General features: G+C 58.1%; 50 protein-coding genes and 1 other annotated feature (2 of these 51 running past the window's edge). Of the genes, 41 read left to right on the top strand and 9 right to left on the bottom strand.

The genetic code is table 11. From position 1 onward, the window contains the following. Both AC50YL_RS12320 and AC50YL_RS12315 read right to left on the bottom strand, forming a co-directional pair. Positions 1–1,110, bottom strand: the 5' portion of a protein-coding gene (locus tag AC50YL_RS12320; RefSeq protein WP_494832572.1) for an acetoin utilization protein AcuC. The gene continues 69 nt to the left of window position 1, outside the view; 1,110 of the gene's 1,179 nt are visible here — the first part of the coding sequence; it begins with the start codon at positions 1,108–1,110; its stop codon lies off the left edge, out of view. A 37-nt stretch (positions 1,111–1,147) separates the two neighbouring features. Continuing rightward, on the bottom strand, positions 1,148–1,780 hold the full coding sequence (locus tag AC50YL_RS12315) for a GNAT family N-acetyltransferase (protein WP_494832241.1): 633 nt from the start codon (positions 1,778–1,780) through the stop codon (positions 1,148–1,150). 258 nt (positions 1,781–2,038) lie between these two features. On the opposite strand from AC50YL_RS12315, the gene acsA reads away from it, so the two are divergent. Next, entirely contained in the window at positions 2,039–3,763 is a 1,725-nt protein-coding gene (acsA, locus tag AC50YL_RS12310; RefSeq protein ID WP_494832239.1) for an acetate--CoA ligase, read from the top strand. A 69-nt stretch (positions 3,764–3,832) separates the two neighbouring features. Here the strand turns inward: acsA and AC50YL_RS12305 are convergent, their stop codons facing one another. Then, positions 3,833–6,946, bottom strand: coding sequence for a transglycosylase domain-containing protein (locus AC50YL_RS12305; protein WP_494832238.1), 3,114 nt, complete (start codon positions 6,944–6,946; stop codon positions 3,833–3,835). A gap of 186 nt (positions 6,947–7,132) precedes the next feature. Further along, positions 7,133–7,419: a binding site (T-box leader), on the top strand. A gap of 49 nt (positions 7,420–7,468) precedes the next feature. Here AC50YL_RS12305 and tyrS point away from each other — a divergent pair. The 5 genes from tyrS (at position 7,469) to AC50YL_RS12280 (ending at position 12,977) form a co-directional block, all read left to right on the top strand. After that, on the top strand, positions 7,469–8,722 hold the full coding sequence (gene tyrS, locus AC50YL_RS12300; protein WP_494832571.1) for a tyrosine--tRNA ligase: 1,254 nt from the start codon (positions 7,469–7,471) through the stop codon (positions 8,720–8,722). A 189-nt stretch (positions 8,723–8,911) separates the two neighbouring features. Continuing rightward, the gene (locus AC50YL_RS12295) at positions 8,912–9,439 is read left to right on the top strand and encodes an NfeD family protein (RefSeq protein WP_494832237.1); all 528 of its coding nucleotides are present in this window, start codon (positions 8,912–8,914) and stop codon (positions 9,437–9,439) included. A gap of 27 nt (positions 9,440–9,466) precedes the next feature. Then, a complete protein-coding gene (floT, locus tag AC50YL_RS12290) occupies positions 9,467–11,002 on the top strand; it encodes a flotillin lipid rafts scaffold protein FloT (protein ID WP_494832236.1) in 1,536 nt (511 codons plus the stop codon). Positions 11,003–11,232: 230 nt separating this feature from the next. Next, entirely contained in the window at positions 11,233–12,006 is a 774-nt protein-coding gene (locus AC50YL_RS12285; protein ID WP_494832234.1) for a helix-turn-helix domain-containing protein, read from the top strand. A gap of 134 nt (positions 12,007–12,140) precedes the next feature. Further along, a complete protein-coding gene (locus AC50YL_RS12280; protein WP_494832232.1) occupies positions 12,141–12,977 on the top strand; it encodes a phytanoyl-CoA dioxygenase family protein in 837 nt (278 codons plus the stop codon). Here AC50YL_RS12280 and AC50YL_RS12275 read toward each other — a convergent pair. Next, entirely contained in the window at positions 12,953–13,828 is an 876-nt protein-coding gene (locus AC50YL_RS12275) for a helix-turn-helix transcriptional regulator (RefSeq protein WP_494832230.1), read from the bottom strand. The two genes, AC50YL_RS12280 and AC50YL_RS12275, sit on opposite strands and share 25 nt — an antisense overlap. A gap of 121 nt (positions 13,829–13,949) precedes the next feature. Here AC50YL_RS12275 and AC50YL_RS12270 point away from each other — a divergent pair, with 121 nt between their 5' ends. Next, entirely contained in the window at positions 13,950–15,053 is a 1,104-nt protein-coding gene (locus tag AC50YL_RS12270; RefSeq protein ID WP_494832228.1) for a glycoside hydrolase family 172 protein, read from the top strand. Positions 15,054–15,111: 58 nt separating this feature from the next. Here AC50YL_RS12270 and rpsD read toward each other — a convergent pair whose 3' ends face one another. Continuing rightward, positions 15,112–15,711 (bottom strand): 30S ribosomal protein S4, encoded by a 600-nt coding sequence (rpsD, locus tag AC50YL_RS12265; protein WP_494832570.1) that lies wholly within the window; start codon positions 15,709–15,711, stop codon positions 15,112–15,114. Positions 15,712–16,094: 383 nt separating this feature from the next. On the opposite strand from rpsD, the gene AC50YL_RS12260 reads away from it, so the two are divergent. The 5 genes from AC50YL_RS12260 (at position 16,095) to AC50YL_RS12240 (ending at position 20,749) form a co-directional block, all read left to right on the top strand. Continuing rightward, the gene (locus AC50YL_RS12260; protein ID WP_494832226.1) at positions 16,095–17,963 is read left to right on the top strand and encodes a sensor domain-containing diguanylate cyclase; all 1,869 of its coding nucleotides are present in this window, start codon (positions 16,095–16,097) and stop codon (positions 17,961–17,963) included. A 128-nt stretch (positions 17,964–18,091) separates the two neighbouring features. Beyond that, on the top strand, positions 18,092–18,811 hold the full coding sequence (locus tag AC50YL_RS12255) for a hypothetical protein (protein ID WP_494832224.1): 720 nt from the start codon (positions 18,092–18,094) through the stop codon (positions 18,809–18,811). Between the two features lie 80 nt (positions 18,812–18,891). After that, positions 18,892–20,007, top strand: a complete 1,116-nt coding sequence (locus AC50YL_RS12250) for an aminopeptidase (RefSeq protein WP_494832222.1) — start codon at positions 18,892–18,894, stop codon at positions 20,005–20,007. A gap of 78 nt (positions 20,008–20,085) precedes the next feature. Then, positions 20,086–20,325 carry an HPr family phosphocarrier protein gene (locus AC50YL_RS12245; RefSeq protein WP_161745205.1) on the top strand — a complete coding sequence of 80 codons (240 nt, stop codon included), beginning with the start codon at positions 20,086–20,088 and terminating at the stop codon, positions 20,323–20,325. A gap of 142 nt (positions 20,326–20,467) precedes the next feature. Further along, positions 20,468–20,749, top strand: coding sequence for an Fpa/YlaN family protein (locus AC50YL_RS12240; protein ID WP_162644375.1), 282 nt, complete (start codon positions 20,468–20,470; stop codon positions 20,747–20,749). Positions 20,750–20,847: 98 nt separating this feature from the next. Here AC50YL_RS12240 and cax read toward each other — a convergent pair whose 3' ends face one another. Beyond that, the gene (gene cax / locus AC50YL_RS12235; RefSeq protein ID WP_494832220.1) at positions 20,848–21,936 is read right to left on the bottom strand and encodes a calcium/proton exchanger; all 1,089 of its coding nucleotides are present in this window, start codon (positions 21,934–21,936) and stop codon (positions 20,848–20,850) included. 137 nt (positions 21,937–22,073) lie between these two features. On the opposite strand from cax, the gene AC50YL_RS12230 reads away from it, so the two are divergent. Further along, entirely contained in the window at positions 22,074–22,457 is a 384-nt protein-coding gene (locus tag AC50YL_RS12230) for an Asp23/Gls24 family envelope stress response protein (protein WP_494832218.1), read from the top strand. A 42-nt stretch (positions 22,458–22,499) separates the two neighbouring features. Here the strand turns inward: AC50YL_RS12230 and ftsW are convergent, their stop codons facing one another. Further along, positions 22,500–23,687 (bottom strand): putative lipid II flippase FtsW, encoded by a 1,188-nt coding sequence (gene ftsW / locus AC50YL_RS12225; RefSeq protein WP_494832216.1) that lies wholly within the window; start codon positions 23,685–23,687, stop codon positions 22,500–22,502. 18 nt (positions 23,688–23,705) lie between these two features. Further along, positions 23,706–24,050, bottom strand: a complete 345-nt coding sequence (locus tag AC50YL_RS12220) for a YugN family protein (protein WP_494832214.1) — start codon at positions 24,048–24,050, stop codon at positions 23,706–23,708. Between the two features lie 270 nt (positions 24,051–24,320). Between AC50YL_RS12220 and AC50YL_RS12215 the strand changes: the two genes are divergently transcribed. From AC50YL_RS12215 to AC50YL_RS12175, 9 genes are all read left to right on the top strand, one after another. Then, positions 24,321–25,463 carry a M20 family metallopeptidase gene (locus AC50YL_RS12215; RefSeq protein ID WP_494832568.1) on the top strand — a complete coding sequence of 381 codons (1,143 nt, stop codon included), beginning with the start codon at positions 24,321–24,323 and terminating at the stop codon, positions 25,461–25,463. A 113-nt stretch (positions 25,464–25,576) separates the two neighbouring features. Beyond that, complete coding sequence (locus tag AC50YL_RS12210) at positions 25,577–26,020, top strand: CBS domain-containing protein (protein ID WP_494832212.1); 444 nt, start codon at positions 25,577–25,579, stop codon at positions 26,018–26,020. A 146-nt stretch (positions 26,021–26,166) separates the two neighbouring features. Beyond that, positions 26,167–27,894: a DNA repair helicase XPB gene (locus AC50YL_RS12205; RefSeq protein ID WP_494832210.1), complete on the top strand. Its 1,728-nt coding sequence runs from the start codon at positions 26,167–26,169 to the stop codon at positions 27,892–27,894. After that, positions 27,891–29,747: a helicase-associated domain-containing protein gene (locus AC50YL_RS12200; protein ID WP_494832208.1), complete on the top strand. Its 1,857-nt coding sequence runs from the start codon at positions 27,891–27,893 to the stop codon at positions 29,745–29,747. Before AC50YL_RS12205 ends, AC50YL_RS12200 begins: the two co-directional genes overlap by 4 nt. Positions 29,748–29,838: 91 nt before the next feature. Beyond that, positions 29,839–30,366, top strand: a complete 528-nt coding sequence (locus tag AC50YL_RS12195) for a YlbF/YmcA family competence regulator (RefSeq protein WP_494832206.1) — start codon at positions 29,839–29,841, stop codon at positions 30,364–30,366. A gap of 24 nt (positions 30,367–30,390) precedes the next feature. Then, positions 30,391–30,654: a YlbG family protein gene (locus AC50YL_RS12190; protein WP_161745215.1), complete on the top strand. Its 264-nt coding sequence runs from the start codon at positions 30,391–30,393 to the stop codon at positions 30,652–30,654. A gap of 181 nt (positions 30,655–30,835) precedes the next feature. Further along, positions 30,836–31,273, top strand: coding sequence for a hypothetical protein (locus AC50YL_RS12185; RefSeq protein ID WP_161745216.1), 438 nt, complete (start codon positions 30,836–30,838; stop codon positions 31,271–31,273). 117 nt (positions 31,274–31,390) lie between these two features. Further along, a complete protein-coding gene (locus tag AC50YL_RS12180; protein WP_494832203.1) occupies positions 31,391–32,302 on the top strand; it encodes a selenium metabolism-associated LysR family transcriptional regulator in 912 nt (303 codons plus the stop codon). Continuing rightward, the gene (locus AC50YL_RS12175) at positions 32,293–33,150 is read left to right on the top strand and encodes a PHP domain-containing protein (protein ID WP_494832202.1); all 858 of its coding nucleotides are present in this window, start codon (positions 32,293–32,295) and stop codon (positions 33,148–33,150) included. Before AC50YL_RS12180 ends, AC50YL_RS12175 begins: the two co-directional genes overlap by 10 nt. A 63-nt stretch (positions 33,151–33,213) precedes the next feature. Here AC50YL_RS12175 and AC50YL_RS12170 read toward each other — a convergent pair whose 3' ends face one another. Beyond that, the gene (locus AC50YL_RS12170; protein WP_494832200.1) at positions 33,214–35,067 is read right to left on the bottom strand and encodes an Rqc2 family fibronectin-binding protein; all 1,854 of its coding nucleotides are present in this window, start codon (positions 35,065–35,067) and stop codon (positions 33,214–33,216) included. A 159-nt stretch (positions 35,068–35,226) separates the two neighbouring features. On the opposite strand from AC50YL_RS12170, the gene AC50YL_RS12165 reads away from it, so the two are divergent. The 19 genes from AC50YL_RS12165 to AC50YL_RS12075 all read left to right on the top strand — a co-directional run. Beyond that, positions 35,227–38,025: a calcium-translocating P-type ATPase, SERCA-type gene (locus AC50YL_RS12165; RefSeq protein ID WP_494832199.1), complete on the top strand. Its 2,799-nt coding sequence runs from the start codon at positions 35,227–35,229 to the stop codon at positions 38,023–38,025. Positions 38,026–38,156: 131 nt separating this feature from the next. Then, entirely contained in the window at positions 38,157–39,176 is a 1,020-nt protein-coding gene (locus AC50YL_RS12160; RefSeq protein WP_494832198.1) for a MerR family transcriptional regulator, read from the top strand. 62 nt (positions 39,177–39,238) lie between these two features. Further along, complete coding sequence (locus AC50YL_RS12155) at positions 39,239–39,937, top strand: class I SAM-dependent methyltransferase (protein ID WP_494832196.1); 699 nt, start codon at positions 39,239–39,241, stop codon at positions 39,935–39,937. Between the two features lie 746 nt (positions 39,938–40,683). Continuing rightward, the gene (gene dapF / locus AC50YL_RS12150) at positions 40,684–41,514 is read left to right on the top strand and encodes a diaminopimelate epimerase (protein ID WP_494832194.1); all 831 of its coding nucleotides are present in this window, start codon (positions 40,684–40,686) and stop codon (positions 41,512–41,514) included. A gap of 24 nt (positions 41,515–41,538) precedes the next feature. Further along, positions 41,539–43,404: a bifunctional homocysteine S-methyltransferase/methylenetetrahydrofolate reductase gene (locus AC50YL_RS12145; RefSeq protein WP_494832192.1), complete on the top strand. Its 1,866-nt coding sequence runs from the start codon at positions 41,539–41,541 to the stop codon at positions 43,402–43,404. Between the two features lie 286 nt (positions 43,405–43,690). Then, entirely contained in the window at positions 43,691–43,951 is a 261-nt protein-coding gene (remA, locus tag AC50YL_RS12140; protein ID WP_020615370.1) for an extracellular matrix/biofilm regulator RemA, read from the top strand. A gap of 14 nt (positions 43,952–43,965) precedes the next feature. Further along, the gene (gene gmk, locus AC50YL_RS12135; RefSeq protein ID WP_161745226.1) at positions 43,966–44,583 is read left to right on the top strand and encodes a guanylate kinase; all 618 of its coding nucleotides are present in this window, start codon (positions 43,966–43,968) and stop codon (positions 44,581–44,583) included. A gap of 16 nt (positions 44,584–44,599) precedes the next feature. Continuing rightward, on the top strand, positions 44,600–44,812 hold the full coding sequence (gene rpoZ, locus AC50YL_RS12130; RefSeq protein ID WP_494832190.1) for a DNA-directed RNA polymerase subunit omega: 213 nt from the start codon (positions 44,600–44,602) through the stop codon (positions 44,810–44,812). Positions 44,813–44,950: 138 nt separating this feature from the next. Next, positions 44,951–46,171, top strand: a complete 1,221-nt coding sequence (coaBC, locus tag AC50YL_RS12125) for a bifunctional phosphopantothenoylcysteine decarboxylase/phosphopantothenate--cysteine ligase CoaBC (RefSeq protein ID WP_494832188.1) — start codon at positions 44,951–44,953, stop codon at positions 46,169–46,171. Then, positions 46,168–48,696, top strand: a complete 2,529-nt coding sequence (priA, locus tag AC50YL_RS12120) for a primosomal protein N' (RefSeq protein WP_494832186.1) — start codon at positions 46,168–46,170, stop codon at positions 48,694–48,696. Before coaBC ends, priA begins: the two co-directional genes overlap by 4 nt. 41 nt (positions 48,697–48,737) lie before the next feature. Then, positions 48,738–49,223, top strand: a complete 486-nt coding sequence (def, locus tag AC50YL_RS12115; protein ID WP_494832184.1) for a peptide deformylase — start codon at positions 48,738–48,740, stop codon at positions 49,221–49,223. A gap of 4 nt (positions 49,224–49,227) precedes the next feature. Next, on the top strand, positions 49,228–50,175 hold the full coding sequence (gene fmt, locus AC50YL_RS12110) for a methionyl-tRNA formyltransferase (protein ID WP_494832183.1): 948 nt from the start codon (positions 49,228–49,230) through the stop codon (positions 50,173–50,175). Next, positions 50,172–51,725 (top strand): 16S rRNA (cytosine(967)-C(5))-methyltransferase RsmB, encoded by a 1,554-nt coding sequence (gene rsmB, locus AC50YL_RS12105; RefSeq protein WP_494832181.1) that lies wholly within the window; start codon positions 50,172–50,174, stop codon positions 51,723–51,725. Before fmt ends, rsmB begins: the two co-directional genes overlap by 4 nt. Positions 51,726–51,873: 148 nt before the next feature. Further along, positions 51,874–52,920: a dual-specificity RNA methyltransferase RlmN gene (gene rlmN / locus AC50YL_RS12100; protein ID WP_494832179.1), complete on the top strand. Its 1,047-nt coding sequence runs from the start codon at positions 51,874–51,876 to the stop codon at positions 52,918–52,920. Positions 52,921–52,932: 12 nt separating this feature from the next. Further along, entirely contained in the window at positions 52,933–53,682 is a 750-nt protein-coding gene (locus AC50YL_RS12095) for a Stp1/IreP family PP2C-type Ser/Thr phosphatase (protein WP_494832177.1), read from the top strand. A 5-nt stretch (positions 53,683–53,687) separates the two neighbouring features. Further along, the gene (pknB, locus tag AC50YL_RS12090) at positions 53,688–55,883 is read left to right on the top strand and encodes a Stk1 family PASTA domain-containing Ser/Thr kinase (protein ID WP_494832176.1); all 2,196 of its coding nucleotides are present in this window, start codon (positions 53,688–53,690) and stop codon (positions 55,881–55,883) included. After that, complete coding sequence (gene rsgA / locus AC50YL_RS12085; RefSeq protein ID WP_494832566.1) at positions 55,864–56,799, top strand: ribosome small subunit-dependent GTPase A; 936 nt, start codon at positions 55,864–55,866, stop codon at positions 56,797–56,799. Before pknB ends, rsgA begins: the two co-directional genes overlap by 20 nt. Before the next feature lies 1 nt (position 56,800). Next, a complete protein-coding gene (gene rpe, locus AC50YL_RS12080) occupies positions 56,801–57,445 on the top strand; it encodes a ribulose-phosphate 3-epimerase (protein ID WP_494832174.1) in 645 nt (214 codons plus the stop codon). A 12-nt stretch (positions 57,446–57,457) separates the two neighbouring features. Next, positions 57,458–57,671 carry the 5' portion of a hypothetical protein gene (locus AC50YL_RS12075; RefSeq protein WP_494832173.1) on the top strand. Its footprint extends 53 nt past the window's final position, so the window shows 214 of its 267 coding nt (coding positions 1–214); the start codon lies at positions 57,458–57,460; its stop codon lies off the right edge, out of view.

Below are 57,671 nucleotides of genomic sequence, written 5' to 3'. Positions count from 1 at the left end.
CGGTTCCCAGGATGCGAGATCGTCCAGCCAGCTGCCCGGAAGCGGATCTTCGCCGTGCGGTGCCCACTGTTCCAGCCAGCGCGCCGGCAACGGCTCGTTCGCGCCGTCGTCGCTTAATCGGTCCATCAGCGCATGATCGGTCATGGCGAGCCAGACGAACGCCCAGGCACGGGGGACGACGCGCCAGATGTCGTAGCCGCCGCCGCCGAGCGCGATCCAGCGGCCATCCGCATAACGATGGGCAAGGTCGTGTATGATCATCGGCATGGCTTGGTAGATCCGCATGCTGCAGTGGATATGCGATAACGGATCGTAAGCGTGCGCATCGCAGCCATGTTGGCTCACGATAACGTCTGGCCGGAAAACCTCGGCTGCCCGTTCCACCGTCGAGCGGAAGCTATAGAGCCAGGAATCGTCTTCGGTGTACGGTTCCATCGGGACATTGACGCTCATGCCGAAGCCGGCGTCCGTGCCGCGTTCCGTGACGAAGCCCGTACCGGGGAACAAATATTTGCCGGTCTCATGGATGGAATACGTGCACACCTCGGGATCGGCGTAGAACGTCCACTGGACGCCATCACCATGATGAACGTCCGTGTCGATATAGAGCACGCGGGCGCCGTATTGCTTGCGGATATGCGCGATGGCGACGGCGGCGTCATTGTAGACGCAGAACCCCGAGCCGCGGTCGGGGAAGGCGTGGTGCAATCCGCCGGCCATATGGTAGGCATGCTTGGCTTGACCGCGCATGACAACGTCCGCCGCGAGGATGGAACCGCCGGCGATGGCGGCGGCAGCTTCATGCATGCCCGGGAAGTACGGCGTATCCTCGGTACTCAAGCCGTATTGATCCGCGCGGCCGGCCGCTTCATCCGCAGGTTGGGACAGACTGAGATGCTGCACGGCTTCGATATAATCCGGGCGATGCACGAGGTGGAGCTCATCCTCGCTCGCCGGTGCAGCTTCCAAAATGTCGGTCTCGTCCAAGGCGCCGGCGGTTTCCAGCAGATGCCTGGCAAGCGTCAGACGAATCGGGTTGAAGGGATGCTCCTGGTTGAATTTATACCGTTTCGCATCGGGAGAATCGATAAACACGGCATTGGCCGTCATGCTGTTCATCTGCCTTTCTGCGCGTACGCTCGTTATGCTAAACCATGAATCGCTGCCGAAAGCGGACGCGATCGAATTGCTCCGCGGAGCTGAGGGGCACTTCCCGGCCGATGCGAACCATGAGACAGTTGGCGGGATGGGCGCAGATCTCGGGATCGTCCGTAGCAAACCAGACCATGCCGGCTTCTTTCATTAAATTCTCCATCATGGTCCGGTAATCCCAGACGCTCAATCCCGTTCCTTCGAGATCCCAGTGCCAGTAATATTCGGTCGTGTATACGATCACGTTGTCCAATTGGCCGTCTCGGAAAGCGAGCAGGATCAGTCGTTTGGCCAATCCCAACCCGCGATAATCGTCGGCCACCTCGACGGCGCCGAGCTCGATCAAATCTTCCATGTTCCCTTCCGACCAGCGCTCCAGCTCATCGGGGTAATGGAAGGTCACGTAACCGACGATCGTATCGCCGTCCCTGGCCGCGATGATCCGGCCTTCGGGAAGCCCGGCGATCTCCACGAGCGCTTGGAACTGCTCGGGCGGCCGCCTGAACGCATCCAGCTGGGCATGCAGCTTCAGACCGGCGAGCCGATCGGCGGGAAGGGGGCCTTCGATGACGATATCCCGTTCGCGAGAGGGGATGAATTCGGTATGCAGCTGTTTGCGGTGTTCCAAAGAAGTCGGCTCCTTTAGCAAAATACAAGGTGCTATAGGGGGTACAGCTATGCTTATATTTCACCGGAATGAAACGCGTTTGCCCGGCCGGCAAGGAAAGCGGCAACCGTTTCGTCTTATGCTACCCTACTTATATCAGAAAAAAGTTGGAATGAAAAGCATGGCCTCCCCAACAGGAGTCATGATATAATATGAAAGCGTATTCGAGTGCGTCTCGAAGAGAGAAAAGGTTTACTATGGGTAGGAGGATGATGAACGATGAGCAACACGCATCAAGAACGGATCCCGGCAGCGGCGTCCGGCTCCAACATGACAAGCTATGACGACACCTATGAACAGTTTAGTTTCGACCAGCTGGAGGAGCGGTTCTCCTGGCATGAGACGGGAAAAGCAAACATGGCCTTCGAAGCAATCGACCGTCACGTCGAAGCAGGACGAGGCAACAAGATTGCTCTCCACTATAGCGATAACGCGAGAGACGAATCGTATACGTTCGAGGAGCTGGCGAAGCAGTCGAACCGGTTCGCTAACGTGCTCCGGGGGCTTGGCATCGGGAAAGGCGAGCGCGTCTTCATCTTCATGCCCCGTACGCCGGAATTATATTTCAGCCTGCTCGGCGCCTTGAAGATCGGTGCCGTCGTGGGACCGCTTTTCGAAGCGTTCATGGAAACGGCCGTCCGTGACCGGCTGCAGGACAGCGCCGCTACGGCGATCGTCACGACGCCTGCGCTGCTGTCGCGCATCCCGCGCGGCGAGCTGCCCGACTTGAAGCATGTCATCGTTTTCGGCGACGACGTGCAAGCGGGCGACGGCATCGTCGATTACAAAGCCGAGATGGCAGCCGCATCCGATTCGGCCGATATCGAATGGCTTGGACGCGAAGACGGACTTATTCTTCACTATACTTCAGGCTCCACCGGCAAGCCGAAAGGCATTTTCCATGTGCAAAACGCGATGATCCAGCACTACTTCACGGGACGGATCGTCCTGGATTTACAGCCGGACGACATCTATTGGTGCACGGCCGATCCAGGCTGGGTCACCGGTACCTCGTACGGTATTTTCGCGCCATGGCTGAACGGCGCGACGAACGTCATCCGAGGCGGACGTTTCAGCCCGCAGGACTGGTACAAGACGATCGAGCGCTACGGCGTAACGGTATGGTACAGCGCGCCGACGGCATTCCGCATGCTGATGGGCGCCGGCGACGATGTCGTAGGTCAATTCAATCTCTCGAGCCTAAGGCATGTGCTTAGCGTCGGCGAGCCGCTCAATCCGGAAGTGGTCCGCTGGGGGCTTAAGGTGTACAATCAGCGCATCCACGACACGTGGTGGATGACGGAGACGGGCGGTCAGCTGATCTGCAACTACCCGAGCATGGACATCAAGCCAGGCTCCATGGGCAAACCGATTCCAGGCGTTCAAGCGGCAATCATCGACGATGCCGGCAACGAACTGCCGTCGTACCGGATGGGCAATCTGGCGATTCGCACGCCTTGGCCGTCGATGATGCGCAAGGTTTGGAACAACCCGGCCAAGTACGAAGAGTATTTCCGCATCCCGGGCTGGTACATCTCCGGCGACTCCGCGTATCGTGACGAAGACGGCTATTTCTGGTTCCAAGGCCGTATCGACGATGTCATCAACACGGCAGGGGAGCGGGTAGGGCCGTTCGAGGTCGAGAGCAAGCTCGTCGAGCATCCGGCCGTGGCCGAAGCAGGCGTCATCGGCAAGCCCGATCCGATGCGTGGAGAGATCATCAAAGCATTCGTGGCGCTCCGCGAAGGATATACGGCCACGGACGAGCTGAAGGCCGACATTACGCGATTCGTCAAAGAAGGCCTCTCCGCGCACGCCGCGCCGCGAGAGATCGAATTCAAAGACAAGCTGCCGAAGACGCGCAGCGGCAAAATCATGCGCCGGGTGCTGAAAGCATGGGAACTGAACCTGCCGACCGGCGATTTGTCGACGATCGAAGATTAGAGGCTGTTAAAGCCAATATAAGAAAAAAAAACTTCCAGCGCTTAAAGCGCTGGAAGTTTTTTTTGTTGATTATTGAATGGCGATCGACGCGGATGCGGGCGATTCTCCCGCATCGTTGACGGCCGTCACTTGGAAGAATCCGCTTGTCAGCGGCGAGACATATTCGAATCTCGCTTCGCTGGTGGAGCCGATTTTTTTGAAGCTGCCGGTGCTGTTCGAGCTGTAGTATACGTTGTAGCCCGTCACCTGCTCGGCGGTCGCGTTATCGGCCCAAGTCAGCTTAATGCCGAGATCCGTGGTTTCGACGGAGATGTTCATCGGCGTGGAAGGAGCGGTCAGCCCGCTTTCCGTTCCCGCCGGGCTGCCGTTATCGTTCGGCATGCCGATATTGATGTCGGAGCCCGTATCCGTATCCGTGCCTTGATCGTGCGAGGTGTACGTTCCGCCGCCCGACGTGACGAAGACGCTCGGAGCGGACTCTTTGCCCGCGACGTCAACGGCTGTCACGTAGTAGGAATAGGCGCCTTGGTTGGCGACGTAGTTCACGAATCGTAAATCTTGTCCCGTCAACACCGTCGTGTTCATGTTCGCAAACGTTCCGTCGTTGACGGCGCGATACAGGCGATAGCCGACGACGTCTTTATCCGGCGAGGCCTTGAACGTAATCCGGTAGGCGTTTCCGGTCGATACGGCCTCGATGCCGAGATTGGAAGGCGGCGTAGGCGCTCTGCCGTCGTCTACCCGCGGATCCACGAGGGACGGCGCATCCCGGCCAGCATCGGCAGGCACGAAGACGCTCATCGGCTTGCGGGTGTCCGCAGGCAGCTTCGCCTGCGCGGCTTCGATTTCTTTCATCAGCTCGTCGAGCGGCTTCTCCCGCTTCACGACGAGCTGGTCGTGAACCATATCCGACGGCGTGGACGGCTTCGGAATATAGTTGATGCCGTTGTAGGAAATGACGGACATTTTGACAAGCGCGTCATCCGGTTCCTTCGGCAGGAACTTCGTGTTGAACCAGTCGGTCACGAGTCTGCCCTCGCTGCGCGTGAGATCCGTCGGCAGCTTGCCGCTGAGACTGGAGACGGTCGATTTGACGATTCCCGAAGGCATCGTGAACTGCTTGGTCGGGAACAGCTCCGGCCGCTGGGTCGTCACCTCGTTCATAATATCGGACCAGATGATCCGCGCCCGGTTGCGCCCTTCCTTGGACAAGGTATAGATCGGTTTCTCGTAGCCGACCCATACGCCGAGCGTGATATCGGGCGAGAAGCCCATGAACCAGACATCGCCGTAGCTTTGCGTCGAACCGGTTTTGCCGACGACCGGGATTTTGCCGTAATTATTGAACAGGGAGGCTACGCTGTGACCGGATCCCGCAGGATCCGAGATTACCGTACGCATCATGTCCGTCATCAGGAACGCCGTTTGTTCCGAGAACGCCCGGAGCGGCTTAGCTTCGTGCTGATAGACGATCTTGCCGTCCGCATCCGTGATTTTGCTGATCATGTACGCGTCGTTGAAGACGCCTTTGTCGGCGATGGCGCCGTATGCGTTCGTAAGCTCTTCGACGGACACCCCGATGCTGAGACCGCCGATAACGCCGGTTTGCGCATAGTCGTCTTCCGGCTGAATCGTCGTGATTCCGAGCTTGCGGGCAAACTTCCAGGCTTCCGGAATCGTGACGAGGTTGTTGAAAATTTTGAGCGCCGGAATATTGAGCGAGCGGTTCAGCGCGTCCCTGGCGGTCACGAGACCATAGAACTTCTTCGTGACGTTCATCGGAATATGGTAGCCCTTCTGGCCGTCCTTCATGACGATCGGCGAATCGTCGATGACGCTTGCCGGTTGAATCAAGCCTTTATCGATGGCAGGCAGATAGGCGGCGATCGGTTTCATGGTCGATCCCGGCTGGCGCGTCATCTGCGTGGCATGGTTGAGCTGCTCGGTATAGAAGTCGCGGCCTTCGAGCATTCCCAGGATCGCGCCGGTTTTATGATCCAGCATGATGGCCCCGGTCTGTTCCATGCCTTTCTCTTTGCTGTCGGCTTCGAAATTGTTGGGATCCGCGCCGACCTTATGCATGGCGTTGTACACTTTCTTGTCGATCGTTGTATAAATGTGGTAGCCGCCGTTTAACAGATGCTCGTGCGCTTCTTCGAGCAGCTGCGCGTTTTCTTCCTTGTTGATGTCCTCGGGCTTCATGCTTGGATTTTCCGCAAGCAGCAGCAATCCCGCCGCCTGGCGTTCGGATTCCAGCATGAGGAACGGGAACGTCGAGTAGGCTTTCTCCGTCGGCTTCGCCAGCGATTTCTCGACGTCGAAGCTTAGCGCCTCGTCGTACTGTTCTTGGCTGATGCGGCCGGTATCCAGCATGCGCTTCAGCACGATATGCTGGCGGTCCATCGCCAGCTTGAAGCCGGACGGATTGAATTTCCCCTTGCTCGTGAAAGCCGTATACGCCGAAGGGCGCTGCGGCAGGCCGGCCAGATAGGCGGACTGCGCGATGTTCAGCTTGGTCAGGTCGGTAATGTTGAATATCCCTTTGGCGGCGGCTTTGATGCCGTATAGGTTATAGCCGCTGTTTCCGGTGCCGAACTGCACTTTGTTCAAATAGGCGGTCAGAATCTCGTCCTTCGTCATGAAGCGCTCCAGCCGCAGCGCGAGGAAGATTTCCTTGGCTTTGCGGCTGTCCGTCTTGTCGAGCGTCAGGAACACCTGGCGGGCGAGCTGCTGGGTGAGCGTGCTTCCGCCGGTTTGCGTGTCCTCGTTCAGCAGCTTCTGCTTGACCGCGCGGGCGAGACCGTTGAAGTCGACCCCGATATGCTTGTAGAAATTATTGTCCTCCGTGGCGAGCACGGCATTTATGACTTGCGGGGGAATATCCTCCCGTTTAATAAGACGCCGGTCTTCTTCCGTCCGCAATTGGCCGACGGGGGTTTGTCCATCGTTAAAATACACGAAGCCGGTGATCGAGTTCTCGTTGATCTTGGCTTCGATCTCCTCGCGCGGGCGAACGGGTTCATCTTTGACGAAAGAGGCCACGTAGCCGGCGATGGCCGCCCCGGCAAACAATCCGATTAATATGCCGAATATAAAAAGCCATTTGAACGTAACGAGCGTCACGATACCAAAGGTCCGCCATTTGCTGTAGCCTTTGGTTTTCTGTTGACGGTCTTGATCCATAAAATGATTAGCCTCCTCCGATTAACAGCATTATTATAGCATAAATCGCCATTCGAATTGGAGCCTTTGGCCGACGAATTTGACCAGCATTCGCCATAATTCCCTTTTCGTTCACGGTTGCGGCGGATAATCATTGACTTTGCAGATGGGGATGTGTTATAAACGGTAGCAAGAAAAGTGCATATCGCAATCGCGTTGAAGGGCTTCAGTAGAAATGCGGGCCGTTGATTCCAGAGAACCGGTGGGAGGTGCGAACCGGTACGCGCCGCAATTCGAATTACCGCCCCGAGCTGATCGGACGAACACGGATTTCCCGCATCGCGAGAAATCGTTCCAGTAGTCTGCATCCGGATGATATCCGTTATGATAATGAAGTGAGAGCCGCTTATTTTGGCGTGCCGCGCAGCTTGCCGCGGGGAGCCCGGCGACTCTAACGAGGGTGGTACCGCGAGCAAATCCTTCTCGTCCCTTGAGGACGAGAAGGATTTTTTCTATTTTCGGACGGGAGTGAAGACGGTTATGGTGAAGTGGGAACAATTGGATGCCGATCAACAGCGGGAAGTGGAGCGTCAAATGGACGTCATCCGGCGGGGCGTCGTCGAGATCGTGCCGGAGGACGAGCTGAAGGCGAAGATCGTAGGCGCCGTCGCGACCGGGAAGCCGCTCAAAGTGAAATTGGGCTTGGATCCGTCCGCGCCGGACATCCATATCGGCCATACGGTCGTGCTGCACAAGCTGAGGCAGTTTCAGCAGCTAGGCCACGACGTGCAGCTGATTATCGGCGACTTCACGGGCCGGATCGGGGACCCGACCGGGAAATCGGAAACGCGCAAGCAGCTGAGCGAAGACGACGTGAAGCGCAATGCCGAGACGTACCAGAAGCAAATCTACAAACTGCTCGACCCGGCCAAAACGACGGTCTATTACAATTCCGAATGGCTCGGACCGATGAGTTTCGCGGACGTCGTGACGCTATCGGCCAAAGTAACGGTCGCGCGCATGCTGGAGCGGGACGATTTCACCAAGCGCTACACGACCGGCCAGCCGATCAGCATTCACGAGTTCTTCTACCCGCTGATGCAGGGCTACGATTCCGTGGCGCTCGAGAGCGACGTGGAGCTCGGCGGCACGGATCAGAAATTCAATCTCCTGATGGGGCGCACGCTGCAGAAGGAGTACGGCAAGGCGGCGCAGGCGGCGATCATGACCCCGCTCATCGAAGGCTTGGACGGCGTGCACAAGATGAGCAAGAGCTTGGGCAACTATATCGGGATCGACGAGGAGCCGAACGAAATCTACGGCAAATCGATGTCCGTTCCGGATGAGCTCATGCTGAAATACTACGAGCTCGCGACGGATATCGGCTTGGAGGAGCTGCAGTCGCTGCGGACCGCGATCGCGGACGGAAGCACGCATCCGCGGGATGCGAAGATGGCGCTTGCCCGTACATTCGTGCGCATGTACCACGGAGAAGAGGCGGCCGCGGCGGCGGAGCAGCATTTCATCGCGGTGTTCCAGAAGCGCGCGCTGCCGGACGATATTCAGGAAGCGGCGCTGCGGGCATCCGATTTGGAAGAAGGCCGCATCGGCATCTTGAAGCTGCTGACGACCCTCGGTCTGCAAGCCTCGAGCAGCGAGGCGAAGCGGAGCGTGCAGCAGGGCGCGGTGCGAATCAATGAAGAGAAGGTCGATGACTGGTCCGCGGAGATCACGCTTGCCGACGGCGATATTATTCAAGTCGGCAAACGGAAATTCGCGAAAGTGGTTCTTCGATAACGGACGTTCGCAATAAGCTTATCGTGCGATGACTAAGGCGGTAAGCTTTTTTGCTGCGTTTGGAAGCCTCTTGATCGGCAAGCTCTGTAAGAGTCGGCGGCATGGAGCGAAACTTCTCTGACAATTTGACGTAATAAATAACGGGTGTAATTCAAAATTATGGAATTCGCGAGACGGGAGGGAGGGCTTTTGGAGGGCGTATTTCTCGGCTGCTTGTTCGGCGGCGTTTTTTTCGCGCTCGTGAGCGTCGTGCTCGGAGACTGGTTGAGTCTCGCGCTGGACGGCATGCTCGATTTCCTGTCGCTGGACGGTCATCCCGTGCTGCAGCCGATGGCGATCGTCGGCGGGATTACCGTCTTCGGCGGCGCGGGACTGCTCTTGAAGCATCACAGCTCGCTCGGAATCGCGCTTGTCGTGATCATCGCGATCTTGTGCGCGGTCGTCGCCGCGATCGGCATTTACTATCTGTACGTGCGCCCGATGGACCGCAGCGAGAATTCGACGGGGTATTCGATGAAAGAGCTGACCGGCATGATCGGCGAGGTGTTGGTGCCGATTCCCGCGATCGGGTTCGGCGAAGTGACCGTGAAGGCCGGCGCGGGCTTGACGAATCATATCGCGGCTAGCTTCGACGGCACCGAGATCGCGGCCGGCGTTCGTATCGTCGTCATCGGGGTCGACTCGCATACGCTCCTCGTATCCAAGCTGGAGCTCTAATCGCGCAAGAGAGGGGAATTTGCAAACATGCCAGATTATTTAGTCATTCCGGCAGCCGTTGTCGGCGTATTGATCTTGCTCGGTTTGGCTTTCTGGGCAAGATACCGGACGGTCGGGCCGGATAAAGCGATGATCGTAACGGGGTCGTTTCTCGGAGGCCGGAATGTCGCGGAGGACGAATCCGGACGCAAGAACAAGATCGTGCGCGGGGGCGGCGCGTTCATTCTGCCGATCTTCCAGAAGGCGGATTTCTTGTCGCTGTTGTCCCACAAGCTGGACGTATCGACGCCAGAGGTTTATACCGAACAAGGCGTGCCCGTCATTTGCGACGGCGTCGCGATCATCAAGATCGGCGGTTCCGTCGAGGACGTCGGGACGGCGGCGGAACAATTCCTCGGCAAGCCGACGGAGTCGCTCAAGAGCGAAGCCCAGGAAGTGCTGGAAGGTCATCTCCGGGCGATACTCGGCTCGATGACCGTCGAGGAAGTCTACCGGAACCGCGATAAGTTCGCCCAAGAGGTGCAGGGCGTCGCGGCTCGGGATTTGAAGAAAATGGGACTTCAAATCGTCTCTTTCACGATCAAGGATTTGCGCGACAAGCACGGCTATCTCGAAGCGCTTGGCAAGCCGCGCATCGCCGCGGTCAAGCGGGATGCGGATATCGCCGAGGCGGAGGCCGTCAGGGATTCGCGGATCCAGAAGGCGCGCGCCGAAGAAGAGGGCTTGAAAGCCGAGCTGCTGCGGGACACGAACATCGCCGAGGCGTCCAAGGAGAAGGAGCTGAAGGTGGCTTCCTTCAAGAAGGATCAGGATTCCGCCAAGGCCGAGGCCGACCAAGCGTACGCCATCCAGGAGGCGCGCGCGAAGCAGCGCGTCGTCGAAGAGCAGATGCAGGTTGAACTCGTCCGCAAGGAACGGGAGATCGACCTCGAAGGCAAGGAAATCCTGCGCCGCGAGAAGCAGTACGACGCCGAAGTGAAGAAGAAAGCCGATGCCGACCGGTATGCGGTGGAGCAAGCGGCGGAAGCGGACAGGGTCAAACGGATGCGCGAGGCGGAAGCGGCGCAGTACCGAATCGAGACGGAAGCGAAAGCGAACGCCGAGCAGAAGCGGCTGGACGGTCTTGCGATCGCGGACGCGGAGCGGGCGAAAGGGACGGCCGAAGCGGATGTCATCCGGCTTCGCGGTCTGGCGGAGGCCGAAGCGAAGGAGAAGCTCGCTCAAGCGTTCGAAATGTTCGGCGACGCAGCGGTGCTCGATATTATCGTGAAAATGCTTCCGGAGCTGGCCGGTAAGGTTGCCGCGCCGATCGGATCCATCGATAAACTGACCGTCGTCGACACCGGTCACGGCGAAGGCGCCGCGCGCGTCAGCAATTACGTCACCTCGCTCATGGCGACCGCTCCGGAGATGCTGAAGAGCGTATCCGGCATCGATCTGGGCGAGCTGGTAAGAGGCCTGACGAATAGAGGGCTTCCGACTGCGGCCGGTGCAGGGGCGCTGACAGCGGCGGCCGGCGCCGTATTGGCGGCAGATCCGAAGGCGAAGGACGACCCGGCTTGAAAATCCATCGGTCGCGCTCGTAATGCGATCAGATAGATCGTCGGTCAGTGCAAGCGATTCAATGTGCCATGGCATACGATAGACCGCAAAAACCCGCTCCACGTGGAGCGGGTTTTCTGCATAAATCGACGGCGCAAGCCTTTATTGGCCGCCACGACAGGAGAGCCCGGCTGAACGGCGAATGTAATAAAGCAGCAAGCTTCGCGAGCGAGAGCGGGAGGCGATTCCAATTGATCAAGCTGCATACGTGTTACGTGAAGGACTTTCACGGCAAATGGGAGATGGGCAAGAGCGTCGCGCAGTACCATATCCTGCTTGTCGTGACGAAGGGGAAAATCCTCTACTGGGTCAACGACGAGACCGTTTTTTTGCAGAAGGGCGACGTCATCTTGATACCGGCCGGCTCGGTCCGCGGGGGGACGTCCATCGAGGAGCATCAGCGGTACGCGACGCACTTCACCTTTGCGGAGCATGACGCGGCCCTCCTGCCTATCCTGCGTGATAAGCATTATAGTAAAACGACGATCTCCGGATTCGAGTATTTCAAGCAGCGTTTCCTGCTATTGAAGCATCATTGGCTCATGCGGGGACCGTATTCGGAAACGTCGTGCTACGCCGTACTGCTGGAGCTGCTCGGTATCTTGAATTACGAACGGGACAAATGGAAATTCCCGGCCAAGAAGGTCGATATGGCGGAAGACATCAAGAAATACCTGCTCGATCATTACAAGGAGTCCGTCACCTTGAACGATTTGGCCGCGTATGCCGGGCGGACGCCGAATCATCTCTCGCATGTGTTCAAATCCGTCACGGGGCAGTCGCCGATCGAATACCTGCACCATGTCCGGATTTCCAAGGCGAAAGAGCTGATGTTCGATAAGATGCTCCCGATCAGCGCAATCGCGGAGGAGACCGGCTTTTGCGACCAGGCGTATTTCAACCGGGTATTCAAGAAGCTGACGGGCTGCTCGCCGACCGCATTCCTGAAGGGACGGACGGATTGATCGGCGCATTTGGTAGCGTTGTCAATGAAATCGTAGAATCGTACAAAAGAAAACCGGATTGTTACTCGATCGCCCCTCGATTACCTCTTATGATTAAGACAGGAAGCGCACGAATCATAGGGAGGGAATTGCGAGTGGATCCATCATGCTTGAAGTATGCTTTGACGGAAGAAGAGCGAAAAACGTTCAACGAGACCGGCTACTTGATCATCGAGGACGCGCTGAATCCGGGGCAGATCGCGGAACTCACGAGGGAATTCGACCGGATTTACGAGGCCAAGCTGAATGAGGGTCACGACCCGAAGACAGCGCTGTTTTATCCAAATTTCATTCCCGACCACGATGCTTTTCTTGATCTGGTCGATTATGAGAAGGTGCTGCCGAAAGTATGGGGACTGCTCGGCTGGAACATCTACTTGTACCATGCTCACATGATCTCGACGCCGCCGAACGGCCAAGCCAAGAACGATGCGACGTTCGGCTGGCATCAAGACAGCGGCCGCGTCAATCTGGAGATGGAATCCCATCCGCGGCCGCGTTTGTCGCTCAAAGTCGCCTACTTCTTGTCGGATGTGTCCGAGCCGGACCGCGGCAATTTTTGGATCGTCCCCGGCAGCCATTTGAAGGATGAACTGGCAATGCCCGCGAATCGTCAGGGACAGCCGGAAGGAGCGATTCCGGTCCGCGTCAAGCCGGGCTCGGCAGTGTTCTTCGACAGGCGGCTGTGGCATGCGGGAACGCCGAATTGGTCCGAGCTGACGCGCAAAGTGCTGTTTTACGGCTACGGCTATCGCTGGATCCGCACGAAGGACGATATGACGGTCCAGCATCTATGGGATCGCAGCGATCCCATTCGCCGGCAGCTGCTCGGCGCAGGGGTGAACTGCAACGGCCACTACACGCCGACGGATGCCGACGTCCCGCTGCGGGTTTGGCTGAAGGACCATCAGCCGGAGATGGTAGCGCGGTAATCGGAGGGACTGCAGCCGGCGTACGTCTTGAAGGCGCGGCTGAACGCATGAATCGTCGAGTAGCCCAGCTGCTCGGCGATTTCTTGCATCGGCAAGAAGGTGTACTGAATCATGTTCTTGGCTTTTTCCATCCGGATTTGCTGGTGATATTGGATCGGCGTCAATTGAAAGACCTGCTTGAACAGATGGATGATATGAAACTTGCTGAGATGGAACCGTTCGGCAAGCTCGTCCAGTTGTACGCTTCGATGCGCGTTATGATCGATATAAGAGCGAATCTCGGCCAGCATCTCCAGCTGACCGCCGTTTTTCGATTGGCTTCCCCACCATTGCTCGCGCATGATCTGAGATAAGATGGCCAGCAGGCAGCTTTTCATGCGGAGCTCGTAGAAGGGCGGCTTGGTCTCGAATTCCCGGATCAGTTCGAACAAGGCTTGCTCCAACGGAAGCGGATCGATCGGACGGAACCGGCTCGGAACGCAATAGGGCAGGTCATCCAACTCGTTTCGCCGAAACCATCCCCGTTCCTTCGCGCTCATCTGTTCCAGCGGTTTGAAAGACACGCCGACCTCGCTGCTGTCGGGAAGCGCGGTCAGATCGAAATGGACATGCGGCTGGCGAATGCGCGTCTCGCCGATAACCCGTATCGAATGGCGCTGCCCCGGTTTGAAAAAGAAATAATCCCCCGGACCTCCGTGATGCACCTCGTCCTCCACGGTTACCAATAGTCGACCCTCCATTACATACAAAAGCTCGTAATCCCAGAGGACCCGTTCGTCCAATTTCCATGAAGAATCCAGCACGCTGTCGATCGCGACCCGGACAAACGGGGAAAGTCCGTCTACGTTCAAGGTTGGCCACCTCCGCAACAATTGATAAACAACTCCCCAATAAAAGCTAAAGGAAACCCGTCATTCCCATTATATAATAGGTTCGAATCAGCACAATAATGGATACATGAGGTGATCATGCATGCTGCAAAATTACGGACTAGGCTTTGGGCTGTCAACCGCGCCGCTCGTTACGAAAGCGCGCACGAGGTCGATCACGGCGGAGAACCCGAACGGAGAGAAAGGACAAGGGGGCAAAGAAGCAAGCAACCTTGGCATCGGTCGAAAAGGCAGGCCCGCCATCACGTTGAACCAGGGCGAAGAGACGGTCATCGCTCAGATTCAAGGAACGGGAATCATCCAGCATTTCTGGATCACCGTCGCCGATCAAACCGGCAAGGGCCATGCAGGGCAGTACGTGCTCCGCGATCTTGTCCTCCGCATGTATTGGGACGGCGAAACGGAACCATCGGTCGAAGCGCCGCTCGGCGACTTCTTCTGCAATGGCTTCGGCGTGCGCACCAACGTCAATTCGCTTCCGATCTCCGTCGTTCCGACGGGCGGCATGAATTGCTATATCCCGATGCCGTTCCGGCAAGCCGCGAAAGTCGCGATCGTGAACCAGCACGCCTCGGACATCGGCGGTTTCTTTTATGCGTTCAATTACGCGCTCGTGGACGAGCTGCCGGAGAACACGGCGTATTTCCATGCGCAGTGGCGCAGGGAGGCCGTAACCGAGCTCGGCAAAGACTACACGATTCTCGATAACGTCAAAGGCGCCGGTCAATATATCGGCACTTACCTCGCATGGGCGGCGTTGGAGCGGAATTGGTGGGGCGAAGGCGAGATCAAGTTCTACATGGACGGGGACGAGGAGTGGCCGACGATTTGCGGCACGGGAACCGAGGATTACGTCGGGGGCGCCTGGTGCTTCAACAATATGCGCACGAACGAGCCGGAATCCTACTCCACGCCGTACTTGGGTTATCATTTTTACAGAGAAACGACCGATATCGACGCCTGGTACGGGCATAACGTGCCGATGCACGGCATGTACCGCTGGCATTTACCGGATCCGATTCGTTTCGAAAGCGATTTGCGGGTAACGGTTCAGCAAATCGGCCATGACCATGCGAAGTTGTTCGAGCGCGCGGACGATATCTCTTCCGTCGCCTATTGGTATCAGATGGAGCCCCATGCGCCGTTCCCGGCATTGTCTCCGGCTAACAGGAGATGGCCCAGATAACGCCGCGACATGGGCAAAAAAAAGAGGTCCAAAGCATTTGCTTTGGACCTCTTGACTATTAACGGCTGTAGAACTCGACGATTTGTTTCTCGTCGATCTCCTGCGGAAGCTCGGCGCGTTCCGGAAGACGAACGAATTTGCCTTCAACCGCGGCATCGTTGTATTCCAGGTAGTTAGGAAGGAAGTTGCGGCCTTCCACGGCTTCTTTGATCGATTTCAATGCACGGCTGCGTTCGCGAAGGCCGATCACGTCGCCAACGGAAACCGTGTACGAAGCGATGTCGACTTTCTTGCCGTTGATCGTTACGTGGCCGTGGGATACGAGTTGACGCGCACCGGCACGGGAGTTTGCGAAACCAAGACGGTAAACCAAGTTATCCAAACGGCTCTCGAGGAGGGCCATGAAGTTTTCACCGGCGATACCTTTTTGTTTCGATGCTTTGTCGAACAGGTTACGGAATTGTTTCTCGTTCACGCCGTACATGTGACGAAGCTTTTGTTTTTCTTGCAATTGAATGCCATAGCCGCTCATTTTTTTGCGTTGGCCGGGACCGTGTTGACCCGGAGGGAAAGCGCGTTTCAATTCTTTGCCCGTTCCGCTCAGGGAGATGCCGAGGCGGCGGCTTAGTTTAAACTTAGGGCCTGTATATCTTGACATGTGTCGTAAAACTCCTTCTTCAAATGGGATGTTTGAAAATGGGTGTTTCGCCGAGTGCTGTCTCCGCTTCATCGCGCGCGATGAAAGCCTAACCGGAATGTTCAGCCGCAGTCCCGTTAGCGACAGTCTCTTGAGGGTGACACAAAACCGTTCCCATGTATTCAACTATAGATATTATATAAATTCACAGCTCTTTGTCAAGCGATTCAACCGTTTTAGAATGCAAGAAACGGTGCCATAGGATTAGAAATTGAAAAAGTGAATCTAAAGTCCTATTATATTCCATCATTTCTAGTGCATTCAATCTAGTTTTAAAGTATAGTTAAAGAATAGAAACATCAGATAGATGTAGTGGGTACGACGAGGACGGGGTGATGCTGCGTATGAAGAGTTCCAGAGACATGAATTTGCCGAATCCCGCTGATCGTTGGGTAACAGATTTATTAGAAGCGCAGCAGCCTGACGTTTGGTTGCCTCAAGGCGATTTCCGTTTCGACGACGAGCTTAGGATCAATGCCGTGTTGAAGCAAACCTGGAGCGCCTGGCTTGCGGAAGCCTTGGCGATGTCGTCGCCGCTGCTTGTCCATACATTGCGATTGTTGAACGCAAGGGGAGAAGTCATCGCCCGCTGGGGCAGCGACAGCCCGATCTCCCCTATCCACGTGCTGGAAGAGGCGGTCTGCAGCCGGAAGAACAAGGCGGCCGGCTTGGCGAAGTTAAGATTCGAGACGGCGGCAAGCGGAGAGTCTTACCTTCCTTTGCTGCAAGCGGCGGCTCTCATGATGCGCGAAATCTACGATCATACCTCCGATCTGCTGGCTGTCCGTCAGATGATGAAGCAGCAGCAAATCCACGATAAAGAAGCGCGCGGCAGAGACAATATGTTTCAGGTATCCAAGCGCCTTAACGATCAGAACGACGTTTATTCCGTGCTTCACGTGCTGCTTGACGACGTCGAGCACATGTACCCGAACGCCGAGGTGAATTTGTATTTGTCGCAGGATTTCATAAATGGGGATCCCCGGGTCAAACCGCTGTTGCTGCGCAATGCGAACGAGGATTTGAACGCGAGCGCGTTTCTGTCGGGCAAACCGGTTTCTTCGCTCGACGATGAAACCGGGGGAATCAAGGTGGCAATACCGATGCGGGGCAAACAGGCCGTATACGGCGTGCTGAGCCTGAGACTGCGGCGGGAAGAATGGGACGAGCTAGAGCAGCGATCCATGGTCATGCTGGCCGATACCGCGGGTTCCGCGTTCGAGAACGCCAAATTGTTCGAGCAGTCCAACCTGCTGATAAGCGAGCTGCAACTGATCAACGAATTGACGAAGCGGTTGAACCAGTCGCTGAGGTTGAACGAAGTGTTCGAATTCGCGATGACCGAGCTTTTGCATATTTTCAAGGCGGATTATTGCAATTTGCTGCAGCTTAGCCCGGACGGCAGCAGTTTTCGGGTCGTGTCGAGCAACCTGCCGGCCGCGGCGAACGAGACGTATTCCACGGCATACGGATTTTGCGGGATCGTCTATGGCTCGGGGGAACCGCTCATCATCTCCGATTATTCGTCGACGCGGGTCGTCGATTCGCAATTGATGGATATGACGGGATCCAAATCGTTGATTGCCGCGCCCGTCATGGCCGGCACCGGCGTTGTCGGGGTGATCATGGTGTCGCATCAAAGCCCGAACTACTTTTCGTACGAGAATTACAAGCTGCTGCAAGTGCTTTCGACGCACATCGGCCTTGCGATCTCCAATGCTTCCTTGCACGCGGAAGTGCGCCGAATGGTCATTACGGATAATTTGACCGGCCTCCATGCGCGGCATTATCTGAACGAGCAGATTCAGTCCCGTCAGCGGAAGGACCGCAGCGGATCGCTCGTGCTGGTCGATATCGACCATTTCAAGCGCGTTAACGATACATACGGCCATTTGATCGGCGATAGCATTCTGGTCATCGTAAGCGATGCCATCCGTTCATGCATCCGCGATACCGACATCGCGGCGCGCTGGGGCGGGGAGGAGCTTGCTGTTTACTTGCCGAAGATTCGTTCCGAGCAAGCGTATCGCATCGCGGAGCGAATCCGCGTCATGGTGGAGACGCATACGAGCCCGGCGGTGACGGTGTCCTGCGGCATTTCCGAGTGGACCTCCGAAGAAGAGAAGATCAGCGTCGAATCGTTGTTTTACCGAGCGGATATGGCGCTGTACGAAGCGAAGAAAAACGGACGAAACCGGATCTGCGTCGGTTGATCCGATAATGTCGACGCAAGGCGGCTTTTATGAGCCGTCTTTTTTATGTCCGTGTACATAAAGAGCGGAGTTCGAACAGACGCTATCCGAGCAAGCCTTTCGAGGCGAATAAAGGATGGTGGGCGTGAATGAAAGCAGGCAAAATCGCGATTTATTGCTGCTTGGCGTTGGCGATGGCCGGCTGCGCGCGCAGTTCCAACCGCTCTCCCGACGAGCTGTTGTCGCTCGCCGTGTCAGGCCTTTCTGGCGTGGATAGTTACGCATTTCAGGGGAATAGCGACATTGGGCCGGGCAGTCAGGCCGCCGGCAAGACGGTCGATTTTCAGGGAACGGTTGAAAATCACGATCAGGTGATCATGCAGGGGGGAGATCGGAATGCATCGGCGTCCGCTGTTCATCCGTTGGAGCTTCTGAACGAAATCGAAGCCACGGCTGCCAAGACCGAACTCGTTGTCGAGGAATCGGATGAGCAGCGGGCCGTGCTGCGCATCACGGCCGATCCGAAGAAAACGGCTGCGGTGTGGGCCGAACGGCTGCGGAGCGAACTTGCCTTGCTGGAGAAGAAGGTCCCTGAGGGCGCAGTCGCTCGAGGGCAAGGCGAACACGCGTTGAACGCTGCCGCTCGGACCGCGCTTCAAGAGGAATGGTCCAAGGAGCTCGCCGGTTCGAAGAAGAAGTTGGACGTTATGCTGTCCACGATGCAGGTGCGATCCATCTGCAAGCTTGTGGTCGACCGGAAAAAGATGCTGCCGCGCTCGCTCGAGCAACGGACGGACTTCCGCTATCAAGCGGGCGGAGAAAATACAAGCGAAAACCGCAGCTTGAAGCTATCCTTCAAGCGATCCTGACAGGCGATGGCATGTCCGTGCATCCGGCATTCAAACATGGTAGGATGTTATCGTATGAACTAATGTGGAGGTATGGTACTATGCGCGATCCAAGAATTCAAAAGCTAGCGGAAAACCTGGTCGGTTATTCCGTCAACGTTCAACCCGGAGACAACGTTCTCATCGATATGATCGGGTCCGAACGAGATCTGGCCAAATGCCTCGTCGAAGAAGTGGCGAAGCGGGGCGGACGTCCATTCGTCGAGACCAGCGACCGTTCCGTGCTTCGTGCGATGCTGATGAACGCGACGGCAGAGCAGATCGAGCTGTGGGCTTCCTTCGATTTGAAGCGAATGCAAGCCATGCAAGGGTACATCGCGATCCGGTCGGGCGAGAACGTCAATGAGTTGGCGGACGTGCCGAGCGATAAAATGAACCTGTATGATAAGCTGTACCGCCATCCGATCCATTCGGAACAGCGCGTCAAGCACACGAAATGGGTCGTTCTGCGGTATCCCAACGATTCCATGGCGCAGCTTGCCAGCATGAGCACGGAAGCGTTCGAGGATTTTTATTTCGACGTCTGCAATCTGGATTACGCCAAAATGGACAAAGCGATGGACCCGCTCGACGCGTTGATGAAAAGGACGGATCGCGTGCGGATCGTCGCGCCGGGAACGGACCTGACGTTCTCCATCAAGGGCATCGGCGCCAGCAAATGCTCCGGCGAACGCAATATTCCGGACGGCGAAGTGTACAGCTGCCCGATCCGGGACTCCGTGCAAGGCACGATTGCCTATAATACGCCGTCCGTGTATTCCGGCGTCACGTTTGAAAACATCGTCTTTACGTTTAAAGACGGGAAGATCGTCGAAGCGACCAGCAACAACACCGAGAAGCTGAACGAAATCCTCGACATGGACGAAGGCGCCCGTTATATCGGCGAATTCAGCCTGGGCTTCAATCCCTATATTCTTCACCCGATGAAGGATACCTTGTTCGACGAGAAGATCGCGGGAAGCCTTCATTTTACGCCGGGTCAGGCTTACGAGGTTACCGACAACGGCAATCGTTCCGCGGTTCACTGGGATTTGGTTTTGATTCAACGTCCGGAATACGGCGGCGGAGAAGTCTATTTCGACGACGTGCTGATCCGCAAAGACGGCTTGTTCGTGCTCCCGGAATTGCTGGGTTTGAATCCCGAAAATTTAAAGTAAAAGCCCCTTGCCGGATGATCGAAATCGGGTTATGATGATTGAAGCTAGCCTACACAACCTAAAAATGGAGGGATTCCCATGTCCAATAATGCGGCAATCGTAGACATCTCCCAAACGGCCAACAAGTTCCGGTCGTCCATCGTACTTCAAGCCGAGAATAAATACATCGACGTAAAAAGCATCCTCGGACTATTTACGACATTGGTCGGCGGTAATTCCTACGAACTTCACGTCCACGGACCGGATGCGGACGAAGCCAAAGCGGCCATGTCCGAAGTATTCGCGAAGCACAATCTGAATATTAGCGTAATCGAATAGTTTTTTCCTTCTAGGAGACAAGGTAAGCGCTTCACCGAATAATCGGTGGGGCGCTTATTTGTTTTGACCTTGTACAATCCGTTGTTTTCGACTAATATAAAGGGTATAAGACGATTTAGGATTTTGCACAAGGAGGAGTTCGATGTCTTCATCCGATGTTCTTATTCACTTGCATCAAAAAGCGCTCAATCTCCTTCACGAAGATGCCAATAAAATCGAGAAGTTAATCGAAGTCCAGATGGAAAACTTGACGACGAGACAATGTCCGCTCTATGAAGAGGTGCTGGATACTCAAATATATGGCTTTTCCAGAGAAATCGATTTCGCGATTCGTGCAGGGCTTGTATCTGAGGTTGTCGGCAAGGAAATCATCAGCAAGTTGGAACGGAATTTGGCGCAGCTGTATGAAGCGTTGGAGAAGTAGCCGCGATCTTCGTGCAGCTGCTTTTTTTTTTGCGCGAAATCCAGCAGGGACGAAAAAAGACGCCCCCGCAGGAGCGTCCGAGTCGGCAGCATTCGCCTTTATACGAGATAGAACGATATGCCGAGTATGATATAGACGAAGAGGAGAAGCGCGCCTTCGTACCAATTCGTCGTGCCGTCCTTGGAGATCGATTTGGCGATGAAGACGGACACGGCGATAGCGGCAAGTTCGATCGGCGTGAAGATGATATCCATCGTAGGCCCAAAGAACGTACTGACCAATATGAGCACCGGAGCGACGAACAACGCGATCTGCAGGCTGCTGCCGACCGCGATCTCGACGGCCGCGCCGATCTTGTTCTTCATGGCGAGCATGACGGCCGCGCTGTGCTCCGCCGCGTTGCCGACGATCGCGATCAGGAAGGCCCCGATGAACACTTCGGAGAACCCGAATTTGGCCGTGAACGTGTGCAGCGTGCTGACAAGCCATTCGCTGACGAAAGCCGTCATGACGGTCGCCAGGACGAGAAACAGGATGGAAGTCGATTTCGACCAGGCGGCTTCTTCCCCGTGGTCCGGCGTCGCCTCCTCGATGTCGGCTAAAATATCCTTGTGCGTAATCATGGAGAACACCAGCCACAATATGTAGGCGACGATCAAGAGACCGGCAATCGTCAAGCTGAGCAGCTCCGACTTATGCGCGGAGAAATGCTGCGTGGAAATGAAGATCGCCGGAATGCCGAGCGCGATGACGGCCAGTATCATCAAGGACGAGTTATGGCTCGCCAGCTGCACGTTAAATCGCTGCTCCTTGTACTTTAGCCCCCCCAGAAACACGCTGGCGCCAAGCACCAAGAGCAGGTTGCCGATAATGGAGCCCGTGATGCTCGCCTTGACCATATCGAACAAGCCTTCGCGCACCAGAAAGATCGCGATGATCAGCTCGGCCGCGTTGCCGAACGTGGCGTTAAGAAAACCGCCCAGCCGCTGGCCCGCATAATGGGCGACGCTTTCGGTCGCCTTCCCCAGGAAACCGGCCACCATCAAGATGGCGAGGGCGGAAATAATGAATTCCGCGATGGTTCCGAAATGGGCATAGTGGGCGATCCCGCTTAGTACAAATAACCCGATGAGCAAACTGAAAAACAATTTCTGATTCAATGTTCCAGGCACCTCGTTTATACGCATTTGGGAATTGGAAATCTGTAAACACTATAGCCGAAAAAGTCATTTGTGTAAACTTGGAAGTGCGTTCATCGAATGCCTTGCTTCAAATGTAAGCTTCAATTACAATGGAAACATCAGGTGAACGAGGAGTGAGTGGCATGACAGAAGAACTTCAAACCGGCATTATTCGTATATCAGACGATGTAGTCGCCACAATCGCGGGTCTGGCTGCGCTTGAAACTCCTGGCATTGCTGCAATGTCCGGGGGGATATCGGAAGGCCTTGCGAAGCGTCTCAGCGGCAAGAACGCTCAAAAAGGGGTATCGGTGGAAGTCGGTCAGCTCGAAGCGGCGATCGATTTGCGGATTATCGTGAAATACGGCATTCCGATTCAGGAGGTTTGCCGGCAGCTGCAAGAGAACGTTCGCGAAGCGGTGGCGAACATGACGGGGCTGCACGTCGTGGAAGTGAACATCAAAGTAGAAGGCGTCGCCTTCAAAGAAGAAGAGATGGCAGCCGAAGAAGCGGCCCGCCTCAAGTAAGCGACATAAAAAAGGCATGTCCCGCGCAGGGGCATGCCTTTTTTATGGATCGATACGCTGCGTCGTTCTGCGTGCCGGCGCCGCTTTCTCCGGTCGATTGTATTCTCGCGAGATGCTGAGCAGCACGCCCATGCCGAGCAAACAAACAATCAGCGAAGAGCCGCCATGGCTAATGAACGGAAGCGTGACCCCGGTAAGCGGCATCGCGCCGGTGACGCCCCCGATATTGACGATCGCCTGCACGGCTATCAGGGCGACGATGCCCACGCCTACGATGGTGCCGTAGCTGTCGGGACAGCGAAGCGCTACGATCATTCCCCGCCAGATGAAGAACAAATAGAAGATCAGGAACAACAGGCTTCCGATAAAACCGAATTCTTCGCCGATTACGGAAAAGATGAAGTCGCTGTACGGATACGGCATGTAATCCAGCTTCTGCACGCTGTGGCCGAAGCCTGCGCCGGTGATGCCACCATGCCCGAGAGCCTCGAGCGAACGGGATAGATGGTAGGTCGTATTTTGCATATCCGATGTGGGATCCATGAACGCGGTGAACCGGTTGATCCGATAGGACCAGCTGTTCGGATCGTGCAAGATGGAGATGCTGACGAACGCGGCTATGATGGCCGAGATAATGATGCCGGACAAGAACAATTGCTTCAGGTTCGCGCCGCCGGCAATGATTATGATCAGGGAAGTGCCGGCAATGACAATACAGGCTCCCAAGTCAGGCTGCAGCATAATAAGTCCGCAAATGAGGGCGATAATCGTAAAGACAGGAACTAGGCCTTTCTTAAAATCTCGGAACTTCTCGCCTTTCTTGGCAATCAAAGAGCCTAAATAAAGTACGAGCCCAAGCTTCGCGAACTCGGTGGGCTGTATGCCCAGCGAACCGATGCCGAACCAGCTTCGCGCCCCGTTGAGGCTTTTGCCGATAAACGGAACGAGGATGAGCATGATCAATACGGGAATAAAGTACAAGATATGTCCCTTCTTGTAGGCCGTATAGGGGATGTTCATCGCAACGAACATGCTGAACGTGCCGAGCAGCGCGAACAGCAGCTGGCGTTTCGTGAAAAAGAGGGCGTCGAAATTATTGCTCTTGGATATGACCGCCGTGTTGGAGCTTGCGCTGAACACCATGATCAATCCGAAGCCGACAAGCAGGAGCGTGAGCACGAGAAGCAAGAAATCCGGCCTGCCGCGCAGGCCGTTCGTCTTTGGTTTCATTTGTGGACCCATCGTGGATTAGGCTAGAAGTTTCTTCAGTTCTTGCAATCGCTGCGTCGCCGCGTTCAAGATCGGCTGCGGGATTGGCGATTCGTAATCGAGGCCGTGAGGGAACGTAGCCCGCCCGATATAGACGGATTCCACTTGCAGCACGGCGTGAGCGGACTCCAGCTTGCCTTCAATCGCGCGGACGTTGAAGCGCAAGAAATACTCTTCCCGATTCGTACGGTCTTCCAGTTTCAAGTCGTATGTAGCGCGGTAATATTCCCACTGCCAGCGAACGAATCCAAGCTTCTCCGCGGACTCGTCGAGATGCCCGAGGTCGCTACTCATGCCGTTCAAGCCCGTGTTCTCAATAATCATCGGTGATCCTCCTTCAAGCTTTAGAGCGAAGTGCTTCTTCATTCATGATAGTCGTTTTCATGAGGCAGTGCAAGCCTTCGTCCGATCGCCATCCGACGTCAAAAGTGACAGCTTTACGAAAAATGTTCTCTTTTATTGGCAAAAAACTTCCGTCCGCTTCTCGAGTTCTGTTACAATAAGGAGATAGCGAAATAATTGAACATTAGGGGGTTTGTAAGCGTGAGCTTGATTTCGAAGTTGGATCCACAGCTGCAAACTGCTTATCCGAATATGGTGGCCTGGCGGCGCTATTTGCATCAGAACCCGGAGCTGTCTTTTCATGAGAAGGAGACGTCCCGCTGGATCGCCGAGCGTTTGCGCGAGATCGGCTGCGAGGTCAGGGAAGGCGTCGGCGGCTACGGTATCGTGGCTTCGGTGCGCGGCGGCAAGCCGGGACCGGCAGTGGCGCTCCGGACGGACTTCGACGCGCTGCCGATCCAGGACGAGAAGACGACGGAATACGCATCGAAGATACCCGGCGTGATGCATGCCTGCGGTCATGACGCTCATACCGCGACCATGCTCGCGATTGCCGATTTCTATCAATCCAATAAGGATCAACTGGCCGGAGAACGGCGGTTTCTCTTCCAGCCGGCCGAAGAAGTGTCGCCCGGCGGCGCGATCGGCATGATCGCGGACGGCGCGCTGGCCGGAATCGATGCCGTATACGGCGTTCATCTCTGGACGCCGCTGCCATATGGTTTGGTGGCGACTAGGTCGGGCCCATTCATGGCGGCTCCGGACGAGATTTATATCGATATCACCGGCAAAGGCGGGCATGGCGCGCTGCCGCATGAGACGATCGACGCGGTCATGGTCGGCTCCGCGATGGTGCAGGCGCTGCAGACGATCGTCAGCCGGAGCGTCAATCCGCTCGATCCGGCCGTCGTCACCATCGGCTCGTTTCACGCCGGATCGACGGCCAACGTCATCGCCGAGCGCTGCAAGCTGGTCGGCACGGTGAGGACGTTCTCGGACGAGGTGCGCGCTCTTGCGCAGGAACGGCTGGAAGCGATCGTCAGCCATACGGCGGCGATGTACGGAGCCAGCGCCGAGCTCGAATACCGGAACGGTTATCCGACGGTCGTGAACGACGCAAAGGAAGCGGCGCGCTTCTTCAAAGTCGCCGCCGAGACGTTCGGTGAGGGCGAGGTACAGGAGTCCACGCTGATCATGGCAGGCGAGGATTTCACGTATTATTTGCGGGAGGTCCCGGGATGCTTCATGTTCGTCGGGGCGGGCAATCCGGAATTCGGCGCTACTTTTCCCCATCATCACCCGAGATTCGATATCGATGAGCGGGCCATGCTGAAATCGGCCAAGCTGATGATCGCGATGGCGGAGAATTTCGCCGCGGAATCGATTTCCGGGTAATCGGTCTTGCAACGAAGAATGGCAACAGTTGCTGTACGCGCATCGCGCATGATCGTCGTAACGAGAGGCCAATCTAAGGGATGAAATTCGCATCTCAAGGGAGGAACGCGACGATGGCGCGTCAAGTTAAAGATTTGATGACGACGGATTGCGTGACGGCAACGCTGCTGGATAATGTATATGAACTTGCGGTACTGATGAGAGACCACAATATCGGATTCGTGCCGATCGTGGAAGAGAAGAAGCTGATCGGAATCGTGACGGACCGGGATTTGGTCATCCGCGGTTATGCGGCGAAGCATTCCGGTTCCGCGGCCGTGTCGGACGTCATGACGACCGATCTGAAGACGATCGGCGCCGATACGCCGGTCGACGAAGCCGCGAAATTGATGGCGAACAATCAAATCCGGCGGCTGCCGGTCGTGGAGAACGGCAATCTGATCGGCATCGTGTCCATAGGCGATCTGGCGGTGCGCGAGATCTTCGTGGATGAAGCCGGCGCGGCGCTCAGCGGCATCTCCCAAGCGGGCGAACCCGAGTCGCACGTCTATCATTAAATTGAGTTGCAGAAAAACGCGATCCGTAATCGGATGGCGTTTTTCTTTTGCCATGTCTAGGAAGCGTTGGAGAATTGGCGAGCATGCATAAAAACGGGCAAATTCCTTCATACTGACATATTATCTTGTAATCGGGAGTTGGGACCATGCTGCAACGAGAGAACCGGCCTCTGCACGTGCAGGCCGACTTGACGGTATTGCTGGACGACAGGCACGAGCGGGCGGAAGCGGCGCGCGAGCAGCTGAGCCGGTTTGCCGATTTGACGAAGCGCCCGGGCCACATTCATACGTACCGGATTACGCCGATGTCGCTGTGGAACGCGGCATCGGCGGGCATCCCGCCGGAGGACATCGTTCTTGCGCTGGATCGGTACAGTTCGTATGAATTGCCGCTGCAGGTCGTCAGCTCCATTCGCAAGCTGGGCGAACGCTACGGCAAGCTCAAGCTGCAGCAGGCGCCGGATAACCGGCTTTTGCTGCTGGGCGAAGAGGCGCTTCTGGCCGCGTTGTGCGAGAAGCAGGCCATTGCCTCGACGCTGTCGCCGGAACATCTGGACGGCTGTCGGCTCGTAAGACCGGAGGCACGCGGTTTATTGAAGCAAGAGCTGGTCAGGCTGGGCTACCCCGTCCTGGATTTGGCCGGCTACCGGCACGGGGAAGCCCTGGACGTCGAGCTTCGGACGAAGACGGCCGGAGTCGGCCGGGCGTTTCAGCTGCGGGACTATCAGGAACGGGCCGTCAATTTGTTTTACCGGGAAGGGCAGGCCGACGGCGGAAGCGGCGTGCTTGTTTTGCCGTGCGGCGCGGGCAAGACGATCATCGGCATCGCCGCGTTGGCGCGGCTTCGGTGCGATACGCTTATCCTGACGTCCAACGTGACCTCGGTCCACCAATGGAAGTCGGAGCTGCTCAACAAGACGTCGCTCACGGACGGAGAGATCGGCACGTATGCCGCATCGTCCAAGGAGGTGCGGCCCGTGACCATCGCTACCTATCAAATCTTGACGAGCCGGCGCCAGAAGAGCGAGGAGTACGCGCATATGCGCTTGTTCGGACAGCGTAACTGGGGACTGATCATTTACGACGAGGTTCATCTGCTGCCGGCTCCCGTATTTCGCATGACGGCGGATCTTCAGGCAACCCGGCGCCTGGGACTGACCGCGACGCTGGTCCGCGAAGACGGACGGGAGGAAGACGTCTTCTCGCTGATCGGACCCAAACGGTTCGACTTGCCGTGGAAAACGCTGGAGCAGCGAAATTGGATCGCCTCCTTGACCTGCACCGAGATCAGGCTGCCGCTGGCGCATGACGAGCTGGAGAACTACGTCGCGTCGGAGGAGAAAGCCAAGATCCGCATCGCCGGAGAAAACAAGGATAAAATCGACGTCGTCCGCTGCCTGCTGCAGCTGCATGCCGGCAAACCGATATTGGTCATCGGGCAATATTTGACGCAGCTTCACGCGCTTGCGGAGGCGTTGAACGCGCCTGTACTTACGGGGGAAATTCCGCATGAGGAACGCGCCCTGCTGTACGGCCGTTTCAAATCCGGCGATATTTCGGTGCTGGTCGTGTCCAAGGTCGCGAATTTCGCAGTCGACTTGCCGGAGGCGGCCGTGGCGATACAAGTATCGGGCAGCTACGGTTCCAGGCAAGAGGAAGCGCAGCGCATCGGACGGATATTGCGGCCGAAAGCCGGGGATAACGAGGCCTGGTTCTATACGGTCGTTACGCAAGGGACGAAGGAAACGGAGTATGCGGGAAGAAGGCAGCTTTTCCTTTTGGAGCAGGGCTACCGCTACGCGCTGACGGAGTGGTCGGAAATGCAAGGCGAGATCCAAACTGCGGCAGCCGTCAAACGGGAGGCGGCGCAGTGAACGTAAATCAAATCGCGTCCAGATTGTCCGACGAGGAGAGGCGCCGATTCCGTGAACAGCCGATATGGCATGCATGCCGACCTGTACATTGGCCGGATACGCTGGGGAATCCGTCTTGCCTGGAAGCCGTATGGCCGTTCTTGTCCAAGGAAGCGGCCAATGCTCTGGCGTTGATCGTATGCGGCTTCGGACCGCTCCCCTTCAAGGAAGAGCAGCTGCTCCAGGCCGCGCGTCCGGGCATTGCGGGAGCCGCGCTGCGGCTCGGATTGCTGCAGCTGACGGAAGCCGGCATCGTATTCGCCGTTCGCAGGGGATGGGGGGAGAAGCTGCACATCCTGCCGCTGGACAGCTTTTTTCCTTGGCACGGCGCGGTCATGGCCGGCCGCGGAAACGGGCAAATCGGAGTCGAGGGACGGCCAATCGAAGAGGTGGATCCTTACGCGGTCGAAGCCATTGACGATATCGGCTACATACCGGCGTTCAGCATGCAGATCATGCATGCGATGGCCCGTATGGCGGATGCCGGACTTAAACTGACCGCCAAACGCATCTTGTCGAAACGGACGGTCGGCAAGGGAGCGGAGCAGCTGCACGTTCGGGACGAGACGCTTCGGGCGCTGGCCTTCTCGAGCGATGCACGCGGCGATAACGACTACCCGCTCTCTTTCCGCCTCATGCTGGACATTGCATTGCGATATAGTTGGCTGGTTGAGCGAGACGGAGCATATCGCCTTGATACTGTTGCATGGCAGGCTTGGTTGACGCAAGAGGCTTCCGTCAGGGAAAGCGAGCTGCTCGGGTATATCTTGGAGAACATCGGCGCGGTCAGCGCGGCAGCGGCGCAAGGCGCAGCCGTGCTGACCCGGTTTGAAGCCGGCAAATGGTATCGCCTGCCGGATGCGGAAGCTTCTTTCCTTCAATCCCAGGAACCGCTGGGCAATCCGCTGCCGTCGACGCTCGAAGCCTGGTGCCGGCTGCTGCGTCAATTCGGCTGGATGGAGGAGGCGCAAGACGGCCGCGGCGATAAGGCGTTCAAGTGGCGAATCGAGCCGCGGCGGTTCAAACCGCGAATTCAAGGTGACAATAAACCGGACGGCTTCCTGGTGTCTTCGTTGCAGCAAGCGACGGCGCAAATCACGCCTGACGGGGATTTGTACGTGCAGGAGAGCTGCCCGTACGACGTCAGATGGCAGCTTGAACATATCGCGGAGCGCCGCCGGACGGACCATATGACGGTTTATCGCATGGAGGCGAGGAGCTTTAAGCGCGCCGCCATGGCGGGGTATTCCGCCGATGGACTCGTGAACGAAATCGAACGATTCACGCAAGATTCCCTTCCGGCAACGGTGCGTTCCATGATTTTGCTCGGGATGGAGGCGCAAGGCGGCGATGCGGGAAATTTGGAACGGCGAGGCGATAGCGTTCATTCCGCTGAAGCCTTACGGCTCTTTTCGCGTTCCGAGGACGACGCTCGGCCCGATTCGTATGCCTTGCATTCCGAAGATGGCATGTACGAGCTGCTGCATGACCGTATTTCCGTCAAGCATTTGTTTGCCGGGATCGACGACGTGCCGTCCATGTGGTTGAAGCAATTCCGGGCGTACCATCATTCGACCAGGCGAGAGCTGATGGAGCAAGCCTTGACTTGGCGGACGACGGTCAAGCTGAATTGCGACGGCGCCATTTCCGTATTCGTGCCCGAGCGCATCGTGGAAGAGGCGGGCAAGTGGGCGGTTGCCGGTTACCGGCAGGCCGAGAAGGGACCGCAGTCCGCTCCCGTGAAGCTCTATCCGGAGATGTGGGACGAAATGATGCTCGTGCTGCCGGAGCCGCTCGGCGGTTCGCGGCCTTGAAATCGCAGGCGGCTCTACCTTTTTCCGTGCAGGGTATGGTATGATACCTGTAAGGCAAAAGAGCCTATTGATCATAGAGGGGGCAGAAATAATGGAAACATTACCGTTATCGGACCCCGCGGCGCTTGAACTGGATTTACCGCTCTACGAATCTTTCGATTCCTACGAGACGGGCAGTCCGTCATCGCTCGATATGGGGCAGCTGCTGCTGCGCGCCTACGAAATTGGCGATTTGGTTAACCAATCGGCGGAAGTTGCCGAATATGCATATTGGAAATCCGTTGTCGACGACAACGATCAGGTGCGTCAGCTCGTGAAACAGTTTGCGAAAGCGAAAGAGCAGTTCGTGGATTGCGAACGGTTCGGGCGCTTTCATCCGGACTACCACACGGCGAAGGAGAAGGTAGAGGCCGCGCAGCGCGAGTTGAACGAGGTCGATTGCGTCAGCCGGTTCAAGGCTGCCGAGCAGGCGGTGGACGACCTGCTGCACGCGATCGCCGTTCAGATCGCGGGAGCCGTGTCGGATACGATCAAGGTGCCAAGCAACGATCCGATGCCCAAGGGCGGCGGCTGCGGAAGCGGCGGGTCGTGCAGCTGCGGAAGCGGCGGCTGCGGATAAGACAGAGGGGAACGGGGGGCATTCATGTTTTCGGAACGCGTGGGTTACATTGTTTGGGTCAGCGATCTTAAAGCCGCACGTACGCTAGAGAAATATGGAACGGTTCATTACATGTCACGTAAAATGCATTATGTGGTGATGTATATGAATGCCGACCGGGCGGACGAGGTCGTGCGAAACATGGGGCGATTGCCCTTCGTGAAACGCATTGAACGCTCTTACCGCAATGAAATAAAAACGGAGTATACGCAGGGCGTACCTGACAAAACCCGTTTTTACAGCTTGTAAGTTCATGGCCCCCGGCCGGCAGATTCGGAGCAGGGGGCCTTTTTTCATAAGTTGAACATCCATTAATAACCAAATTTGGGGCGACTTTATTTTTATGTTGAAAAACTGGACATGCATGCTACAATAATATGGAAAGTACATATAGATAATAAGGCCTACTCAGGGGAGGGGTGGATCGCGAATGAAAGACAAAATGACGGATCGCTGGAACACGTACGAGTCGTTTCATGTCGTACTGGGTGACAAGAAGGTGGCGGATATCGTCATCACCAACCACGCCAAAAGCCGCTGGGCAGACCGGGTCGAAAGCGAGCGCACCGGCTTTGAGGATATTGCGGATTTCATGTGGCAATGCCTGAAGCAGGGGCGTATCGAGCCTTATTACCGCAATGAGCAGGACGTTTATCTGATCGACGACGATCTGGTGTTCGTGGCCGAATTCGCCGTGCTGGAGAAAGAAACGGATTTGGCCGGCAATCCGCTGCACAAAATGATCGTTGTCACATTCCTAGGAAGAATGTCTGAGACTATAGAACTACGCGATCTGAAATCCTATTATTCCTGGCTTCGTCATTCACGAAGGATGACATTGATAAAGAATAGCCGGAAACGCAAGTAACGCGATTGAGCGACATGAAGCATGGGCTGCCGCAGCTCATGCTTTTTCTGTATGAGGCGGTGATTTGCGGGGCGTTTGATGTATAATAATGGCGAGAGAAAGGAAGGGATGCCCTTCATGGCGCTTAATTTTCATCAGCTCCATATCTTTTATACCGTGGCGGAGCGCGGAAGCTTTTCCGCGGCGGCGCAGGCGCTGCACATGACGCAGCCCGCGGTGACGATGCAGGTCCAGTCGCTGGAAGATTACTTCGGCACGAAGCTCCTGCAGCGCTCGACCAAACGAATCGAGCTCACGGAAGCGGGCAGGGCGCTGATGCCGTTCGCCCGGCGGAGCATCGACTTGATCCGCGATGCCGATATGCACATGTCCAAGTTCACGAAGCAGCTGAAAGGGCGGCTGCACCTTGGCGCGAGCCTGACGATCGGCGAATATATATTGCCGCGGCTGCTCGGTCCGTTCGGTCAGGAATTCCCGCATATCGCGATTAGCATGAAAGTGATGAATACGGCGCAAATCATGGAAGAAATCGTCAATCATCAGCTGAATTTCGGCTTGATCGAAGCGCCGGTCAACGACCCGGACATGCATATGGAGGCGGTCATGAGCGACGAGCTGAAGCTGATCGTCGGCAAGTCGCATCCGCTTGCCGGTTCGACCGAAGTCGAGCTCGAGGAAGTGATGAAGTACCCGATCGTATTGAGGGAGCAGGGCTCCGGAACGCGGCTCGTCATGGAAGAGCAGCTTCGGGCGAAGCACATGAACGTCGCCGACATGAAAATCGTCATGGAGCTCGGCAGCACGGGTGCCGTCAAATCGGCGGTCGAAGCGGGCCTCGGCATCTCGTTCGTATCCGCTTCGTCGGTCAAGCACGAGGTGGCGCTCGGCTTGATCCAGACGATTCCGATCCGCGACGTGCGGTTCAAACGGCAATTTTATGCCATTTTCCTGAAATCGGCGCTCTTGCCGATCTCGGCCGTTACGTTTTTGACATTTCTGAGAGAGAGGGATCTGCAGCAATGGCTCTAATCGGCAAAGCGGATTTGCATACGCATACAACGGCATCCGACGGACTGCAGCGACCGGCGGATAACGTGGCCATGGCGAAGTCGCGGGGTCTTGCCGCGATCGCGATCACCGATCACGATACCGTGGACGGAATCGCGGAAGCGCTGGAGGCCGGCGAACGGCTGGGCATTACGGTCGTTCCGGGCGTGGAGATCAGTACCGTCGCGGAAGGCGTCGACATTCATATCTTGGGCTATTATATGGCATGGGATAACGCGGAATGGCGCGGGAAACTGGGCCGTCTGCTGGGCTTGCGGGAACTGCGCAACGAATTGATCATCGGGAAGCTGAACGAGCTCGGACTAGCGATTTCTTGGGAGGAAGTGCTGGAGGAGGCGAAGGCGCAGGGCAAAGACGGCGGCTCCATGGGTCGGCCCCATATCGCTGCCGTGCTGGTCAAGAAGGCTTACGTGGCCTCCATGCAGGAAGCGTTCGACCGTTATCTCGGACAAGAAGGGGCAGCCTACGCCAATCCGCCCCGGCTGCATCCGTTCGAGGCGCTGGAATGGATTCGCGAAGCGGGCGGGACCAGCGTGATCGCGCATCCCGGACTCTATCGCAACGACGAGCTTGTCAAAGCCATCATCGCCAAGGGCGCTCAGGGCATCGAAGTCTATCATCCCGATCACGACGCAGCGGATGAAGCGCGTTACTTGAAATTGGCGCGGGTACATGGGTTGATCGTGACGGGCGGCTCGGATTTCCATGGCGAACGCCAAGGCGTGGTCTTTCACGGCGAGATCGGCAGCCGGTTCGTCGACGGTACCGTTCTGGAGCAGTTGAATCCGGCTTCGAGGCAGCGCGAATAACGGCACGCGAAGATTCCTTCTAAAAAATGGAAGCTTACGTGCCGTAGATAGGCGCAGCGATTGCTACGCTTTGATATGAGAAGGAAGTTCCTTTAGACGCTGTTCATCCGGAGTGATGAACAGCGTTTTTTGGTGATCGTAGATGACGAAGCCCGGCTTGGCGCCGCTTGGCTTCTTGACATGGCGGACGAGCGTGTAGTCGACGGGCACCATGGAAGAGGAGCGCGCTTGGCTGAATTGGGCAGCCAGCATGGCGGCCTCTTCGAGCGTGCGGTCGTTGAAGCCGGTGCCTCGGATAACCACGTGCGAGCCCGGGATGTCTTTCGTATGCAGCCACGTATCGCCCGGTCCGGCGACCTTATTCGTGAGGAAATCGTTCTGCGTGTTGTTCTTGCCCACGTAGATCGGCAGGCCTTCGCTGGACGTATAGCAGAGGAGCGCAGGCTGCTTCGGTTTCTTCTTCCGGGCGCCTCGCTTCTCGCGCTGCCGCATGTAACCCTGCTCAGCCAGCTCGTCGCGAATCTCTTCGATATCCGCCAAGGATGCGCTGTCCAGCTGCTGCAACAGCGACGAGAGGTAATCGATTTCCTCGCGCGATTTCGCCATTTGCTCGGCGACGAAGGTCTGGCTGTTCCGGAATTTGGCGTATTTCTTGAACAGCCGCTGGGCGTTCTGGGAAGGCGTCAACTGCGGGTCGAGCGGCACCGTGACGTTCGGCATCTCCTCTTCGTAATAATTCACGAGCTCAACGGACGTGTCTCCCCGCTGGATCAGATGCAGGTTTGACGTCAGCAGGTCCCCCAGCATGCGGAATTTATCGGCTTCCTGCGCTTCCCGCAGCGAATCCTCCAGCTTCTCCAGCTTTTTCTCGTTCTTGCTCCGCTCGTTCTGAAGGAAGCGGATGAGATCCGATACCCGCTGCTTGACGGTATCCCGCTGCGCCTTGTCGCCGTAGAAAGCTTCCAGGCAGGCGCTGATCGTATCGAACGCGGCCGCTTCGCCGTCCAAGTGCGTGAGCGCCGTTACCGAGAAAGCGGATTTGCCGCTGCCGCCGTTCAAGGTCACGATTTGCGGCTCGTAGTCGCGCAGCCGGAAGCGCTCCATCATCTCGCGGAAAACCGGCCAGATCGCGCCGGCGGTTCGCTGCAGCTCGTCCAGCCCGTTCGGCAGGCTGCCCTCGGCTCTCGGCGTGCCGCGAAATACGATTTCGCGGGCAAGGAGCGGGCTTACGCCGCTGTAGGCGGCGACGATGAGCTTCTCCGGCGTCAGCGATTCGGGCGGGACCGGCTTCGTCGCGGTTCCGAAATGAATGCTGTCCTCGTCCGGCACGGGCGGGTGCAGCAGCAAGGAACCAGCGGCATGAAGCGCGTCGGCGAATTCCCGCTCGTCGTTCACCGCGAACGGGTCGTGCTTGCCTTGTTCGGGCGGCGCTACGTACGGCGTGCCCGGCATGACGACGCGAAAGCTGCTGATGGACGGCGTGACATGGTGGATGCCGTCATGAATCGCGTCCGATGCGGCATCCAGCAAAATAATATTGCTGTGCCGGCCCATGAGCTCGACGACGATTCGTTTCTGGAAGGTGTCGCCGAGCTCGTCCCGCTGGCGGACGTCGATATGGAGGATGCGCTCGTTGCCGACTTGCCGGATGGCTTCGATGACGGCGCCCTCGCAATATTTGCGCATGAGCATGCAGAACATCGGCGCTTCCATCGGGTTGGTGTAGGATTGCTCCGTCCAGTGAACGCGCGGATAAGTCGGGTTGGCCGAGAGCAGCAGCCTGCCCTGGACGCCGCCGCCGCGGATTTGCAGGACGAGGTCATGCGGAGTCGGCTGGTGTATTTTATGAATGCGCGCGCCGATGCAGGCTTGAAGCTCGTCGGCGACGGCGCGGGTAACGATTCCATCTAAGGCCATGACGTAAAATTCCCCTTTGCTTGTAAGTCATCTTCCTATCATGCCATAACCGGATCAAAAACTTAAGTCCCGGGCTGGGATATTTTCGGGTTTGTCCGAATACATTTAGCCCATAGAGGCTGTCCGTCAGGCGGCGAGTATCGGAAGGGAGTCGGAGCAATGGAACAGGGAATGTGGCATGGGCTGGAAACGGCCGAGCTGGCCAAGTCGCTTGATGCGAATTTGGACACCGGGCTAACGCCGGGCGCGGCAGCCGAGCGGTTGATCCAAGCAGGGCGCAACGAGCTGTCGGAGGGGAAGAAAGTTTCCCCCTTGAAGCTGTTTCTGGGTCAATTCAAGGATTTCATGGTGCTGGTGCTCATGGGGGCGACATTAATATCGGGACTGCTCGGCGAATATTTGGACGCGATCACGATCGTGGCCATTATCGTCATCAATGCCGTGCTCGGCTTCGTGCAGGAATTCAGGGCGGAGAAATCATTGCGCGCGCTCAAGGCATTGTCGGCGCCGCTGGCCAAAGCGCTGCGCGGCGGGGAAATCGTCATCGTCCCTGCCAGCGAGCTCGTTCCGGGGGATATCGTCGAGCTGGAGAGCGGCGACCGCATACCGGCCGATATCCGCTTCATCGAAGCGAACAGCTGTTACGCCGAAGAATCCGCGCTCACGGGAGAATCGGTGCCTGTAGGGAAGCATTGCGACCCGATCAAGGCAGCCGATCTGCCGCTCGGGGATATGCGCAATATCGGGTTCATGGGGACGATGATCACGCGCGGTACGGCCAAGGGGATCGTGGTTCGGACAGGCATGAACACGGAGATGGGCAAGATCGCCAATCTCATCCAACAAACGGAATCCATGGAGACGCCGCTGCAGCACCGTTTGGAGCAGCTTGGCAAAATCCTGATCATCGTGGCGCTCGCGTTGACGGTCATGGTCGTCGCCGCCGGGATATTGCACGGACAACCCGCCTACGAAATGTTCCTCGCCGGCGTCAGCCTGGCGGTCGCCGCGATTCCGGAGGGACTGCCGGCGATCGTCACGATCGCGCTCGCCCTCGGCGTCCAGCGGATGATCAAACGCCGCGCGATCGTGCGCAAGCTGCCTTCGGTCGAGACGCTCGGCTGCGCGTCCGTCATCTGCTCCGACAAGACGGGCACGTTGACGCAAAATAAAATGACCGTCACGAGACTCTGGATCGGCGGCCGCGGATTGGACATCACCGGGGAGGGGTACGAGCCCGCCGGCAGCTGCCTGGAAGGCAATAAAGTCGTCGACGTCAAGCATGACCAATCGCTGCGCCGGCTTCTTCAAATCGCGGCCCTGTGCAATAACGCGGCCGTCACGAAGCTGGACCCGGAAGCCGATCCGACGAAGCGCAAAAAGGGCAAAGGCGTCGTCGTGCAGGACGAATGGGTGTTGAAGGGCGATCCGACGGAAGGCGCGTTGACGGTGCTGGCATCCAAACTCGGCGTCTCCGCCAAATCGATGGAAGGACTCTACAAACGGGTGAAGGAATATCCGTTCGATTCGGAACGCAAACGGATGTCCGTCCTCGTCCATCACCAAGGCGGTCGCCTGATCTGCACGAAAGGCGCGCCCGACGTGCTGATGAATCAGTGCCTTTACATCTTATGGGACGGCAAAGTCGTGCCGTTCACGGCCACGCTCAAGCAGAAGGTCGCCGATGCGGGGGAACGGATGGCCGCCGGCGCGCTGCGGGTACTCGGGTTCGCTTACCGCGAGCTTCGGCCGCACGATGCTTCGGAGGTGGAGAGCGACGTCGAGAACCAGCTGATCTTCGTCGGCTTGTCCGGCATGATCGATCCGCCGCGCCGCGAGGTGAAGGAAGCCATCGCGAACTGCCGGCGCGCGGGCATCAAGACGGTCATGATCACGGGCGACCACCAGTTGACGGCGGAGGCGATCGCGGGGCAGCTCGGCATCATGCCGCGGGGCGGCATCGCGGTCAGCGGTCAGCAATTGAACGAGATGTCTGAAGAGCAGCTGGATCGTTTGGCGGATAATATTTTCGTCTATGCGCGCGTCTCGCCGGAGCACAAGCTGCGGATCGTCAAGGCGCTTCAGCGCAAAGGGCATGTCGTGGCGATGACGGGAGACGGCGTCAACGACGCGCCGGCGATCAAAGCGGCCGATATCGGCATCGCGATGGGCATAACGGGCACTGACGTATCCAAGGAAGCCTCCTCGCTCGTGCTGAGCGACGACAATTTCTCCAGCATCGTGTCGGCGATCGAAGAAGGACGCGGCATTTACGAGAACATTCGCAAATTCATCCGTTACCTCCTGGCTTCCAACGTCGGCGAAATCTTGACGATGTTCCTGGCGATGATGGCCGGCCTGCCGCTGCCGCTCGTGCCGATTCAGATCCTTTGGGTCAATCTCGTGACCGACGGCCTCCCGGCCATGGCGCTCGGCGTCGACCAAGCGGAGAAGGACCTTATGCAGCAGAAGCCGCGCTCCGCGAAGGAAAATATATTCGCCCGCAGGCTGGGCTGGAAAATCGTCAGCCGCGGCATCCTGATCGGCGTCTTCACGCTCGCTGCGTTCTGGATTACGCTGCGCATCAAGCCGGGCGATCCGCAAAACCTGATCCACGCGCAAACAGTAGCGTTCGCGACGCTCGTCATGGCGCAGCTGATTCACGTATTCGACTGCCGCAGCTCGAGATCGATCTTCCACCGCAACATGCTGCAAAATAAATACTTGCTGTTCGCGGTGCTGTCTTCGGTCGTGTTGATGCTCGCCGTCTTGTACGTGCCGGTACTTCAGCCGATCTTCAAAACCGTCCCGCTCAGCTTCCGCGACTGGTGCCTTGTTCTCGTCGCCGCCGGCATCCCGACGTTCTTCATGGGCATCGGCAGCGTGCTCGGCACGACGGACAAGAAGAAGAAAAACTCCAAATGGCCGCTCGGCGGCCAGAAAACGGCCATGCGCTAAACAGCCGCTGGCAATACGGACACGGATCGGACCGTCGGGACTGCCCCGGCGGTCTTTTGCGCGCATGCGGCATCGCGTATACCTTGACCCGGCGTCATCGTTTATAATGAGCGCATGGAGGCGTTCGACGCATGAAAATCAATGAAATCGCCGAGCGGCTCGCGATCACGCCGCGCGCGATCAGACTCTACGAAGCGCGAGGATTGCTGGCGCCGGCGCGCGAATCGGACAACGGCTATCGGAGCTTCTCGGAGAGCGATGCTCTGCGGCTGCAGACCATATCCGCACTGCGCGGCGTCGGACTCGGGTTGGAGCAGATCAAATCGATGATCGAAAAGCTCGATCGGGGCGAGTCCGCGACCGTACACCATGATTTGGAAATGCAGCGTATGGCGGTCGCCGCCAAATGGGTCGAAGGAAAATACGCCATCGACATGCTGGACGAGCTGATCGGCCGCCTCGAGGCCAAGGGCAGATTGGACGCCGCGGATTTGTTTCAGCTGACGAACCGGCTGAAGGGCGTCCGTCAGCAGCAATCGTCATGGATGGATACGTGGCGATTCGACGAGCTGGCCGCCCGTTTCGACCGCTCTTCAGCGATGTTGTCCGCCGGACCGGCTCTATCTCAGGCTGAATACGATGAAGTATTGGACATGATGCTGCAATGGACGGCGCCGATGGAGGGCGAGCAGGGATTGGACGTCGGAACGGGGACAGGCAATCTGGCGGGCTTGTTGACCATGTACAGGGCGCGAATGTCGGCCGTCGACCAATCGAAGGAAATGCTGGCAATTTGCCGGAAGAAGCATCCCCTGGTCGCGGCCAAGCTCGGGAATGCCCTAGCGCTTCCGTTCGCGGATGGAAGCTTCTCCCTGATTGTTTCCGCCTTCGCGGTTCATTTCATGAATGGGCAGCAGCAGCTGCTGGCGCTGGCGGAAATGGACCGCGTGCTCAAGCCGAACGGCCGAATCTGCTTGGCCGGGCTCATGACGGAAGACGGAACGTCCATGGAACGGCGGGAACCTTCAAATCAGAAACATGCCATCAACCGGATCGAAATGGCGTCTTGGTTGAAAGCTCGCGGATACATCACGATCCATTATGCGGTCAATCCGCATATCGGCATCCTGTATGCCGTCCGCAAGCATTGACTTGACGTTCACCCGGCGTCAACCCTCAGGCTGAAGAGGAACACGAATCGGGAGGGATAACCATGATGGACCACGACATGATTTATCGAAGCGAAGCGGAGCGTTACGACCGACTGATCGCGAGGGAGGATCGCGAAGGCAATTTGATGCGCATGATCCGTGCTGCTTCGCCCGACTTGGGCTGGCTCGACGCGGCCGATATCGGAGCGGGAACAGGCAGACTGGCCAGAATGCTGGCGCCTCACGTGCATTCCATTCTCGCGACGGATGCCTCGCAGGCAATGCTCGACATCGCTGCAAGGCATCTGCGCGCCGAGGCTCGAACCAATTGGAGAACTGCTCCAGGCACGAACGACAAGCTGCCCGTCGCGGACAACACCATCGATTTACTTACCGCTGGCTGGACGATCTGCTATTCAGCAAGCTCCAATATTCCGGACTGGGAGGAGAATCTGGATCGGATCGTCGTTGAACTATCCAGAGTCCTGAAGCCTGGCGGCACGGCCATCCTGTTCGAAAATTACGGCACCGGCACAAGCGAACCGAATCCGCCGGATTTTTTGCGAGCGTACTTCGGAAAGCTCGAGCAAAACTATGGATTCGAACACGCCTGCATCCGAACCGATTACGAATTCGAAAGCCCGGAAGAAGCGGCGGCGCTGACCGACTTCTTCTTCGGAAGCGACATCAGCCGAGAAGTCGTCCGCACGCAATCCAACATTGTCCCGGAATGCACCGGCGTCTGGTGGAAAACGTTTTAGACTTTTCGAAGCGCGGCGCAGCAACATAGCATCGCCGGAGAGCGCAGCGAAGCCCAGGCAATCCCCGAAAAACCAACTCGCCGCCGAGAATCCGGCGGCCCCTAATTGCCGGAGAGCGCAGCGAAGCCCAGGCAATCCCAAAAACCAACTTCGCCGCCAAGAACCCGGCGGCCCCAATTGCCAGAGAGCGCAGCGAAGCCCAGGCAATCCCAAAAACCAACTTCGCCGCCAAAGAACCCGGCGGCCCCCGATTGCCGGAGAGCGCAGCGAAGCCCAGGCAATCCCGTAAACCAACTTCGCCGCCAAGAACCCGGCGGCCCCCGATTGCCGGAGAGCGCAGCGAAGCCCTGGCAATCCAGTCCCCGCGCCTAAAGTAAAGCGTGTCCCGAACGGGACGAAAGCGAGCCAAGCACGCAGAACCGCGGCACCCGTCTCTGTCCCGCATCGCGTTCTCATGGTCCCGCCAGGGACAGCAGGGAGCTCACAACCGCCAAACGTCAAAGCGTGTCCCGAACGGGACGAAAGCGGGCCTAGCAGGCGGCGGCTCAGGTGCGCTTCTCTGCCGCGCATACGTTATACCATTCGGGTGTCCAGAGGGCGGAGCCCTTGGGGTCCCCCTTGGAGAAGGGGGATTTAGGGGGTGGAATAGTAACTGTCGACAGATCAACACGACTAAGGTAAACTATTTTTTAATAAGCATTTTAGAATGAGGCGAAATGCGCTTCAAACAGAGGAGAGCAGGGACGATGAACTTTACCAAAATGCACGGACTCGGCAACGACTTTATCGTAGTCGCCGGCGAATCGAAACTACCGGACAACGCCGCGCAGCTGGCAGAACAGCTGTGCAACCGTTTCTTCGGCATCGGCGCCGACGGACTCGTTTATATTTTGCCTTCGGAGCAAGCGGACTTCCGGATGCGCATCATCAACTCGGACGGTTCCGAAGCGGAGCAATGCGGCAACGCGATCCGCTGCGTGGCCAAGTACGTCTTCGACAACGGCCTCACGGACAAAGAAACGCTGACGATCGAGACGCTCGGCGCGGGCGTGCAGGAAGTGCAGCTCACCGTGGACAACGGCGAAGTGCGCAAAGTGCGCGTCAACATGGGCCAGCCGATCCTCGAAGGCTTGAAGGTGCCGACGACGATCGACGCCAATCCGGTCATCGATCAGTCGATCGAAGTGGACGGCCGCGAATTCAAATTCACGGCGGTCTCGATGGGCAATCCGCACTGCGTTATCTACGTGGACGACGCGGTCAATTTCGACCTGGCGACCTGGGGGCCGAAGCTGGAGGTTCATCCGCTGTTCCCGCGCAAGATCAACGTGGAATTCGTCACGGTGCGCGCCAAGGACTTCACGGACATGCGCGTCTGGGAACGCGGCGCCGGCCCGACGCTGGCGTGCGGCACGGGCGCTTGCGCGACGGTCGTCGCTTCGGTCCTGAACGGGCTGACGGATCGGACGGCGACGGTTTCGCTGAAGGGCGGCGACCTGCTCATCGAATGGGACGAAGCGACCAACTTCGTGTTCATGACGGGGCCGGCCGAAGAAGTGTACCGCGGAACGGTTTAAGCAACGGATGAAGGAGTCATGACAATGAAACCGGACTTAAGGGAAGCGCTGCATGCGCGCATCTTGACCGGCGACGGCGCGATGGGAACCTACCTGTATGGGATGGGGTTCCCTGTCGGCGTTTCCTACGAAGAATTCAACTTGCTGCGGCCGGAGGTCATCGCGGACGTGCATCGCCGCTATTACGAAGCCGGGGCAAGACTCATAGAGACGAACACGTTCTCGGCCAATTTGATGAGCTTGACGAATTACGGGCTCGACGAGGACGTGGAAGCGATCAACAAGGCCGGCGTCCGCATTGCGCGGAACGCCGTCGGAAGCGACGCGTACGTGGTCGGAGCGGTCGGTTCCATCCGGGCCGGGAAGCGCAAGAACATCTCGCCCCTCCAATTGGAGCATCTGTTCCGGCAGCAGATCGAAGCGCTGCTGAGCGAAGGCGTGGACGGCATTCTACTGGAAACGTTCTACGATCTGGAAGAAGCGCTGCTGGCGCTTCGGATCGTGCGCGGCCTGTCCAATACGCCGGTCATGTGCCAATTCGCTGTTGAGAAGGAAGCGGTCACGCTGGACGGCAAGCCGATCGCGCTGGCATTCGAGAGCCTGCGGGCGGAGGGAGCGGACGTCGTCGGTTTTAATTGCCGCAGCGGCCCGAACGGGATCTTGCGCGCCATCGATTCCATCGCAGGCGATATCAAGCTGCCGCTGTCCGTCTTCCCGAATGCCGGTATTCCCGATTACGTGGACGGCAAATACCAATACACGTCGACGCCGGAATATTTCGCGGAATCGGCGCGCAAGTTCGCCGATCGCGGAGCCCGCGTCATCGGCGGCTGCTGCGGCACGACGCCGGAGCATATCGCGGCGATCGCCGCCGCGCTGGAAGGCTACGTCCCGCAGCCGGTAGATCCGGCCGATCTGCTGCATCCTGCGCCATCGGAGCGGCTGAGCGTACGTGAGACGAAAGCGCCGGAACGCGCGCCGAAATCGGAGCCGACGATCGTGGATTTGGTGAAAGCACGCCATACCGTCATCGTCGAGCTGGATCCTCCGCGCGATCTGGATATCCATAAATTCATGGAAGGCGCGAGGGCGCTGAAGGCGATCAAGGCGGACGCCGTCACGATGGCGGACAATTCCTTGGCCGTCACGCGGATGAGCAACATCGCGCTGGCCTCGCTCGTGCAGCATCAGGTCGGCATCCGGCCGCTCGTGCATATCGCCTGCCGCGACCGCAACCTGATCGGAACGCAGTCCCACATGATGGGGCTGGACGCGCTCGGCATCGATCACGTGCTGGCGGTCACGGGCGATCCCGCCCGATTCGGCGATTTGCCGGATTCCAGCTCGGTCTACGACCTGACCTCGTTCGAGATGATCCGCATGATCAAGCAATTGAACGAAGGCGTGGCCTTCTCGGGCAAACAGCTGAAGCAGCGGGCGAATTTCATCACGGGAACGGCCTTTAATCCCAACGTCAAGTATTTGGACAAAGCCATAGCCCGGTTGGAACGGAAAATCGAATCCGGCGCGGACTATATCATGACGCAGCCGGTCTACGACAAAGAGCTGATCGCGCGGATCGCGGAAGCGACCAAGCACCTGCAGGTGCCGATCTTCATCGGCGTCATGCCGCTGGCGAGCGGGCGAAACGCGGAATATCTGCATAACGAGGTGCCCGGTATCCAGTTGTCGGATGAAGTCCGCAAGCGGATGGCCGGTCTGGAAGGCGAGTCGGGCCGGGCGGAAGGCGTCCGCATCGCCGAGGAGCTGCTGGATACGGCGCTGGAATACTTCAAAGGCATCTACCTGATCACCCCTTTCATGTTCTACGACATGACGGTGAAGCTGACGGATTACGTGTGGCGAAAAACAGGCAGTTTGACGAGATAACCTCGTTTTTTCTCCCGTTTTCGCTTTGACACTTGTTCGTCCGATGAAAATGGATTAATATAGACTTTGGATGCACTTGCCAAGCCGCTTCCGATGCGCTAGAATAAGGGGCTCATATCCCTTGCCGTCGCATAGGCGTTCGGCTGGTCGAACGTATGCTCCGGACTTTTTTCGTCAAGAATAGTGCAATATTCTGCCTCTCGCAGTTTTCATCATTCTTGCGCTTATCGATATATCGTGTACTATTCATAATCATGCACGAGAGATACCGGAGGGGAACATAACCATGGCCATCAAACTCATCAATATCGGTTTCGGCAACATCGTTTCAGCCAATCGGATCATTTCGATCGTGAGCCCGGAATCGGCGCCGATCAAACGGATCATTCAAGAAGCGCGCGACCGGCACATGCTGATCGACGCGACTTACGGACGTCGCACCCGCGCCGTGATCATCACGGACAGCGACCACGTCATTTTATCCGCAGTACAGCCGGAAACGGTTGCGCATCGTCTATCGACCAAGGATGACGATCACGACGAATAGTAACGGGGAGTCATATGAAAAGAGGATTGTTGATTGTATTGTCCGGTCCTTCCGGCGTAGGCAAGGGAACGGTCTGTTCCGAGCTTCGGCATAAGCAGAACGATTTGGTTTATTCCGTATCGGCTACGACGCGCGCTCCTCGCCAAGGGGAAATCGACGGCATCAATTATTTTTTCAAGAGCAAGGAACAATTTCAGGACATGATCGCGCGCGACGCGCTTCTGGAGTACGCGGAGTACGTCGGGAATTATTATGGAACGCCGCGCGATTTCGTCGAGCGTACGCTCGCTTCGGGCAAGGACATCATTCTTGAGATCGAAGTGCAGGGCGCGCTCAAAGTAAAAGAAAAATTCCCTCAAGGCGTGTTTATCTTCTTGGTACCGCCGTCTCTTGACGTGCTCAAACAGCGGATTACGGGCCGCGGTACGGAGAATGCCGATATTATCGACCATCGGATGAACGTGGCGGTGGAAGAGATGAATTTGATTCATTATTACGATTATGCCGTCGTGAACGATCAGATCGATGCCGCATGCCACCGCATTCAAAGCATCATCGTCGCGGAACATTGCCGCAGAGAGCGTTTTATCGAAGAACTCGAAGAAGTGAAGGAAGCTTCCGAGAAAGCATGAGTGGGGTGAAGGAACGTTGTTGTATCCATCGATCGATGAAATGATGAAGAAAGTGGACAGCAAGTATTCGCTTGTCGTCGCAGCCTCGCGACGTGCGCGCAAACTTCGTGACGGAGGCAAGACCGAGATTCGCAATCCGAAATCGCACAAATACGTCGGTATTGCGCTGGAGGAGATCTACCAGGATATCCTGGTGGTCGAGAGCACGCTGAACAAGAAAGACGAATGAAGGACATGAAAATAACAACCCTCGCGGTTGTTATTTTTTTAATCCAAGACAGGTTTTGGACGCTGAGCGGCGGGCGGCTTCATCCGATCGGAGGGTTGCGCGCGCGACGCGAGCATGAGAGTGAGAGGAGAGACGGCCATGCTTCAAGGCAAAACGATTCTGCTTGGCATTTCCGGCGGCATTGCGGCTTATAAGGCAGCGACGATCTGCAGCAGACTTACGCAGGCGGGCGCGAAGGTGCGCGTCATCATGACGGAATCAGCGACCAAATTCATCGCGCCGATGACGCTCCAGATTTTATCGCGGCATTCCGTCTATCTCGACACGTTCGACGAATTCGATCCGTCGGTCGTCGCGCACATCGATGCGGCGGACAGCGCGGACCTGGTGTTGGTCGCACCGGCGACGGCGAACATCCTGGGCAAGATGGCAAACGGGCTGGCGGACGATTTTCTGAGCACGACCCTGCTCGCGGCGACGGCTCAAGTGATCGTGGCGCCGGCGATGAACGTGCATATGTACGCGCATCCCGCCGTGGAACGGAACATGCGGCTGCTCGCGGAGCGCGGCGTTCGTTTCGTGGAACCGGGAACGGGACTGCTGGCCTGCGGGTATGTCGGCAAAGGCCGCTTGGCGGAGCCGGAGGAGATCGTATTTGCCGTGGAGCAGTGGTTCGCGTCGCGAACGGAGCTAGCGGGGAAGACCGTGCTCGTGACGGCAGGCGGTACCGTCGAGCGCCTCGATCCCGTACGGTACTTGACCAACGATTCATCCGGCAAAATGGGCTTTGCCTTGGCGGAAGCCGCGGCGAACCGCGGCGCGGACGTAACCTTGATCGCGGCCAGGACCACGGCCCCGCCGATCGAAGGCGTCAAGCTCGTGCGCGTGGAATCGGCGGAACAGATGCTGCAAGCAGTGTTGGAACGCTACGATTCGGCCGATCTGGTCATCAAGGCGGCAGCCGTCGCCGACTACCGGCCGGTCGCGCAGGCGGCAACCAAGATCAAGAAAAGCGACGAGCGGCTCGTCATCGAGCTTGAACGGACGACGGATATTCTGAAGACGCTCGGCGAGCGCAAGACGCATCAATTCCTCGTTGGCTTTGCCGCGGAAACGGAGCGGCTGGCACAGTACGCCATGGACAAGCTCGCCCGGAAAAACTGCGACCTCGTCGTCGCGAACGACGTGTTCCGGGACGGAGCGGGCTTCAACGGCGACACGAACGTCGTGGAGGTGTTCGGCGAAGAAGGCTTGATCGAGTCGCTGCCCATGCTGCACAAACGGGAAGTGGCGGATCGGCTGCTTTCGCGGATCGTGCTGCGGATGAGGGAGAAAGCGGTCCGAGGGAACGCGGAATGATCGCCAGAGTCATCGTGGACGTACCGAGCCGCGCGACGGATCGGCCCTTCGATTATGCCATTCCGGATGCCATGACCGGCTGGGTGGAGGTCGGCAGCCGCGTCGGCGTGCCGTTCGGCGGGCGCGTCCTGCAAGGCTTCGTCATCGCGATCGTGCCGTTCGCGGAAGTGGACAGCAAGAAGCTGAAGCCGATCGCCGAGCTGCTGGATCATCTGCCGCCGCTGTCGCCCGATCTCGTGGAGCTGGCGCAGTGGATCAGCGATAAATACTGCTGCGCGCTGACGACGGCCTTGCAGGCGATGATTCCGTCGGCCTTGAAAGGCAAAGCGGATTCCGTCGTGACGCTGGCCGAAGAAGATGAGGCAAGCCAAGGCGGGTTGATCGAAGTAACGGACGAGCCATGGCTGCATTACGTTCGCCAAAGCGGCGGCGAAGTCCGTTTGGCGCTGCTGCAGGAGCGTTTTCCGGGAGCGGCAGCGAGCATCAAGGCCGCGATTCAGCGCGGCACGCTGGAGGAACGGGTATCGATCCGAGACCGGCTGGCGGTCCGCAAAGTACTGACGGTGTTTCCGCCGGAGAATACGGCCGAAACCGAATCGGCGATTGCGGCGTCATCGTCCAGGGCGGCGAAGCAGCAGGAAGTGGCGCGCTACATGCTCGAGCATCGCGAGCCGATTCCGCTTGCCGCGTTGGCGCAGACGCTGTCGACGACGACGGGGACGATCCGCGGAGCTGGAGAAAAAGGTTGGATCTTGATCCGCGAAACGGTGCAGCAGCGCGATCCGTATGCGGGACGCGGCTTTCGGCGGACGGAACCGCTCAGCCTGACGGAGGGGCAGCAGGCCGTGTACGATGAACTCGCGGAGGCGCTCGATAACGAATCGTCGCGGGTCTTCCTGCTTCATGGCGTTACGGGCAGCGGCAAAACGGAAGTATACCTGCAGGCCATCGAGCGCTGCTTGAAGGATGAACGCCAAGCGATCGTGCTTGTGCCGGAAATCGCCCTGACGCCGCAGATGGTGGAACGGTTCAAGGGCCGGTTCGGCGATTCCGTCGCCGTCATGCACAGCCGGCTGTCGAGCGGCGAGCGTTACGACGAATGGCGCAAGATCCGCGAAGGGCGCGCGCAAGTCACGGTCGGCGCGAGGTCGGCCGTATTTGCTCCGTTCAAGCGGATCGGCCTTATCATCATCGACGAGGAGCATGAATCGTCGTACAAGCAAGAAGAGAGTCCCAAGTACCACGCGCGGGACGTGGCAGTCTGGCGGGCGAGGCAGCATAACGCGCTCGTCGTGCTGGGCTCGGCGACTCCGTCGCTGGAATCGTTCGTGGCGGCTTCCGCTTCGCGGGGCCAAGAGGCGGACGGCAACGCGTCCCCATCGGTCAAGCGCGGCGCGACGCTTCTGCCCATGCCGGACCGCGTCGGAGGCAGACCGCTGCCGAAGGTCCATTTGATCGACATGCGGGATGAACTGAGGGGCGGCAACCGGTCGATGTTCAGCCGGCAGCTGCACGAAGCGCTGCTGCTGCGGCTCGAACGGGGCGAGCAATCCGTGCTGCTGCTGAACCGCAGGGGATATTCCACGTTCGTGATGTGCCGCTCCTGCGGCTATACCGCGCAATGTCCGCACTGCGACATCTCGCTCACCTACCATCAAAAATCGAAAGCCCTTCGCTGCCATTACTGCGGACATGCCGAGCAGGCGCCGGAAGTATGCCCTTCCTGCGAGAGCGAGCATATCCGGTTCTTCGGGACCGGCACGCAGCGGGTCGAAGAAGAACTCGCCAAGCTGTTTCCGGGCATTCGCGTCATTCGCATGGACGTGGACACGACGACGGAGAAGGGATCCCATGAAAAGTGGCTGACGCAGTTCGGCAACCGCGAGGCGGACGTGCTGCTCGGCACGCAGATGGTAGCCAAAGGGCTCGATTTTCCATACGTTACGCTAGTGGGCGTCATTGCCGCGGATACGTCCCTGCATCTGCCCGACTTTCGCGCGGCGGAGAAGACATTTCAACTGTTGACGCAGGTCGCGGGCCGCGCTGGAAGGCACGAGCTGCCGGGCGAAGTCGTCGTACAGACGTACAATCCCGAGCATTATGCCATCGTGAGCTCGCAGCGCCACGATTATTCGTCCTTCGTGCAGGAGGAGCTGAAGCACCGCCGCTTCATGGCGTATCCGCCGTTTTGCAGGCTGATTCTCGTGACGCTCTCGCATGAGCAGTTAGCCCTGCTGATCTCGGAGGGGGAGAAGCTGGCGTCGACGCTGCGCGATCTTGCGCGGGGTGCCGGGGTGAAGAGCTCCGACGACGGGGACGGCAGCCGGTTCATCGACATTTTGGGACCCGTCGCCTCGCCGATCCCGCGGATGAAAGATCGCTATCGTTTTCAATGTATGATAAAATATCGGGGAAATGTCGGCGCATCGGACCTGTTGAAACAAGCGATTTCGCTGCTTTCCGGGACGAACGGGCAGCCGCCCGTCACGATGAGCGTGGACGTGGATCCGCAAGTGATATTATAACGTATACCCATAGAGCTGGTATAACTGGGAGGTCTCTTTTTATGGCAATTCGATTAATCGTGCAGGATCCGGATCCAGTGCTTCGGGAGCGGGCGATCGAAGTGACGAAATTCAATGCCAATTTGCATAAATTGCTGAAAGATATGGCGGAAACGATGTACGACGCCGACGGCGTCGGCTTGGCCGCGCCGCAGGTCGGCATCTCCAAGCGCGTGATCGTGGTCGACGTGGGGGACGATCACGGACTGATCGAAATGGTCAATCCCGAGATCGTGGAAGCGTCGGGCGAGCAGCTCGGACCGGAAGGCTGCCTTAGTATCGCCAAGCTGAACGGCGACGTTCGCCGCGCGCTGCATATCAAGGTCAAGGGCTTTGACCGCAACGGCGCGCCGATCGAGCTGGAGGCGAGCGAATTTCTCGCCCGCGCGTTTCAGCATGAAGTGGACCATTTGAACGGGGTGCTGTTTACGGATATCGCGGAATCGATCTACGACATCAGCAATCGCCCGCGCCAGGACGGTGAGTGAGCCGATGCGCATCGTATTCATGGGCACGCCGGAATTCGCCGTGCCTTCCCTGGAAGCGATCATGGAAGCGGGCCATACGGTCGAGTTGGTCGTAACCCAGCCTGACCGTCCGAAAGGCCGGAAGAAAACGTTGACGCCGCCTCCGGTCAAGGAAGCGGCGCTTCTTCGCGGCTTGGAGATCGCTCAGCCGGAGCGGCTTCGCAAATCCGAAACGGTCGATCGGATCGCCGAATTAAAGCCGGATCTTATCGTCACCGCGGCGTACGGGCAGATTTTGCCCAAGGCCGTGCTCGACGTGCCGCGGCTCGGCTGCATCAACGTGCACGGCTCGTTGCTGCCGCGCTACCGCGGCGGGGCGCCGATTCAGCGCGCCATCATGAACGGCGAGACGAAGACCGGCGTCACGATCATGTATATGGCCGAAGGCCTCGATACCGGCGACATGATCAGCGTCGTGGAAGTGCCGATTGCCGATGACGATACGTCGGGTACTTTGTTCGAGAAGCTGACCGTCGCCGGCGCGAAGCTGCTGGCCGAGACGCTGCCGGCCATCGAAGCGGAGACCGCGGCGGCAACGCCGCAAAATCATGACGAGGCGACGTACGCGCCGAATTTGACCCGCGACGACGAACGCATCGACTGGAGCCGCGCGGCCCGCGGCATCTACGATCAAGTGCGCGGCCTGTCGCCGATGGCGGGCGGGTTCACGCTGTGGAACGGCGAACCGTTCAAAGTATGGGGCTGTTCGCCGATTAAGCGCGGCCCTTCGACGGACGAGCCTGGGACGGTACGCGAGGCTTCCGACGACGGCATCGTCGTGGAGACCGGCGATGGCGCGCTCCTGCTGACCGTCATTCAGCCGGCAGGCAAGAAGGCGATGAGCGCAGCCGAATGGCTGAAAGGCGCGCGGCTGACGCCGGGCGCAAGCTTCGGCGGCGGAGGGGAAGCGTGAGCGTCGGCGGTGGCAAAGGGCCATCGGCGAACGGACAGGCACCCGGCGCGAAGCCATCGGCTCCCGGAGGCGGCAAGCGGCCTGGAAAGGCGCCGGCGAAGCCCGGTCAAGCCGGCAAGCGGCACGGATTCAGAGGCGGAGCCGCGGCCAAAACGACGCCGAAGCCCAAACCGGAGCCGAGGCGCAAGACGGCCCGGGAAGTCGCCCTCGACACGCTCGTTCGCGTCATGGAAGCAGGCGCGTACAGCAATTTGCAGTTGAACCGCGCGCTGCAGGATGCCGGGCTCTCCAAAGCGGACGCCGGGCTTGCAACCGAGCTGGTGTACGGGACGATCCAAAACCAGCGTCTGCTCGATGACCGGCTGAACGCGTTGATCGCGAAAGGATTCGCCAAATTAACGCCATGGGTGCTGGCGCTGCTTCGGATGAGCGCCTATCAACTGCTGCTGCTCGACCGGATCCCGCCGCACGCGGCCGTCAACGAGGCCGTCGTCGTCGCGAAGCGGCGTGGACACAGCGGCATCTCCGGCATGGTCAACGGCGTGCTTCGCAACATGGAACGCAGCCTGGCCGAGCTTAGGCAGCCGATCGAGCTCGCCGACCCGGTGCGGAGAATCGGCATCGCGCATTCGTATCCCGATTGGCTGGTGAAGCGTTGGATCGACGGCTACGGCGAAGAAATCGCCGAACGGATCTGCGCCTCCGGCAACGAGCGGCCTCGCGCCAGCCTTCGGATCAACCCGCTCAAGCTGTCGCGGGAGAAAGCGATGGAGCTGCTCGCCGCAAGCGGTTTAGAAGCGAAGCCGTCCGAGCTGGCAGCGGAAGGCGTCGTCGTGAGCGGCGGCGGCAACCTTGCCCAATCCGACGGGTACCGGGACGGCTGGTGGACCTTGCAGGACGAGAGCTCGATGCTCGTAGCGGACGTGTGCGCGCCGGAGCCCGGCATGAACGTGCTGGACTGCTGCGCCGCGCCCGGCGGCAAGGCGACGCAGCTCGCCGAGCTGATGGAAGACCGGGGGCAGGTCGTCGCCAACGACGTCCATCCCCATAAGCAGGAATTGATCGACGAGCATGCCGCCCGGCTGGGGCTTGGTTCCGTGCACACCGTCGTCGGCGACGCGGGCAAGCTGGCGGAACGTTTCGCGCCTGGCAGCTTCGATCTTGTGCTATTGGACGCGCCATGCTCCGGCTTCGGCGTCATTCGGCGCAAGCCGGAGATCAAATGGACGAAGTCGGAAGCGGACATCGCCGCGATCGCTTCCCTGCAGGCGGAACTCCTGGACGAGGCCGCCAAGCTCGTGCGTCCCGGCGGAACGCTCGTCTACAGCACCTGCACGATCGAACAGGAAGAAAACGAGAAGCAGGTACTGAAATTCTTGTCGCGCCACGAATCTTATGAGCTGGATGCCGAATGGCCCGCGCGCGTGCTTCAGCCGTTGCGGACGAACGGGGTCATCGGGGACGGATTCGAAGGCATGGTTCAATTGCTTCCGCAGCATTTCGGCAGCGACGGCTTTTTCATCGCCCGTCTCAAACGGCTGGCGGAGTAAAGCCGTTAACCGGACTGCCTGCAGGAAGCTCAAACGCCCGTAGCGGCCGAAAGTGGCCTGCTATGGGCGTTTGTGGTAAAATAAACGGTGGCGGTCCGCCTACAAGGACGCCATGAAAACATTTTCCAGAGAAACAGGTGTTTAACCGATGAAACCGTTCATCTACGACTATACGCTGGAGCAGCTGCAAGATTGGATGAAAGAGAACGGCGAGCCCGCATTCCGCGGCACGCAGCTCTTCGAATGGCTCTACGTGAAGCGCGTCAACAGCTTCGATGACATGAGCAACCTCTCCAAGGCGCTTCGGGAGAAACTGCACGACCATTTTCAATTCGTGACGCTCAGCGAGATCACCCGGTTCGAATCCAAGGACGGCACGGTGAAGTTCCTGTTCGGCCTGCATGACAACCATGCGATCGAGACGGTCATCATGCGCCACAGCTACGGTAACAGCATCTGCGTGACCACGCAGGTCGGCTGCCGCATCGGCTGCACGTTCTGCGCCTCGACGCTGGGCGGATTGAAGCGCAACCTGACCGCCGGCGAGATCGTGGCCCAGGTCGTCGTCGCCCAGCAAATGCTCGATGCGACGGAAGAGCGCGTCTCCAGCATCGTCATCATGGGCTCCGGCGAGCCGTTCGAGAACTACGACGCGACGATGACGTTCCTTCGCAACATGATCCATGAGAAGGGCCTCAACATCGGCCAGCGTCACATCACGGTGTCCACGAGCGGCATCGTGCCGAGCATGTACAAGTTCGCCGAAGAGAACACGCAGATCAATCTGGCGATCTCGATCCATGCGCCCAATGACAAGCTTCGCTCCAAGCTGATGCCGGTCAACCGCCGCTTCCCGTTCGAGGAAGTGATGGAGGCTTGCCGGAATTACATCGCGAAGACGGGACGCCGCATTACGTTCGAGTACGCGCTCATCGGCGGCGTGAACGACCAGAACGAGCATGCGGAAGAGCTGGCACAGGTACTGAAAGGGATGCTGTGCCACGTCAACCTGATTCCGGTCAACCATGTGCCGGAGCGGGATTACGTGCGTACGCCGCGCGAGCAGATTTTCGAGTTCCACCGCATATTGGAGAAAAACAAAATCAATGCCACCATCCGCAGAGAACAGGGTCATGACATCGCAGCGGCTTGCGGACAACTACGCGCTAAACATATGGAGTCTACGGCGGGGTGATGAGTCTTGAAAATGGCTTTGCGGAGTGACATCGGAAGAATTCGACTCGTAAATGAAGACCGGGGCTGGTCCGAGGAACTGGAACCCGGTCTTGTCGTTGCCATCGTGGCCGACGGTATGGGCGGCCACCAGGCGGGCGACGTGGCAAGCAAGCTTGCCGTCGATACGTTTCGCGAAGCCTTGCAGGGCACGACGAAGGCGCTTACGCTGGAAGAGCGCAAGACGCTGATCAGCCAAGCCATTCTGCAGGCCAATGAAGTCGTGTTCGACACGGCATCCAATAATGAGCAGTACCATAATATGGGCACGACGGTCGTGGCGGCGCTGCTGACCGAGGACAACGGCGTCATCGGCCACATCGGCGACAGCCGCGCCTATCAATGGCGGGACGGCAGCTTGACGCAGTTGACGGAAGACCACACGCTCGTGAACGAACTGGTGAAATCCGGCCAAATCACGCCGGAGGAAGCCGAGCGGCACCCGCGCCGCAACGTCCTGACGCGGGCGCTGGGCACGGACGAGCAAGTGGAGGTCGACATCAAGGGAATTTCCTGGATGAAGGACGACCTGCTGCTGATTTGCAGCGACGGTCTTTCCAGCATGATCAGCGCAGCCGCGATCGTGGAGACGCTGCAGCAAAGCGAGCTGGATTTGGACCAGAAGGCGGACAGGCTCGTTCAACTCGCGCTGCAGGCCGGCGGAGACGACAATATTACCGTCGTGCTGCTGCATCATGCCGAAGACACAGAGCTTGAGAGGTGATCGACATGATAGGACATGAACTTGGCGGAAGGTACGAAATCATCACGCGCATCGGCGGCGGCGGCATGGCGCTCGTCTATAAGGCCCATGACGTGCTGCTGAACCGGTTCGTCGCGGTCAAAGTGCTTCGCCAGCAATTCGTGCATGACGAAGAATTCATTCGGCGGTTCAGACGGGAAGCGCAGTCCGCGGCGGCTCTTTCGCATCCCAACGTCGTCAGCATTTACGACGTGGGCCAGGAGGAAGATACGCACTATATCGTCATGGAATACGTGGAAGGCAACAATTTGAACGAAATCATAAAAGAACGCGCGCCGCTGCAGGCTGAGGAAGCGGTCAGGATCGCGATCCAGATTTGCGATGCCCTGGAGCACGCGCATCACAATCAAATCATTCATCGCGATATTAAGCCGCATAACATTCTCATCGGCAAGAACGGACGCGTGAAGGTGACGGATTTCGGCATCGCGCGCGCGGTGACGTCGTCCACGATCACCCAAACCGGGTCCATGGTAGGCTCGGTGCATTATTTCTCGCCCGAGCATGCGAAGGGAACCGCGACCGGCGAAAAGTCGGATCTGTATTCGCTCGGCATCGTGCTCTATCAGATGATGACGGGCAAACTGCCGTTTCTCGGCGAAAGCCCCATCAGCATTGCGCTGAAGCATCTGCAGGAGAATTTCGAGGAACCGCGCGAGCTCAATCCGTACATACCGCAGAGCGTCGAGAACGTGATCTTGAAGGCGATGCGCAAAAATCCGAACGAGCGATACCGCTCGGCCGCCGAGATGCTGAAGGATCTCGAAACCTGCCTGCATCCCGATCGGTTGACGGAGCCCAAAATCGAGTTCAGTAATCCCGATCTCGACGAGACGCGCGTCATGCCCGCCATTCGCGGCAGCATCGCGGGCACGCTGACCGATTCGACGATTGCGGGCAGGGCCGACAAATCGGTCCCTATCACCGAGCGGGCCGACCGGGACCGGCAAGCCCCGGCGCGCCAGACCGCTTCCGCGGCCGCCGTGGACGCGGAGCCGCAGGACGAGCAGGAAGACCGCTGGGATGCGAGCGGCATGGATGAGAAGCGCAGGCGCAGATGGGTCAAGCCCGTCGTGACGGTCGCCTCGACGCTGATCGTCATCGCACTCGTCTATTGGGGTGCCATGACCGTGCTCGGCTGGTTCGACATCGAAGAGGTCGACGTGCCTTACGTCGTCAACATGAACGAGACCGACGCCCGCAGCACTTTGGAGAAAGCGGGTCTGAAGGTGGAAGATCCGCCGCTATACATGGACAAGGAAGGCGTTGCCAAAAACATCGTCTACGAGCAGTCGAAGCCCAACCAGCGGGTGAAGGTAGGGTCGTTCATCAAGCTGTACGTCAGCACGGGGCCGAAGATGGAGAAGGCCGACAATTACGTCGGCAAGTCTTACGAGGAGACCGTCGCCGCGCTCGTCGCATTGGGCGTCGGCGAGGACCGGATTTCCAAGAAAGACGACTACAGCGATGAAGCGCCGGGTACGATACTCGATCAGACGCCGGAGCCGGGCGCGGAATTCGATCCGAAGAAAGCAGAGTTCGCTTTCACGGTCAGCCAAGGCAAGGAAACGTTCAAGATGCCGAAGGTTCTCGGCATGAAGGAAAGCGAAGCCATTGCCCTGCTGCGCTCTAAAGGGCTCGTCATCAACGAGGCGGACATCGTCCGCGAACCGGGCTACAAGCCGACCGGCGAGGTCGTCGCCCAATATCCGTACGATCCCGACGCGCAGGTGACCAAGGGAGCGGCGATTACGCTTACCGTCAGCTCCGGCCTGCCGGACGACGCGCTGGAATACACGTTCAATATCTTGATTTCGCCGGCACAGTCGGACAAATCGAGCGAGATCCGGATTACGTACACCGATGCGACGGGCGAAGACATCGAATGGGGCAAGCGGACGATCAAGGATACGCAGACGTTCCCGGTAAAGGTCATTCTCGCGCCTAACACGGAAGCCAGGGTCAAGATCTACCGAGACGGTCAAGATACAGATACGTTCACGAAGACGTACGACGACGTGAAATCGGGCGCCGATTCAACGCCGGAGAACGTACCCGGCCTGGATCCGCCGCCTACCGATCTACCAGCAAACACCGAGGAGAATCCGACGAATGGCAGTACGAACGCGGACACAAACACCGATGACGCAGCCGGGCAATAAGGACGCGAAGTCCGGACGAATCGTCAAGGCGCTCAGCGGCTATTATTACGTGCGGCCGTTCGACGCGGCTCCGGGAGCGGCGGACATACAGTGCAGGGGACGCGGCATCTTCAAGAAGCGCGGCGAATCGCCGCTCGTCGGGGACGTCGTCGAATTCGAGGAGACCGAGAACGGCGAAGGCGCCGTCAACGTGCTGATGTCCCGAAGCTCCGAGCTGATCCGTCCGCCGGTGGCGAACGTGGATCTGGCCGTGCTGGTCTTCTCCGTGACGGAGCCCGCGCTCAATCTGCAGCTGCTCGACAAATTTCTTGTTCATATCGAGCATGCCGGCATCGACGCGATACTATGCTTAAGTAAGCAGGATTTGGCGGAAAACGGCGAGGAATCGGCGGAAGCGAAGCATTCGATGAACGAGGTCGTGCGTATCTATGAGCCGATCGGGTATGAAGTGCTCGTGACCAGCTCGAAGCGGGGAGCAGGCACCTCAGCGCTCAAGGAACGGCTTCAGGGGCATCTGGCGGTGTTCGCCGGGCAATCCGGCGTCGGTAAATCGTCGCTGCTGAACGCCCTCGTTCCGGGGCTTACGCTCGAAACGAACGAAATCAGCAACCGGCTCGGACGGGGGAAACATACGACGCGGCATGTCGAGCTGATCGACATCGGCGGCGGCTTCGTGGCGGATACGCCGGGTTTCAGCCAGCTCGATTTCGCGGAGCTCGGCATCGAAGAGCTGGGAAGCTGCTTCAAGGAAATGCGGGAGCTGTCATCCTCCTGCAAATTCCGCGGCTGCACCCACATCCATGAACCGGAATGCGCGGTGCTGGCGGCGCTCGCGGACGGCGAAATCGCGCCGAGCCGGCATGCCAACTACGTGTTGTTCATGGCGGAAATGAAAGAGAAGAAGCGGAGGTACTGAAATGTCTATCATTGCACCATCGATTTTGTCCGCGAATTTCGCGGCGCTCGGAGAAGAAATACAAGACGTGGACCGTGCCGGCGCGGATTGGATTCATATCGACGTCATGGACGGTCATTTCGTGCCGACGTTGACGTTCGGTCCGCAGATCATTCAAGCCGTGAGACCGGTATCGAAGCTTGTCTACGACGTGCATCTGATGATCGAACGGCCGGAGCTGCATATTCCGAATTATATCGCGGCGGGAGCGGACCGGATCACCGTCCATGCGGAAGCGTGCACGCATCTGCACCGCGTTATCCATCAGATCAAGGAAGCCGGCTTGCCTGCGGGAGTCGCTCTCAATCCGGCGACGCCGGTAGGCGCGCTGGAGAACGTGCTGGACGATATCGACCTGATCCTGATCATGACCGTCAATCCCGGCTTCGGCGGCCAGAAATTCATTCCCCATTCGCTTCGCAAGATTCGGCAGACGCGCGCGATGCTCGCGGAACGCGGACGCGAAGGCATGCTGATCCAAGTGGACGGCGGCGTTAACGCGGAGACCGCGCCGCTGATCAGGGAAGCGGGAGCGGACGTATTCGTGGCGGGCAATGCCGTTTTCAACCAGAAGGACAGGGCCGCGGCGATCGCTGCTTTGCGTTAAGGGGCGGATGGCATGGGCCAGCGTCTGAAGAAAGGGTTATTGCTGCTTGTATACAGCGCCGGGTGCGGTCTGATGCTGACGGTGTTCACGATCGTCAAAAGTCCGGCGAACTTGTTGTTTTCCCTGCTGGCGATTCTCATCGCGATTCATTATTTCAAACTGTTCTCTTCGCTTCGCTCGCGAATCGCGTTCGTTGCGTTGGCTATTCTCGGATTTCTGTTTTTCG

It is taken from the genome of Paenibacillus sp. J22P277 (assembly GCF_059383675.1).
The sequence above is the reverse complement of the archived record's forward strand: the minus strand, read 5'-3'. Positions and strand labels throughout refer to the sequence as shown.

Bases quoted from the DNA above. Each gene is read 5' to 3' on its own strand.
- acsA (WP_494832239.1), top strand. From the start codon at position 2,039: ATGAGCAACACGCATCAAGAACGGATCCCGGCAGCGGCGTCCGGCTCC.
- AC50YL_RS12305 (WP_494832238.1), bottom strand. From the start codon at position 6,946: ATGGATCAAGACCGTCAACAGAAAACCAAAGGCTACAGCAAATGGCGG.
- floT (WP_494832236.1), top strand. From the start codon at position 9,467: ATGCCAGATTATTTAGTCATTCCGGCAGCCGTTGTCGGCGTATTGATC.
- AC50YL_RS12270 (WP_494832228.1), top strand. From the start codon at position 13,950: ATGCTGCAAAATTACGGACTAGGCTTTGGGCTGTCAACCGCGCCGCTC.
- rpsD (WP_494832570.1), bottom strand. From the start codon at position 15,711: ATGTCAAGATATACAGGCCCTAAGTTTAAACTAAGCCGCCGCCTCGGC.
- AC50YL_RS12260 (WP_494832226.1), top strand. From the start codon at position 16,095: ATGAAGAGTTCCAGAGACATGAATTTGCCGAATCCCGCTGATCGTTGG.
- AC50YL_RS12255 (WP_494832224.1), top strand. From the start codon at position 18,092: ATGAAAGCAGGCAAAATCGCGATTTATTGCTGCTTGGCGTTGGCGATG.
- AC50YL_RS12250 (WP_494832222.1), top strand. From the start codon at position 18,892: ATGCGCGATCCAAGAATTCAAAAGCTAGCGGAAAACCTGGTCGGTTAT.
- AC50YL_RS12245 (WP_161745205.1), top strand. From the start codon at position 20,086: ATGTCCAATAATGCGGCAATCGTAGACATCTCCCAAACGGCCAACAAG.
- AC50YL_RS12240 (WP_162644375.1), top strand. From the start codon at position 20,468: ATGTCTTCATCCGATGTTCTTATTCACTTGCATCAAAAAGCGCTCAAT.
- cax (WP_494832220.1), bottom strand. From the start codon at position 21,936: ATGCGTATAAACGAGGTGCCTGGAACATTGAATCAGAAATTGTTTTTC.
- AC50YL_RS12230 (WP_494832218.1), top strand. From the start codon at position 22,074: ATGACAGAAGAACTTCAAACCGGCATTATTCGTATATCAGACGATGTA.
- ftsW (WP_494832216.1), bottom strand. From the start codon at position 23,687: ATGAAACCAAAGACGAACGGCCTGCGCGGCAGGCCGGATTTCTTGCTT.
- AC50YL_RS12220 (WP_494832214.1), bottom strand. From the start codon at position 24,050: ATGATTATTGAGAACACGGGCTTGAACGGCATGAGTAGCGACCTCGGG.
- AC50YL_RS12215 (WP_494832568.1), top strand. From the start codon at position 24,321: ATGGTGGCCTGGCGGCGCTATTTGCATCAGAACCCGGAGCTGTCTTTT.
- AC50YL_RS12210 (WP_494832212.1), top strand. From the start codon at position 25,577: ATGGCGCGTCAAGTTAAAGATTTGATGACGACGGATTGCGTGACGGCA.
- AC50YL_RS12205 (WP_494832210.1), top strand. From the start codon at position 26,167: ATGCTGCAACGAGAGAACCGGCCTCTGCACGTGCAGGCCGACTTGACG.
- AC50YL_RS12195 (WP_494832206.1), top strand. From the start codon at position 29,839: ATGGAAACATTACCGTTATCGGACCCCGCGGCGCTTGAACTGGATTTA.
- AC50YL_RS12190 (WP_161745215.1), top strand. From the start codon at position 30,391: ATGTTTTCGGAACGCGTGGGTTACATTGTTTGGGTCAGCGATCTTAAA.
- AC50YL_RS12185 (WP_161745216.1), top strand. From the start codon at position 30,836: ATGAAAGACAAAATGACGGATCGCTGGAACACGTACGAGTCGTTTCAT.
- AC50YL_RS12180 (WP_494832203.1), top strand. From the start codon at position 31,391: ATGGCGCTTAATTTTCATCAGCTCCATATCTTTTATACCGTGGCGGAG.
- AC50YL_RS12175 (WP_494832202.1), top strand. From the start codon at position 32,293: ATGGCTCTAATCGGCAAAGCGGATTTGCATACGCATACAACGGCATCC.
- AC50YL_RS12170 (WP_494832200.1), bottom strand. From the start codon at position 35,067: ATGGCCTTAGATGGAATCGTTACCCGCGCCGTCGCCGACGAGCTTCAA.
- AC50YL_RS12165 (WP_494832199.1), top strand. From the start codon at position 35,227: ATGGAACAGGGAATGTGGCATGGGCTGGAAACGGCCGAGCTGGCCAAG.
- AC50YL_RS12160 (WP_494832198.1), top strand. From the start codon at position 38,157: ATGAAAATCAATGAAATCGCCGAGCGGCTCGCGATCACGCCGCGCGCG.
- AC50YL_RS12155 (WP_494832196.1), top strand. From the start codon at position 39,239: ATGATGGACCACGACATGATTTATCGAAGCGAAGCGGAGCGTTACGAC.
- dapF (WP_494832194.1), top strand. From the start codon at position 40,684: ATGAACTTTACCAAAATGCACGGACTCGGCAACGACTTTATCGTAGTC.
- AC50YL_RS12145 (WP_494832192.1), top strand. From the start codon at position 41,539: ATGAAACCGGACTTAAGGGAAGCGCTGCATGCGCGCATCTTGACCGGC.
- remA (WP_020615370.1), top strand. From the start codon at position 43,691: ATGGCCATCAAACTCATCAATATCGGTTTCGGCAACATCGTTTCAGCC.
- gmk (WP_161745226.1), top strand. From the start codon at position 43,966: ATGAAAAGAGGATTGTTGATTGTATTGTCCGGTCCTTCCGGCGTAGGC.
- coaBC (WP_494832188.1), top strand. From the start codon at position 44,951: ATGCTTCAAGGCAAAACGATTCTGCTTGGCATTTCCGGCGGCATTGCG.
- priA (WP_494832186.1), top strand. From the start codon at position 46,168: ATGATCGCCAGAGTCATCGTGGACGTACCGAGCCGCGCGACGGATCGG.
- def (WP_494832184.1), top strand. From the start codon at position 48,738: ATGGCAATTCGATTAATCGTGCAGGATCCGGATCCAGTGCTTCGGGAG.
- fmt (WP_494832183.1), top strand. From the start codon at position 49,228: ATGCGCATCGTATTCATGGGCACGCCGGAATTCGCCGTGCCTTCCCTG.
- rlmN (WP_494832179.1), top strand. From the start codon at position 51,874: ATGAAACCGTTCATCTACGACTATACGCTGGAGCAGCTGCAAGATTGG.
- AC50YL_RS12095 (WP_494832177.1), top strand. From the start codon at position 52,933: ATGGCTTTGCGGAGTGACATCGGAAGAATTCGACTCGTAAATGAAGAC.
- pknB (WP_494832176.1), top strand. From the start codon at position 53,688: ATGATAGGACATGAACTTGGCGGAAGGTACGAAATCATCACGCGCATC.
- rsgA (WP_494832566.1), top strand. From the start codon at position 55,864: ATGACGCAGCCGGGCAATAAGGACGCGAAGTCCGGACGAATCGTCAAG.
- rpe (WP_494832174.1), top strand. From the start codon at position 56,801: ATGTCTATCATTGCACCATCGATTTTGTCCGCGAATTTCGCGGCGCTC.